This is a genomic window from Bradyrhizobium sp. 22 (assembly GCF_000482425.1).
GTDB classification, from domain to species: Bacteria; Pseudomonadota; Alphaproteobacteria; order Rhizobiales; family Xanthobacteraceae; genus Bradyrhizobium; species Bradyrhizobium japonicum_B.
In genome coordinates this window covers 1,016,362-1,071,858 of record NZ_KI519400.1, presented here as the reverse complement: position 1 = coordinate 1,071,858, position 55,497 = coordinate 1,016,362, and the positions used below count along the sequence as shown (strand labels likewise).

General features: G+C 64.8%; 53 protein-coding genes (2 of these 53 cut by a window edge). 26 read left to right on the top strand and 27 right to left on the bottom strand.

The window, feature by feature from the left end:
• Window positions 1–443: the 3' portion of a GGDEF domain-containing protein gene (locus K410_RS0130380; RefSeq protein ID WP_028138363.1), read on the top strand. The gene continues 283 nt to the left of window position 1, outside the view; 443 of the gene's 726 nt are visible here — the last part of the coding sequence; its start codon lies off the left edge, out of view; it ends in the stop codon at window positions 441–443.
• Between the two features lie 3 nt (window positions 444–446).
• Here K410_RS0130380 and K410_RS0130375 read toward each other — a convergent pair whose 3' ends face one another.
• The 3 genes from K410_RS0130375 to K410_RS0130365 all read right to left on the bottom strand — a co-directional run bounded on the left by K410_RS0130375 (window position 447) and on the right by K410_RS0130365 (window position 1,260).
• The gene (locus K410_RS0130375; RefSeq protein ID WP_028138362.1) at window positions 447–698 is read right to left on the bottom strand and encodes a hypothetical protein; all 252 of its coding nucleotides are present in this window, start codon (window positions 696–698) and stop codon (window positions 447–449) included.
• A gap of 21 nt (window positions 699–719) precedes the next feature.
• Window positions 720–938: a hypothetical protein gene (locus tag K410_RS0130370; RefSeq protein WP_026201909.1), complete on the bottom strand. Its 219-nt coding sequence runs from the start codon at window positions 936–938 to the stop codon at window positions 720–722.
• Between the two features lie 115 nt (window positions 939–1,053).
• Complete coding sequence (locus tag K410_RS0130365; RefSeq protein WP_008546179.1) at window positions 1,054–1,260, bottom strand: YdcH family protein; 207 nt, start codon at window positions 1,258–1,260, stop codon at window positions 1,054–1,056.
• Window positions 1,261–1,590: 330 nt separating this feature from the next.
• On the opposite strand from K410_RS0130365, the gene K410_RS0130360 reads away from it, so the two are divergent.
• Complete coding sequence (locus K410_RS0130360; protein WP_028138361.1) at window positions 1,591–1,770, top strand: YdcH family protein; 180 nt, start codon at window positions 1,591–1,593, stop codon at window positions 1,768–1,770.
• Between the two features lie 128 nt (window positions 1,771–1,898).
• Here the strand turns inward: K410_RS0130360 and K410_RS0130355 are convergent, their stop codons facing one another.
• The gene (locus tag K410_RS0130355) at window positions 1,899–3,002 is read right to left on the bottom strand and encodes an NAD(P)/FAD-dependent oxidoreductase (protein WP_028138360.1); all 1,104 of its coding nucleotides are present in this window, start codon (window positions 3,000–3,002) and stop codon (window positions 1,899–1,901) included.
• Between the two features lie 202 nt (window positions 3,003–3,204).
• Here K410_RS0130355 and K410_RS0130350 point away from each other — a divergent pair, with 202 nt between their 5' ends.
• From K410_RS0130350 to K410_RS0130330, 5 genes are read left to right on the top strand one after another with little or no spacing between them, the layout of a single operon-like run.
• Window positions 3,205–5,889 (top strand): sensor domain-containing protein, encoded by a 2,685-nt coding sequence (locus tag K410_RS0130350; RefSeq protein WP_028138359.1) that lies wholly within the window; start codon window positions 3,205–3,207, stop codon window positions 5,887–5,889.
• A 36-nt stretch (window positions 5,890–5,925) separates the two neighbouring features.
• Window positions 5,926–7,404 carry a glycerol-3-phosphate dehydrogenase gene (locus tag K410_RS0130345; RefSeq protein WP_028138358.1) on the top strand — a complete coding sequence of 493 codons (1,479 nt, stop codon included), beginning with the start codon at window positions 5,926–5,928 and terminating at the stop codon, window positions 7,402–7,404.
• A gap of 52 nt (window positions 7,405–7,456) precedes the next feature.
• Entirely contained in the window at window positions 7,457–8,626 is a 1,170-nt protein-coding gene (locus tag K410_RS0130340; protein WP_028138357.1) for an ABC transporter ATP-binding protein, read from the top strand.
• A complete protein-coding gene (locus K410_RS0130335; RefSeq protein WP_028138356.1) occupies window positions 8,623–9,537 on the top strand; it encodes an ABC transporter permease in 915 nt (304 codons plus the stop codon). Before K410_RS0130340 ends, K410_RS0130335 begins: the two co-directional genes overlap by 4 nt.
• A gap of 4 nt (window positions 9,538–9,541) precedes the next feature.
• Window positions 9,542–10,354 (top strand): ABC transporter permease, encoded by an 813-nt coding sequence (locus tag K410_RS0130330; protein WP_028138355.1) that lies wholly within the window; start codon window positions 9,542–9,544, stop codon window positions 10,352–10,354.
• Window positions 10,355–10,458: 104 nt separating this feature from the next.
• Here the strand turns inward: K410_RS0130330 and K410_RS0130325 are convergent, their stop codons facing one another.
• The 4 genes from K410_RS0130325 to K410_RS0130310 all read right to left on the bottom strand — a co-directional run bounded on the left by K410_RS0130325 (window position 10,459) and on the right by K410_RS0130310 (window position 15,776).
• A complete protein-coding gene (locus K410_RS0130325) occupies window positions 10,459–11,325 on the bottom strand; it encodes a carbohydrate ABC transporter permease (RefSeq protein WP_028138354.1) in 867 nt (288 codons plus the stop codon).
• Window positions 11,322–12,194, bottom strand: coding sequence for a carbohydrate ABC transporter permease (locus tag K410_RS0130320; RefSeq protein WP_028138353.1), 873 nt, complete (start codon window positions 12,192–12,194; stop codon window positions 11,322–11,324). The genes K410_RS0130325 and K410_RS0130320 overlap by 4 nt, the downstream gene beginning before the upstream one ends.
• Before the next feature lie 95 nt (window positions 12,195–12,289).
• Window positions 12,290–13,675 carry an ABC transporter substrate-binding protein gene (locus K410_RS0130315; RefSeq protein ID WP_028138352.1) on the bottom strand — a complete coding sequence of 462 codons (1,386 nt, stop codon included), beginning with the start codon at window positions 13,673–13,675 and terminating at the stop codon, window positions 12,290–12,292.
• Between the two features lie 208 nt (window positions 13,676–13,883).
• Complete coding sequence (locus K410_RS0130310) at window positions 13,884–15,776, bottom strand: AsmA family protein (protein WP_028138351.1); 1,893 nt, start codon at window positions 15,774–15,776, stop codon at window positions 13,884–13,886.
• 287 nt (window positions 15,777–16,063) lie between these two features.
• Between K410_RS0130310 and K410_RS0130305 the strand changes: the two genes are divergently transcribed.
• Both K410_RS0130305 and K410_RS0130300 read left to right on the top strand, forming a co-directional pair.
• A complete protein-coding gene (locus K410_RS0130305; protein ID WP_018317833.1) occupies window positions 16,064–16,771 on the top strand; it encodes a CoA transferase subunit A in 708 nt (235 codons plus the stop codon).
• An 18-nt stretch (window positions 16,772–16,789) separates the two neighbouring features.
• Window positions 16,790–17,440 (top strand): CoA transferase subunit B, encoded by a 651-nt coding sequence (locus K410_RS0130300; protein ID WP_028138350.1) that lies wholly within the window; start codon window positions 16,790–16,792, stop codon window positions 17,438–17,440.
• A gap of 128 nt (window positions 17,441–17,568) precedes the next feature.
• On the opposite strand, the gene K410_RS0130295 is transcribed toward K410_RS0130300, so the two are convergent.
• The 5 genes from K410_RS0130295 to K410_RS0130275 form a co-directional block, all read right to left on the bottom strand.
• Window positions 17,569–19,215 (bottom strand): ABC transporter permease, encoded by a 1,647-nt coding sequence (locus K410_RS0130295; RefSeq protein WP_028138349.1) that lies wholly within the window; start codon window positions 19,213–19,215, stop codon window positions 17,569–17,571.
• A 55-nt stretch (window positions 19,216–19,270) separates the two neighbouring features.
• Window positions 19,271–20,296, bottom strand: coding sequence for a Fe(3+) ABC transporter substrate-binding protein (locus K410_RS0130290; RefSeq protein ID WP_028138348.1), 1,026 nt, complete (start codon window positions 20,294–20,296; stop codon window positions 19,271–19,273).
• Window positions 20,297–20,470: 174 nt separating this feature from the next.
• Window positions 20,471–21,349: an SUMF1/EgtB/PvdO family nonheme iron enzyme gene (locus K410_RS0130285; RefSeq protein WP_028138347.1), complete on the bottom strand. Its 879-nt coding sequence runs from the start codon at window positions 21,347–21,349 to the stop codon at window positions 20,471–20,473.
• A gap of 54 nt (window positions 21,350–21,403) precedes the next feature.
• A complete protein-coding gene (gene nirK, locus K410_RS0130280) occupies window positions 21,404–22,501 on the bottom strand; it encodes a copper-containing nitrite reductase (protein WP_028138346.1) in 1,098 nt (365 codons plus the stop codon).
• Window positions 22,502–22,955: 454 nt separating this feature from the next.
• Window positions 22,956–23,144, bottom strand: a complete 189-nt coding sequence (locus tag K410_RS0130275; RefSeq protein WP_028138345.1) for a hypothetical protein — start codon at window positions 23,142–23,144, stop codon at window positions 22,956–22,958.
• A gap of 165 nt (window positions 23,145–23,309) precedes the next feature.
• On the opposite strand from K410_RS0130275, the gene hemN reads away from it, so the two are divergent.
• Window positions 23,310–24,662 (top strand): oxygen-independent coproporphyrinogen III oxidase, encoded by a 1,353-nt coding sequence (gene hemN / locus K410_RS0130270; RefSeq protein WP_028138344.1) that lies wholly within the window; start codon window positions 23,310–23,312, stop codon window positions 24,660–24,662.
• A gap of 213 nt (window positions 24,663–24,875) precedes the next feature.
• Entirely contained in the window at window positions 24,876–25,073 is a 198-nt protein-coding gene (locus K410_RS0130265; RefSeq protein ID WP_028138343.1) for a DUF1858 domain-containing protein, read from the top strand.
• 117 nt (window positions 25,074–25,190) lie between these two features.
• Here the strand turns inward: K410_RS0130265 and K410_RS0130260 are convergent, their stop codons facing one another.
• Window positions 25,191–25,901 carry a Crp/Fnr family transcriptional regulator gene (locus tag K410_RS0130260; protein ID WP_028138342.1) on the bottom strand — a complete coding sequence of 237 codons (711 nt, stop codon included), beginning with the start codon at window positions 25,899–25,901 and terminating at the stop codon, window positions 25,191–25,193.
• 130 nt (window positions 25,902–26,031) lie between these two features.
• Here K410_RS0130260 and K410_RS0130255 point away from each other — a divergent pair, with 130 nt between their 5' ends.
• Window positions 26,032–27,243, top strand: coding sequence for an NnrS family protein (locus K410_RS0130255; RefSeq protein ID WP_028138341.1), 1,212 nt, complete (start codon window positions 26,032–26,034; stop codon window positions 27,241–27,243).
• Between the two features lie 2 nt (window positions 27,244–27,245).
• Here the strand turns inward: K410_RS0130255 and K410_RS0130250 are convergent, their stop codons facing one another.
• Window positions 27,246–28,277: an AraC family transcriptional regulator gene (locus K410_RS0130250; RefSeq protein WP_028138340.1), complete on the bottom strand. Its 1,032-nt coding sequence runs from the start codon at window positions 28,275–28,277 to the stop codon at window positions 27,246–27,248.
• Between the two features lie 204 nt (window positions 28,278–28,481).
• On the opposite strand from K410_RS0130250, the gene K410_RS0130245 reads away from it, so the two are divergent.
• Both K410_RS0130245 and K410_RS0130240 read left to right on the top strand, forming a co-directional pair.
• Complete coding sequence (locus tag K410_RS0130245; RefSeq protein ID WP_028138339.1) at window positions 28,482–29,102, top strand: response regulator transcription factor; 621 nt, start codon at window positions 28,482–28,484, stop codon at window positions 29,100–29,102.
• A gap of 165 nt (window positions 29,103–29,267) precedes the next feature.
• Window positions 29,268–30,947, top strand: coding sequence for a mucoidy inhibitor MuiA family protein (locus tag K410_RS0130240; protein WP_028138338.1), 1,680 nt, complete (start codon window positions 29,268–29,270; stop codon window positions 30,945–30,947).
• 56 nt (window positions 30,948–31,003) lie between these two features.
• On the opposite strand, the gene K410_RS0130235 is transcribed toward K410_RS0130240, so the two are convergent.
• Genes K410_RS0130235 through K410_RS41110 form a run of 4 tightly spaced genes read right to left on the bottom strand, consistent with a single transcriptional unit; the run spans window position 31,004 to window position 34,058 of the window.
• Window positions 31,004–31,807 carry a heme ABC transporter ATP-binding protein gene (locus K410_RS0130235; RefSeq protein WP_028138337.1) on the bottom strand — a complete coding sequence of 268 codons (804 nt, stop codon included), beginning with the start codon at window positions 31,805–31,807 and terminating at the stop codon, window positions 31,004–31,006.
• Entirely contained in the window at window positions 31,804–32,895 is a 1,092-nt protein-coding gene (locus tag K410_RS0130230) for a FecCD family ABC transporter permease (protein ID WP_028138336.1), read from the bottom strand. Before K410_RS0130230 ends, K410_RS0130235 begins: the two co-directional genes overlap by 4 nt.
• A complete protein-coding gene (locus K410_RS0130225) occupies window positions 32,892–33,845 on the bottom strand; it encodes a heme/hemin ABC transporter substrate-binding protein (RefSeq protein ID WP_028138335.1) in 954 nt (317 codons plus the stop codon). Before K410_RS0130225 ends, K410_RS0130230 begins: the two co-directional genes overlap by 4 nt.
• A 6-nt stretch (window positions 33,846–33,851) precedes the next feature.
• Entirely contained in the window at window positions 33,852–34,058 is a 207-nt protein-coding gene (locus tag K410_RS41110) for a hemin uptake protein HemP (RefSeq protein ID WP_028138334.1), read from the bottom strand.
• A 271-nt stretch (window positions 34,059–34,329) separates the two neighbouring features.
• Between K410_RS41110 and K410_RS0130215 the strand changes: the two genes are divergently transcribed.
• The 6 genes from K410_RS0130215 to K410_RS0130190 all read left to right on the top strand — a co-directional run bounded on the left by K410_RS0130215 (window position 34,330) and on the right by K410_RS0130190 (window position 39,799).
• Complete coding sequence (locus tag K410_RS0130215; protein WP_028138333.1) at window positions 34,330–36,723, top strand: TonB-dependent hemoglobin/transferrin/lactoferrin family receptor; 2,394 nt, start codon at window positions 34,330–34,332, stop codon at window positions 36,721–36,723.
• A 119-nt stretch (window positions 36,724–36,842) separates the two neighbouring features.
• The gene (hmuQ, locus tag K410_RS0130210; RefSeq protein ID WP_028138332.1) at window positions 36,843–37,178 is read left to right on the top strand and encodes a heme-degrading protein HmuQ; all 336 of its coding nucleotides are present in this window, start codon (window positions 36,843–36,845) and stop codon (window positions 37,176–37,178) included.
• A gap of 24 nt (window positions 37,179–37,202) precedes the next feature.
• Window positions 37,203–37,718 (top strand): heme utilization cystosolic carrier protein HutX, encoded by a 516-nt coding sequence (gene hutX / locus K410_RS0130205; RefSeq protein WP_028138331.1) that lies wholly within the window; start codon window positions 37,203–37,205, stop codon window positions 37,716–37,718.
• A 23-nt stretch (window positions 37,719–37,741) separates the two neighbouring features.
• Window positions 37,742–38,518 carry a tonB-system energizer ExbB gene (gene exbB / locus K410_RS0130200; protein ID WP_028138330.1) on the top strand — a complete coding sequence of 259 codons (777 nt, stop codon included), beginning with the start codon at window positions 37,742–37,744 and terminating at the stop codon, window positions 38,516–38,518.
• Window positions 38,519–38,522: 4 nt separating this feature from the next.
• Window positions 38,523–38,969, top strand: a complete 447-nt coding sequence (exbD, locus tag K410_RS0130195) for a TonB system transport protein ExbD (RefSeq protein WP_028138329.1) — start codon at window positions 38,523–38,525, stop codon at window positions 38,967–38,969.
• Entirely contained in the window at window positions 38,969–39,799 is an 831-nt protein-coding gene (locus K410_RS0130190) for a TonB family protein (RefSeq protein ID WP_028138328.1), read from the top strand. Before exbD ends, K410_RS0130190 begins: the two co-directional genes overlap by 1 nt.
• A 188-nt stretch (window positions 39,800–39,987) precedes the next feature.
• Here the strand turns inward: K410_RS0130190 and K410_RS0130185 are convergent, their stop codons facing one another.
• From K410_RS0130185 to K410_RS0130165, 5 genes are all read right to left on the bottom strand, one after another.
• On the bottom strand, window positions 39,988–41,343 hold the full coding sequence (locus K410_RS0130185) for an esterase-like activity of phytase family protein (protein ID WP_028138327.1): 1,356 nt from the start codon (window positions 41,341–41,343) through the stop codon (window positions 39,988–39,990).
• Between the two features lie 129 nt (window positions 41,344–41,472).
• Window positions 41,473–42,372, bottom strand: coding sequence for a carbohydrate ABC transporter permease (locus K410_RS0130180; RefSeq protein WP_028138326.1), 900 nt, complete (start codon window positions 42,370–42,372; stop codon window positions 41,473–41,475).
• A complete protein-coding gene (locus tag K410_RS0130175; RefSeq protein WP_028138325.1) occupies window positions 42,365–43,321 on the bottom strand; it encodes a carbohydrate ABC transporter permease in 957 nt (318 codons plus the stop codon). Before K410_RS0130175 ends, K410_RS0130180 begins: the two co-directional genes overlap by 8 nt.
• Window positions 43,322–43,460: 139 nt before the next feature.
• On the bottom strand, window positions 43,461–44,801 hold the full coding sequence (locus K410_RS0130170) for an ABC transporter substrate-binding protein (RefSeq protein WP_028138324.1): 1,341 nt from the start codon (window positions 44,799–44,801) through the stop codon (window positions 43,461–43,463).
• 86 nt (window positions 44,802–44,887) lie between these two features.
• Complete coding sequence (locus K410_RS0130165) at window positions 44,888–45,931, bottom strand: C-terminal binding protein (protein WP_028138323.1); 1,044 nt, start codon at window positions 45,929–45,931, stop codon at window positions 44,888–44,890.
• A gap of 254 nt (window positions 45,932–46,185) precedes the next feature.
• Between K410_RS0130165 and K410_RS0130160 the strand changes: the two genes are divergently transcribed.
• The gene (locus K410_RS0130160) at window positions 46,186–47,871 is read left to right on the top strand and encodes a methyl-accepting chemotaxis protein (RefSeq protein ID WP_028138322.1); all 1,686 of its coding nucleotides are present in this window, start codon (window positions 46,186–46,188) and stop codon (window positions 47,869–47,871) included.
• A gap of 176 nt (window positions 47,872–48,047) precedes the next feature.
• Here K410_RS0130160 and K410_RS0130155 read toward each other — a convergent pair whose 3' ends face one another.
• Together K410_RS0130155 and K410_RS0130150 are read right to left on the bottom strand one after the other, a co-directional pair.
• Window positions 48,048–49,025, bottom strand: coding sequence for a Bug family tripartite tricarboxylate transporter substrate binding protein (locus K410_RS0130155; protein WP_028138321.1), 978 nt, complete (start codon window positions 49,023–49,025; stop codon window positions 48,048–48,050).
• 99 nt (window positions 49,026–49,124) lie between these two features.
• Window positions 49,125–50,060 carry a DMT family transporter gene (locus tag K410_RS0130150; protein ID WP_028138320.1) on the bottom strand — a complete coding sequence of 312 codons (936 nt, stop codon included), beginning with the start codon at window positions 50,058–50,060 and terminating at the stop codon, window positions 49,125–49,127.
• A 104-nt stretch (window positions 50,061–50,164) separates the two neighbouring features.
• Here K410_RS0130150 and K410_RS0130145 point away from each other — a divergent pair, with 104 nt between their 5' ends.
• Window positions 50,165–50,554, top strand: coding sequence for a DUF1330 domain-containing protein (locus tag K410_RS0130145; RefSeq protein ID WP_196236094.1), 390 nt, complete (start codon window positions 50,165–50,167; stop codon window positions 50,552–50,554).
• A gap of 208 nt (window positions 50,555–50,762) precedes the next feature.
• On the opposite strand, the gene K410_RS0130140 is transcribed toward K410_RS0130145, so the two are convergent.
• On the bottom strand, window positions 50,763–51,695 hold the full coding sequence (locus K410_RS0130140; RefSeq protein ID WP_028138318.1) for a DMT family transporter: 933 nt from the start codon (window positions 51,693–51,695) through the stop codon (window positions 50,763–50,765).
• A 333-nt stretch (window positions 51,696–52,028) separates the two neighbouring features.
• Between K410_RS0130140 and K410_RS0130135 the strand changes: the two genes are divergently transcribed.
• The 4 genes from K410_RS0130135 to K410_RS0130120 all read left to right on the top strand — a co-directional run.
• Window positions 52,029–53,297, top strand: coding sequence for an efflux RND transporter periplasmic adaptor subunit (locus K410_RS0130135; RefSeq protein WP_028138317.1), 1,269 nt, complete (start codon window positions 52,029–52,031; stop codon window positions 53,295–53,297).
• A complete protein-coding gene (locus tag K410_RS0130130; RefSeq protein WP_028138316.1) occupies window positions 53,294–54,520 on the top strand; it encodes an ABC transporter permease in 1,227 nt (408 codons plus the stop codon). The genes K410_RS0130135 and K410_RS0130130 overlap by 4 nt, the downstream gene beginning before the upstream one ends.
• A complete protein-coding gene (locus K410_RS0130125; RefSeq protein WP_028138315.1) occupies window positions 54,513–55,196 on the top strand; it encodes an ABC transporter ATP-binding protein in 684 nt (227 codons plus the stop codon). The genes K410_RS0130130 and K410_RS0130125 overlap by 8 nt, the downstream gene beginning before the upstream one ends.
• 240 nt (window positions 55,197–55,436) lie before the next feature.
• Window positions 55,437–55,497, top strand: partial view of an adenylosuccinate synthase gene (locus K410_RS0130120; protein WP_028138314.1) — the beginning only. The gene runs 1,232 nt beyond the window's last position; only the first 61 of its 1,293 coding nucleotides appear in the window; it begins with the start codon at window positions 55,437–55,439; the stop codon falls past the right edge of the window.

Below are 55,497 nucleotides of genomic sequence, written 5' to 3'. Positions count from 1 at the left end.
TTGCGCGCGCCATCGCCTACATGAAGCGCTACCGCGCCAGCGGGGCGCTGATCGTGCTCGACGTCGATCGGCTGAAACCGATCAACGATTCGTTTGGTCACGGCGCCGGCGACGAGGTGCTCAAGGCGATTGTCGCCGCGCTGACGCGGCAGATCCGTGCCTCCGACGTGGTCGGGCGGCTCGGAGGCGACGAGTTCGCGCTGCTGCTCTGGAACCTGAGCGAGACCGATGCCAAGGCGAAGGCCGCCGCCTTCGAACAGGCGATCGACGAATTGTCTTTCGTCTTTCGCGGCCAGCACGTGACAGCGGGGGCCTCCGCCGGTGTCGCGCTGCTGGGGGCGCAATCCGATGCAGGCCGTGCCCTGGAGGAGGCGGATGCCGCCATGTATGTGCGCAAGGCGCACCGGCGGCACGAGCCGCGGATCAGGCTGGTCAGCAGCTGATCCTCACAGCGTGGCGAGATCTTCCGGCACATTGCCGAATCTGCGCAGCAGCGTGGCGTCCCCGAATTCGCCGGTCATGGGATCGCCGCTGCGGCTGAACGCGACCGCACCGATATGGCCGGCGCCGCGCGACAAGGCCTCGGCGCGCCGCAACGCGGCCGTCGAACTCTGGCATTCTTCCGCTGCGCCTGCGACAGGCGAGCCGTCGGCATCGATCAAGAAGGGCATTGCAACGTAATAGGTCACGTCCGACATGGCGTTGCTCCGACGTTGAACTCAGGCGGCGCTGCTCTTGCTCCGCATCTTGCTGCGTGAGGTCTCGGGGATGCAGCCGGCGGAGATTGCCGCCTGCAATTCCTCCAGCTCGGCCTCCAGGTATTCGTTGGCCATGATCAGCGCCTTGATGGTGCTGCGCAGATTGCCGTCGCACATCGCGATGGCCTGGTCGCAGGCCTGTTCATAGTGGCTGTTGTCGAGAAGGGCTGCTGTCGACATCTGCGTGTCCTCGGGTGTTCCTTGGGGGCGTTGCTGCACCTCGAATGTTCTTATTTTGTTCTTTTCGAGTCAAGCGGATTCGATCTCAGGTGAGCTTTGTCGCGCAGCCTGTGGATCAGGCGATGATGTCGGGCGTGATCTGGTCTTCGATGAACGCGATGCGGTCGCGCAACAACAGCTTGCGCTTCTTCAGCCGCTGCAACCGCAACAGGTCGGGGGCGGGCGATTGATGCAGTGCATCGATCGCCGCATCGAGATCTCGGTGTTCCTGCTGCAACCGGGTGAGCTCGGCTTCGAGTTCACGCTCGTCTTCATTGGTCATGTCTGCGGTGGCCGAAAACCGATAGGCGTGAAACTCTGGGCTGTGGATGCCCTGTGGAAATTATCGTCCTTGCGCGGCGTGATCGCAAGCGATCTGCGCCCTCTGCTCGCCGATCTCCCGCAACATATTTCCTGCGGGGGCGTAGCGGCCGTGCAAGTGCATTGATATCACGGATTTTTCCGGCGCGGTTCCTTTACTCACGCTTCGTTACATATGAATTTTCAAAAATGAAGCTGCGACGACGGATACCCATCGACAGAACGAAGCGGTGATGTAGACTTCGTTGTCCGGATCGAATCCTGAGGTTCAACCCTACCGAGGAGGTTTCGAATGACAATTCAGGCACATCTCGTTGAATTGGAACGGAAGCACAAACTTCTCGAAAACGAATTGCACGACGCTCTCGTGCACCTTTCAACAGACGACCTGCAAATTGTTGAGTTGAAGCGCCGGAAGTTGATGGTCAAGGATCAGATCGAGCGCCTGAAGCACGGCGACACGCTCCACTAGTAACCCCCATAACAGCGTAGAGTTGATCGCACCCTTCATCATGCAGGGATGAGAGTCTTTGCCCTCGTCCCTGCTGCGGGGTAAGCATCGCGCAGGGTGCTTGCGCGATGCTTGGATTTGCCTGCGCTCTAGACCTCTGCGAGCTCGGCGACGTGATCTGCGATCGCGAGCGATGACGTCAGCCCAGGCGACTCGATCCCGAACAAATTCACAAGGCCTGCGACGCCGTGGTCGCGCGGTCCCTGCATCAGGAAGTCCTGCGTGGCCACCGCGGGCGGGACGATCTTCGGCCGGATGCCTGAATAGCTCGGCATCAGCGCGCCGTCGGGCAGCGTCGGCCAATATCTGCGGATCGCCGGATAGAAGCGCTCGGCGCGTGACGGGTCGACCTCGTAATCGATCGTCTCGATCCATTCGACGTCAGGCCCAAACCGCGCCTGGCCGGCCATGTCCAGCGTCAGGTGCACCCCCAAACCGCCGGGTTCGGGCACCGGGTAGATCAGGCGCGAGAACGGCGCCTTGGCGTTGCAGCTGAAGTAGTTTCCCTTGGCGAGATAGGCCGGCGGAATGCGGTCCAGCGGCATGCCGTCGATATTGCGCGCCACATTCGTCGCCGACAGCCCCGCGGCATTGACGAGCAGGCTGCATTGCAGCGTCATCGGCGCCTCGCCGCCGGCCTCGATCTCGATGATGCCACCAGCCGCCTTGGCGCGGATCAGCGGGGTGTGAAACGCGAAGGCGGCGCCGGCGTCCTCGGCTTCGCCTCGCAGTGACAGCATGTAGGCGTGGCTGTCGATGATGCCCGTCGACGGCGACAGCAGCGCGGCGTCACAGGCGAGCGCCGGCTCCAGCGCGCGTGCGGCCTCCCCCGAGAGCAACTGCATGTCGAGCACGCCATTGGCCTCGGCATGCGCCTTGATCGATTGCAGCTTCGCGGTCTCCTGCGGGCTGGTTGCGACGATCAGCTTGCCGCAATTCCTGTGCGGGATGCCGCGCTCGGCGCAGTAGCGGTAGAGCGCGTGCTTGCCGGCGACGCACATGCGCGCCATCCAGCTCCCGGCGCGGTAATAGATGCCGGCATGGATCACCTCACTGTTGCGCGAGGAGGTGATGGTGCCGATCGCCTCGGCCTCCTCGAGCACGATGACCTCGCGCCCGGCCTGCGCGAGCCTTCGGGCCACCGCGAGCCCGACCACGCCGGCTCCGATGACGACGCAATCGACCCTATCCATGGTTGTGCAGCATGTCCGTTGGGAGCGCCGGTCGCATCAGACCTGGAAAGAACGGCACGAGGGCGTTTTCCGTTAAGGAAGAATTTATCATGTCAGGGCAATTGCCGTATTTCACGTCACATTTTTCTGTTGTGCGTACAGGCGTTTACCCGATCCAAACCCGTGAGGCCAGACAATCCGACGTTGAAATCGCGGGTGGCTGATGGCTGAGAAGAACTGGCACGAGGGCAGCACGCTTCCGATTGCTGTGCAGGCCGTTGTGTGCCTCGCCGGCACGGTTGCGCCCGCGCGCGCCTTTGCGCTGTCGGACAATTTTGCCGCGCCGAGCTATCTCGGCCAGCTGGATCCCAACGTGGTCTGGGAAGTCCTCATCGCGGGCATCGTCGTCTGCGCGTTCCTCGCCGCGATCGCGCTGTGGATCCATTCCTCGCTGCGCCGGACCAGGCGTTTGCAGTTGCGGCGCAACGCCTTCGTCTCCTCCGCCATGAACAATCTCAATCAGGGCGTGGTGATGACGGATGCGCAGCGGCGCATCATCTTCTGCAACGACCGCTATCTCGAGATCTACGGCCTGACGCGGTCGGATGTCTGGGCCAACATGAACGGCTACGAGCTCCTTGAGCTGCGCCGCAAGCGCGGGGTGCTCGGCGTTTCCGACGACGAGTTCTACGACAAGGCGGCAAGCACCAACGGCCTGATCACCGAGCTACCGGACGGACGGGCCATCCTGGTGAAATATTTCGTGCTGCCGAACGGCGGCTCGGTGGCGACGCATCTCGACGTCAGCGAGCAGCGCAGGCTGTCGCGACAGCTCGCCTCGACCAAGCAGTTCCTCGAAACGGTGCTGGACAACGTGCCGGCCTGCGTGGCCGCCAAGAACATCGAGGACGGCCGCTACATCTTCGCCAACAGCGCCTATGAGCGGTTCTGGGGCTTCTCGCGCGACCACGTCGTCGGCAAGAATGCGCGCGAGCTGTTCGCATCCGCCTCGGCTGACAGCATCGAGGCGACCGACCGGGCGGCGCTCAATTCGCCGGACGGCCAATTCCGCAACGAATTCGAGGTCGACCGCGGCGGCGAGCGGCGCATGGTCGCCTCGGTCCGGATCGTGGTCCGCAACGAGAGCAACAAGCCCGAATTCCTGATGCTGGTGTTCGAGGACATCACAGACCGCCGCTCGCTGTCGAAGGAGCTGGAGAGCGCCAAGAAGTTCCTCGAGCTGGTGGTCGACAACATCCCGGTGGCGCTGATCGTCGAGCAGGTCAAGGACGGCCGCTATCTGCTTGCCAACCGCAGCGCGGAGACGATCCTTAACCGCCGGCGCGAGGAGGCCACGGGCCTGACCGCGGCCGATATCTTCAATCCCAAGGAAGCCAAGCTGATCATCGCGCGCGACGAGGCTGCGATCAAGAAACGCGGGATGATCACCGAGGAGCATCCGATCTCCACCAAGGATGGCCTGCGGCTGTTCCTGACGCGCCGCGCCACCGTGCTCGGCGAGGCCGGCGAGCCGCAATATCTGATCAAGACCCACGAGGACGTCACCGACCGCCGGCAGACCGAGTCGCGCATGGCGCACATGGCCTATCACGACGGCCTCACCGATCTGCCGAACCGCGCCGCTTTCCTGCAGGCTCTGACCCAGATGATCGAGGCCTGCGAAGGCACCGACGAGGAGTTCGCCGTCCTCTGCGTCGACCTCGACGGCCTCAAGGAGGTCAACGACGTCTTCGGCCACGCACTCGGCGACAAGCTCCTGATCGAGGTGGCCCAGCGGCTTCAGGATTCCGCCCGCGGCGGCGTGGTCGCGCGCCTGTCCGGCGACGAATTTGGCCTCATCATCGACGGCAAGCAGCCGGATTGCGGCCTTGCGCTGGCGCAGCACCTCGGCGAGGCGGTCGCCAAGGAATTCCAGATCGACGGCCGGGCGGTCCGCGCCGGCGCCACCACCGGCATGGCGGTCTTCCCGCGCAATGGCACCGACGGCGCCTCGCTGCTCGCCAATGCCGGTGCGGCGCTGTTCCGCGCCAAGCAGAAGTCCCGCGGCACGATCAGCCTCTACCAGCCGGAGATGGACCAGCAGATCCGAGATCGCCGCGTGCTGCACCAGGACCTGTCGATGGCGATCAAGAACGGCGAGCTCTCGCTCGCCTTCCAGCCGCAGGGGGCCACGGGCGACAGCGTCGCCGAGAGCGAGATCATCGGCTTCGAGGCGCTGGCGCGCTGGCAGCATCCGGTGCGCGGCCAGGTCTCGCCGGCCGAATTCATCCCGATCGCGGAGGAAAGCGGCCTGATCGTCGAAATGGGCGAATGGATCCTGCGCGAGACCTGCCGCGAGGCGGCGTCCTGGCCGAAACCGCTTCAGGTCGCGGTCAATCTGTCGCCGGCGCAGTTCATGCACGGCGACGTGGTCGGCCTCGTCCATTCGATCCTGCTCGAGACCGGCCTTGCGCCCGGCCGGCTCGAGCTTGAGATCACCGAGGGCGTGCTGATCGAGGATTTCGACCGGGGCCTCGCGCTGCTGCGACGCCTCAAGGCGCTCGGTGTCCGCATCTCCATGGACGATTTCGGCAGCGGATATTCCTCGCTGAGCTACCTCCAGGCGTTCCCGTTCGACAAGATCAAGATCGACCGCGCCTTCATCGTCAATCTCGGTCGCAACCCGCAATCGGCTGCGATTGTCCGTGCGGTGATCGATCTCGGCCACGGCCTCGACATGTCGATCATCGCCGAGGGCGTCGAGACGATCGAGCAGCTCGCCTTCCTCGCCAAGGAGGGCTGCGACGGCGTGCAAGGCTATCTGCTCGGCAAGCCGTTGCCGATCGGCAAATATGCCGGCCTCGTTGGCCGCGCCGAGGTCATGGAGCTTGCGCTCAAGACCGGCTAGAGATGATGGGGCGCTTCGCTCCTTCTCGACGGCCCCATGGCGGATTACGACCTTGCGATCATCGGCGGCGGTCTGAACGGTGTCAGCCTCGCGCGCGATGCGGCCGGCCGCGGTCTGCGGGTCGTCCTGTTCGAGCAGGGCGATCTCGGCGGCGCGGCGTCCTCCGCGACACCGCGGCTGATCCACGGCGATCTGTCGGTGCTGGAGCGGCGCGGGTTCTGGCGGGTGCGCCGGGCGCTGGCCGAGCGCCGGATCTGGCTCGCCATCGCGCCGCATCTGGTCCGGCCGATGCGCTTCGTGATCCCCGCGCATTCCGACGAGCGTCCGCCTGGGCTGCTGCGGGCCGGCCTGTATGTTTACGACGCCCTCACGAACCGCGGCGGCCTGCCGCCATCAGCCACCATCGACATCACGCATCATCCCGTCGGCAACGCGCTGAAGCGCCCGTTCGGCACGGCCTTCGAATATTCGGACTGCGTCGTCGACGATTGCCGCCTGGTGGTGCTGACGGCGCTGGATGCGGCCGAACGCGGCGCTGCGATCCGGACCGGCGCGCGCTGCGTGCGGGCCGATAGAACGGACATCTGGCGGCTCGCGGTGGTCGATCGCGGCCATCGCCGCACGATCACGGCCCGGGCGCTGGCCAACACCACCGGGGCGTGGGCGCCGATGGTCGCCGAGACCGTGCTGCGCCAGCCGCAACCTGCCGCAGTGCCTATGCAGATGAGCCAGATCATCGTGCTCCGGCTGTTCGATTCCGACAACGTCTACGTCTTCCAGAACAGCGACGGACGCCTGATCTTCGCCTCTCCTTTCGAGCGGGAGTTCACGCTGATCGGCACCGTCACGAACGAGTTCACCGGCGATCCCGCCATCGTCGCGATGCGAGCGGCCGATGTCAGCTATCTCTGCGAGGCGGCCAGCCGCTATTTCCGCGAGCGCGTCGCCCCGGCCGATGTGGTCCGGACGGTCTCCGGCGTCAATTTGAAGCCGGCGTCCGCACCGCGAGGTGACGGCACCACCTTGTTCCACGCGCGCCGGCGCAAGGCGCCGCTGATCACGATGTTCGGCGGCGACGTCACCACCTCGCGCCTGCGCGCCGAGCGGGCGGTGACGAAGCTGACGCCGTTCTATCCGATGTCGCCGCCCTGGACTGCCGGCGCGGCGCTGCCCGGCGGCGAGTTCGGCTGGGATCGTTTCGACAGCGAAGTCGACCTTGCACGCGAGCGCTGGCGCTTTCTCTCCGAAGCGCAGGCGCAGCGCCTGGTCGCGGCCTATGGCTCGCGCTTGGCCGCGGTGCTGGGAGAGGCCAAGACCCGCTGCGAGCTAGGGCCCACCTTCGGCCCCGAGCTGACCGGGGCCGAGGTGCGCCATCTCATGACCCGCGAATGGGCGCGCTTTCCGGATGATGTGCTGTGGCGCCGCTCCAAGCTCGGCCTGACCATGCCGGCCGCGGATCTTGAGGCGCTGGCCGCGTTTATGGCGGGTGTGAACGATCCACCTCGAGCCGGTTGAGCAAAAGCCGATCGGCCGCTAGCGTGCGGCGAAATCGGGGTTTGCAGGAAACATGACGGACGAATTGCCGAAAACGCACGCCGCGACAGGCGGGGCCGATGGAGACGGTGCTGCAGCCGGCCAGCCGCTGCTGCGCATCGAGGCCGTGGCCAAGACATTTGGGACGTTCCGCGCCGTGGACGGCGTCTCGCTCGATATCAAGGCCGGCGAGTTCTTCGCGCTGCTTGGGCCCAGCGGCTGCGGCAAGACCACGCTGCTGCGCATGCTCGCGGGCTTCGAGGCGCCGGACGAGGGCCGCATTTTGCTCGGGGGGCAGGACATCGCGCAGGCGTTGCCGCATGAGCGGCCAATCAACATGATGTTCCAGAATTACGCGCTGTTTCCGCATCTGTCGGTGCGCGACAACATCGCGTTCGGCCTGAAGCGCGCCGGCATGGCGCGTGCGGACATCGCCACCCGTGTGGCCGAGATGGTCGCACTGGTGAAGCTCGAAGGGCTGGAGAAGCGCAAGCCCGACCAGCTCTCGGGCGGCCAGCGCCAGCGCGTTGCGCTGGCGCGCGCGCTGGCACGCCGCCCGCAATTGCTGCTGCTCGACGAGCCGCTCGCGGCGCTCGACAAGAAGCTGCGGGAGAGCACGCAAGCCGAGCTGATGGAGCTGCAACGCCGGCTCGGCATGACCTTCATCATCGTCACCCACGACCAGGAGGAGGCGATGACGATGGCTGATAGAATCGGCGTGATGAACGCCGGAAACCTGGCTCAGGTCGCGAGCCCGCGCGAGCTCTACGAGGCGCCTCGCTCGCGCTGGATCGCGGAGTTCGTCGGCGACGTCAATCTGTTCGACGGCGAGTCCAAATTGCGCGACGGTCATCGTCTGGTCATCGGCACGCGCGATGCGGGAGCGCTGGTGGTGGCCGAGCCGCGCGAGCCGGTCGGCGCGGGCAAATTGGCGGTGGCGGTCCGCCCCGAGAAGGTCAAGCTGTCGCGGCATGGCCCGGTAAGCGAGGCCGGACGTGAGACGGCGATCAACCGGCTCGACGGCGTGATCGCCGACATCTGCTATCTCGGCGGCACCACCACCTACAAGGTGAAGCTCGACACCGGCGGAACGCTCCAGGCGTCCGTCGCCAACAGTGCGCGCACCGACGTCGATGCCTACAGCCTGAACCAGCATGTCGTCGCCTGGTTCACGCCCGACGATTGCGTGGTGCTGCAATCATGAGTGCCCGCCGCATCTTCGCGAGGCCGGCGCGTTTCGCCGCCATCGCTCCCTATGTCTGGATGATGCTGTTCTTCCTGGTGCCGTTCGCCTTCGTGCTGAAGATCAGCCTGTCGCAGACCGCGATCGCGCAGCCGCCCTACGAGCCGGTGTTCGACCTCACGGCCGGGTGGGATGTGCTGAGGACGGCCCTGGCCGCGCTGTCGATCGACAATTTCAGGCTGCTTGCCTCCGACGACATCTACCTGTTCGCCTATGTGCGCAGCCTCACCGTTGCGGTGACGGCGACCGCACTTTTGCTCCTGATCGGCTATCCCATCGCCTATGGCATGGCGCGGCTGCCGAGGCGCTGGCAGGCGGTGGCGATGGTGCTGGTGATCGTGCCGTTCTGGACCTCGTTCCTGATCCGGATCTATGCCTGGATCAACATCTTGCAGCACGACGGCCTGCTCAACCAGATCCTGCTGGCGCTGCATCTGGTGAGCCAGCCCGTGGTCTGGCTCTCCACCGACAGCGCGATGTATATCGGCATCGTCTATTCCTATTTGCCGTTCATGATCCTGCCGCTCTACGCCACGCTCGCCAAGATGGAGCCGGCGCTGGAGGAGGCGGCCAGCGATCTCGGTGCGCCGCCCTGGCAGGTGTTCTGGCTCGTCACCTTCCCGTTGTCGCTGCCCGGCGTCGGTGCCGGTGTGCTTTTGTGCTTCATTCCCATCGTCGGGGAGTTCGTCATCCCGGACCTTCTGGCCGGCTCCAATTCACTGATGATCGGCCAGACCCTGTGGCTCGAATTCTTCACCAACAAGGACTGGCCGGTCGCCTCTGCTGCGGCCATCGTGTTGCTGATGGTGCTGCTGGTGCCGCTGTTGCTGTATGAGCGGCTGCAGAAGCGGCAGCTGGAACAAGGGCGCTGAGACCATGCGCAAGCTCTCACGCCTCTCCCGCTTCAACATCGCCTCGCTCGCGCTGGGGCTGGCGTTCCTTTATCTGCCGATCCTCATCCTTGTCATCTATTCCTTCAACGCCTCGCGCCTGGTGACCGTCTGGGGCGGCTGGTCGCTGCGCTGGTATCACGAGTTCTTCAATGACCGCGCCATGATCGAGGCGGCCTGGATGAGCCTGCGGGTCGCGGTCTCCTCCGCCACCATCGCCACGTTGCTCGGTACGCTCGCCGCGGTCGCGCTGTCGCGCGGCGAGCGGTTTCGCGGCCGCACGCTGTTTTCCGGCATGCTCTACGCGCCGCTGGTCATGCCCGAGGTGATCACGGGATTGTCGCTGCTGCTTCTGTTCGTGGCGCTCAACGCCGAGCGCGGCTTCTGGACCGTGACCATCGCCCATACCACGCTGACGATGTGCTTCGTTGCCGTGGTGGTGCAATCCCGCCTCGGCTCGCTCGATCGTTCGTTGGAGGAGGCGGCGATGGACCTCGGCTGCGACCCGGTCCGCGCGTTCGTGGCCGTCACGCTGCCGCTGATCGCGCCCGCAATCGTCGCCGGCTGGATGCTCGCCTTCACGCTGTCGCTGGACGATCTCGTCATCGCGAGCTTCACCACCGGTCCCGGCTCGGCGACGCTGCCGATCCGGATCTATTCCGAGGTGCGGCTGGGCGTGAAGCCGGAGATCAACGCCATCTGCACGTTGGTGATCGCCCTGATCGCGGTCGTCATCGTGATCGCTTCGCTCGCCTCGAAACTGTCGAGCTCGCAGGGCGAGAGCGCAGCGCCGCTGTGAGCCCCGCCGTCATTGCGAGGAGCTCTTGCGACGAAGCAATCCAGGGTCCGTCCGCATTGGTGGTCTGGATTGCTTCGCTTCGCTCGCAATGACGAAGGGGACGGCTACGACTTCACCGCACCCGCCGTCAGCCCGCCCACCATGTAGCGGCGGAAGGCGTAGTAGACCGCGGCCGGCGGCAGCGCGTAGATGAAGCCGGTGGTCATCAGCAGCTCCCACGGCGAATCGTCGGCGGCGAGGAAGTTGCCGAGTGCGACGGGCAGGGTGATCTCGCGATCGTTGGAGAGCAGCAGGAACGCGTAGAGATATTCGTTCCAGGCCAGCAGCACTGCATAGGTGCCGATCGCGACCAGCGAGGGCATCATCAGCGGCAAATAGACCAGGCGGAAGATTTGCAGCGTCGTCGCGCCGTCCATTACCGCGGCCTCGTCCAGCTCGACCGGAAGCTTGTCGGAGGCCTGCTTCAGCACCCAGATCGCGTAGGGCGAGGCGATCGTCACCATCGCCAGGATCAGCGACCAGTGATTGTTGAGCAGGCCGTAATTGCCCATGGTGCGGTACATCGGCACGGCGAGGAACGCCGCGGGAATGAAATAGGTGAACAGCGCAAGGTTCAGCACGGTGCGTCCGCCCGGCACCTTCAATCGCGAGATCGCGAACGCTGCGGATGTCGCTATGAACAGCGTCAGCACGCCGACGGAGACGGCGATCACGGTCGAATTCCAGAACTGGATGTAGAAGTCGCGCAGGAAGTAGTGCTGCTGCTTGAACACGATCTGAAAGTTGTGCAGCGTCGGGTGATCCGGCCACAGCTTGCCCGAGAACGCGTCCTCCTTCGGGGAGATCGCGAACAGGAACATGTGATAGATCGGGATCATCGTCCACAGGAAGACGGGAATGCCGATCAGCAGCAGCCGCGCTTCGGTCGCGACGTCGCGCCAGGAAAACTCTCTTAGGCCGGGGAGCTTCATCGCGACAACCGTTTCATCATGAAATACACGAGCGGCAGGACGAACGGCATCGCGCAGACGATGGATGCCATCGCCAGCGAGAGCTGGTCGAGGCGGAGATAGCGGATGCCAAGCGTTGCCAGCACGTGCGTGAGGTCTGCCGGGCCACCGCCGGTGAGCAGATAGACGCTGTTGAAGTCGCCGAGCGTCCAGATCATCGAGAGCAGCGTGCAGGTGACGTAGAGCGTCTGCATCGACGGCCATGTGATGTAGCGGAACTTCTGCCACCAGCTCGCACCATCGACCTCGGCGGCCTCGAACAGATCGTGCGAGATCGCAAGGCGCCCGGTGATCAGGATCAGCGTCCAGAACGGCAGCGATTTCCAGATGTGCACGGCGATCGCCATGCTGAGCGCGACGGTCGGGTCGTTCAGCCAGTTCGGGCCGTCATCGCCGGTGAGGGAGAAGATGTAGTGGTTGATCATGCCCCATTCGGGATTGAGCATGAAGCGCACCGACAGGATGGTCGGGATCGACGGCACCGCCCACGGCAGGATGAAGATCACCGACAGCCATTTGATCCAGGTGCGCTGCTGCACGAAGAAGCCGGACAGGAACAGCGCGATCAGCATCTTGATGTTGATGCCGATGACCAGGAAGATCAGCGTGTTGATCGCGGCGCGCGCGAAGATCGGGTCGTTGTAGAGCGCGACGTAGTTTTCCGGCGCGCGCGCCAGCCACAGCCCGTAGCAGACGGGATAGACAACGAAAGCGAGGAAAACGAGCAGATAGGGCGCGAGCAGCACGATGCCCCAGACCTGCGCCGGGGTCAGCCGCGACGACAGGGGCGGGCCGGGCATAGCCTGATCGCCAGAGAGGGTGATCGCCATTCTTTTCGGACTCTTCAAAGAGAAGCCGGCCGCGAAACGCGGCCGGTGTTGTTCTTACACCTCTTCCCGCAAGGCGAGGAGAGGTGAGGATGACATCAACCCGCGACCTGCTTGATGCGGGCGATCATCTCGTCGACGGCCTTCTCGACCGGAACCTTCTCGCTGACGACGCGGTTCATCGCCTTGGCCCAGATGTTCTCGTTGTTGAGAATCGTGAACTTCCAGTTCTTGGTGAAGTCGAACTGAGAGGTGCCGCCCTTGAACTGCGTGTAGACGGCCTTGCGGTGCTTGTCGGCCTGCCAGAACGGGCTTTCCTGGCTTTCCTTCGTCACCGGGAACCAGCGGCCGAGCGCGCCCTCGATGTAGGGGCGGACATTCTCTTCCTGGAGCAGGAAGCTGATGAACTGCTTGGCCTCGGCCTTGTTCTTGGCCGCGGTGAACACCAGTCCGGTCTTGACGTCGGAGCGGTACTTGATGGTCGAACCATCCGGCGCCTTGGGGAAGGACGCTGTGATGATGTCCTGCTCGTAGGCCTTCTTGCCGGCGTCGCGCTGCTCCTGGGTAAGCGCCTGGTTCTGCGAGTCCTCGAACCACTTCGCCGCGATCGAGATCGTGAAGTTGTGGGTCATCACGATGGTCTTGTTATGGAAGGCGACGTTGTTGTCGGGATCCTTCCAGGTCGTGGAGGACGGCGGCGTGCAGCCCTTGATGTACGTGTCGGTGTAATCCTTCATCGCCTTGATCAGGTTCTCGCGAACCTTGGGATCGTCGACCGTGAGTTTGCCGTCGTCGTCGACCAGCTTGACATGATAGGCGTCCATGAAGGTGTAGAACGACTGGAAGGAATCGGTGGATTCCACGCCCATCGGCTGGCCGACGGCATAGAGGCGCTGACCGGTTGCCTTGCGGATCGCCGGCTGCACCTTGTCGCACCAGAACGTCCAATACCCCGTCCAGTCGTTCGGGATATCGGCCAGCTTGAAGCCGGCCTTCTCCAGCATGTCGTTCCAGATCTGGACGTGCATGCTCTGCTGCTTCAGCGGAAAGCCGTAATAGGCCTTCTTCTTGGCGACGTCGTTGTAGAGGATCGAGGCATCCAGCGTGTTCTGCACGAACCGGCCCTTGATCGGCTCCATGACGTCCGAGAGATCCTCGAGCTTGCCCTCATAGGCCCATTTGCCCTGCGCCTGGACGTCATAGGAATCGGAATAGGCGACATCGGGCACGGTGCCGGCATCGAGCGCGGCGACCGTCTTCGGAATCATGTCCTGGATCGCGTATTGCGACAGCTCGACCTTGATGCCGGTCTTGGCTTCGAACTTCTTGATCGTCTCGATCAGTGCGTCGTCTTCGGAGCGATAGAAGCCCTTGCCCCACCAGACCGTGATCGTCTTCTGCTGCGCAAATGCGGGTGCAGCGGCTGCAAACAGCCCGGCCGCAGCGACCGCCAGTGATACTGCGCCAATAACCTTGGATTTCACGTTTTTCTCCCTCAAACGGCCGGTGTTTTAACCGGTCGAAAGAAACACTAGCGCAGGATGGTAGCGCAATCAACGCAGCATGTTGTCAGACCTAGGTCGCGGGTGTCGCTCTGTGGCGATGCTTAACGCGCGCATCGATCCAATCGCCGCATCAATTCGCCCCGATCAATTCGCGAAGCTCGGGCAGCGGCAGAGGATCGTGCGATCCTCAGTTCGACTTCGCATTCTCCTTGGCGTTCTCCGCCGTCGGCGATCCGTCCTGTGCGGGGCGCTTGCCGCCCCCGGTGATGCGCTGCTTCAACAGATCGAGGAAGGGCGAGGCCGCGGGCGACTGCCGGATCAGGCTTTCAGGGTCGGGGAAGATCAGCGGATCGTCCCATGGGCCCTGCACCATGAAGGGCAATTGAAAGCCGGACGCCGTATTGAGGCTCGCCACGCCCTTCATGTCGTATTCGCGCGTCGGCACCGAGGCGGTGCCGGTCAGCGTGATCTTCGCCGCCGGCCCTTCGATGCGGATGTCCTCCGCGGTGGCGATCCCGTCGGAGAATTTCACCGCGATGGTGAGATTGTTGTACGGCGTCGAACCGTTGCGGAAATTGCCGCCGCCCGAGAGCGGCCGCCGCTCCAGGCGCTTCAGGAGCTGCTCGGCGTTGAAGCCCGAGATCGCGCCGTCATGCCCGGTGACGGTGGCACTGCCGTCGAGCGACTGCACGAGGCCGAACGGGCTCGAGCCCGAGGCGAACAGGGACACGTTGATGTTGCCGCGTCCGGACAGCTTGTTGAGGCCGAACAATTCGGTGGCGCAGGCCTGGAGATCGACGTCGGTGAACTGGAACTGCGCCTTGATGTCGGCGACGGTGTCGGATCGCGCGATGCCGAACGAGCCCTTGGCGATGCCGCCATAGACCTGGGCCTCGCCGACCGAGAGCGCCAGCGTGCCGTTGCGCAGATTGGCACCGATCGCGGTGCGGCCGAGCTTGGTGGGTCCGACCGTCAGCTTGGCCGCCGACAGGCGCATGTCGAGGTCGGTGGTCGACAATCCCTGGAGATCGAACAGCTGCCTGTTCCAGTCGCGCGCCCCGCTCGCGAGCAGGCGGAAGGTCGAGATATAGGGCGTGAAGTCGAGCGCGTCGGCGGCAAGCGTCGCCTGCAGCGTCTGCCGGCCGTTGTTGGCGTAGGTCATGACGCCCTCGGCGGCGTTGCCGTCGAGCTCGACATTGACATTGGTGAGCGCGATCGAGGGGCCGACGACGTTGGCGCGCGCCTTCAGTGCGAAACGGCCGAAGCCACCGCTGGCGGGCTGCGGCTGCCCGGTCCAGCGTAGCGCGTTGCGCAAGGAGGGGCTGTCGATCGTCAGCGTGCCCTCCATCATCGGGCTGGTGCGGTTGGCGACGCTGCCGTCGAAGGCGAGCTTGAGCGGCGCGCTGGCGATCCGCGCCTTCAACCCCGAGCGATCGCCGGAGAGGGCGGCGACGAAATCGGAAAAGCTGATCGAGCCGTCGACACGCTCGCCGCGCCAGTCGAACTGTCCCGTCGCGGCGAAGGAGCGCGAGATCGAGGGCCAGGCCAGCGACAGGTCGATGTCGCCGAGCCGCTCGGTGGCGTGGGTGGCTGCGTCCTCGTAGTCGAGCACGCCATCCTGGATCCGGATTTCGGAGAACGAGACCTGATTCTCGGCCCCGGGCTTCATGGTGCGCGCGATGGTCTGGATGAACGGCGTCCAGTTGCTCTCACCGTCCGGCTTCAGGCTGACATGGATGCGCGGCCGCAGCAGCATCAGGTCGGCGATCTCGAACCGCTGCAGCAGGAGCGGCAGCAGCCGCAGATTGGCGGTGAGCACGTCGACATGGAGCGCGGAATCGGTGGTTCCGCCGCCCTTCAGGCCGACGTCGCGGAAGGAGATGTAGCTCGCCGGCAGCAGCGAGATGTCGATGCTGCCTGCGACGCTGAGCTCGAGCCCGGTGACGTCGCGGATCTGCGCTTCGACCGCCCTGCGCAACGCGTCGCGGTTGATGAGCCAGGAGGTCGCGATCAGGGCGATCAGCGCCACGCCGAGCAGCGCCGCGATCGGCGTCCCGAGGCGCTTCATTCCTTGGGCCATGGTCAATGGCGTGTCCTGATCGGGTTGGTCGTTGGAGCCGGAAGGGCGGGTCGGAAAACCTGCGTGGCCACGCCCAAGCCCTATGATGTTAAGTCCCGCAACTTGATGGGTTTTCTTGTCGCTTTCAAGGCCGTGGACGGTTCTGCCCACGGCCTGGGCAGCTTCTATCACCCGGGCGTGGTGCGGAGAACCCCGTATCATTGACGGCTTTGGAGGATTTCGCCTAATAATCGCCGCCAATCAGGCGCGACGCCCGCAAGCCGAAGGTTCAGTCGAAGGTCATTTGCATGAACAAGGTCTATCCCGACGCCAAGTCGGCTCTGTCAGGCATTCTCAAAGACAACATGATGATCATGTCGGGCGGCTTCGGCCTCTGCGGCATTGCCGAGGAGCTGTCGGACGCGATCCGGGAGTCCGGCGTCAAGGGCCTGACGGTGGTCTCCAACAATGCCGGCGTCGACGGGATCGGCCTCAGCCGCCTGCTGGAAACCCGCCAGATCAAGAAGATGATCTCGTCCTATGTCGGCGAGAACAAGCTGTTCGCCCAGCAATTCCTCGCCGGCGAGCTGGAACTCGAATTCAACCCGCAGGGCACGCTGGCCGAGCGCATCCGCGCCGGCGGCGCCGGAATTCCGGCCTTCTACACCAAGACCGGCGTCGGCACGCTGATCGCCGAAGGCAAAGAAGTGAAGGAATTCGACGGCGAGAAGTATCTGATGGAACGCGGGCTGTTCGCCGACCTCGCCATCGTGCATGCCTGGAAGGGCGACACCGCCGGCAACCTCATCTACCGCAAGACCGCGCGCAACTTTAACCCGATGATGGCGACCGCCGCCAAGATCACGGTGGCCGAGGTCGAGCATCTGGTTCCGGCCGGTGAACTCAATCCCGACCACATCCACACGCCCGGCATCTTCGTGAAGCGCATCGTCGAGGTCGGCACGGCCAAGAAGCGCATCGAATTCCGCAACACCCGCCCGCGCACCGCCGCCTAAGCGTATCAGGAGACTCACATGGCCTGGACCCGTGAACAGATGGCCGCGCGCGCCGCGAAGGAATTGCGCGACGGTTATTACGTCAATCTCGGCATCGGCATCCCGACGCTGGTCTCGAACTACATCCCCGACGGCATGGACGTCTCCTTGCAGAGCGAGAACGGCATGCTCGGCATGGGGCCGTTCCCCTATGAGGGCGAAGAGGATCCCGATCTCATCAACGCCGGCAAGCAGACGGTGAGCGAGCTGCCCTCGACCTCCTATTTCTCGAGCGCGGATTCCTTCGGCATGATCCGCGGCGGCCACATGGACCTGTCGATCCTCGGCGCCATGCAGGTGGCCCAGAACGGCGATCTCGCCAACTGGATGATCCCCGGCAAAATGGTCAAGGGCATGGGCGGCGCGATGGATCTCGTCGCCGGCGTCAAGCGCGTCATCGTGGTGATGGAGCATTCGGCCAAGGACGGCCCGAAGCTGCTGAAGAAGTGCAATCTGCCGCTGACGGGCGAGCGCGTGGTCGACATGGTCGTCACGGATCTCGCCGTCTTCACCATCGACAAGCATGGTAATGGCGGCATGGCGCTGATCGAACTCGCCGACGGCGTCACGCTGGACGAGGTCAAGTCCAAGACCGAAGCCGAATTCCGCGTCGCGCTGAAGAACACCTGAGCGATTGCCGATCAAGTCGGTGACGGCGTGTGCTGCAGCGGCGCCCTGGTCCAATTCGTCCCTCGGCGGGCGGTAGGCCTTGCCGCTCTTGCGCGACAGCCAGCTCGCACGGCCCGACGGGCATGCCTTCAAGCGGGGCCGCTCGGCACCTCGGAGAACCGGGTCAACCAGACCACCGGGCCGATGCTGGCGGCGATGATCAGGAGGGCCGCAAGTGCGCCGTCCTCGAAATTGCCGCGGCTTGCGAACTGGTAGATCGACGTCGACAGCGTTTCGACGTTGAGGGGTCGCAAGAGCAGCGTTGCCGGCAGCTCCTTCAGGCAGTCGACGAACATGATGATGACGGCGCCAAGCATCGCGGGCCGGAGCAATGGCAGATAGATCTGCCTCAACATGACCGCCTGGCCCGCGCCGACCGTGCGCGCGCTCTCTTCATAGTCGCGCGGAATGCTGTCGAACCCGGCCTTGATCATGCCGACCGGCACAGCCAGAAAACGAATCGTGTAGGCGATGACGACGGCCGTCCCCGAGCCGACCAGGATCAGCCCGGGCAGCGAACGTCCCGTCCAGGTCGCGACCGCGCTCAGCGCGCTGTCGACCGCCAGTACGGGGGTCAGCAGGCCGAGGGCAATCACCAGACCCGGCAGCGCGTATCCGGTCTGCGCGATGCTCATCGCCAGATATCGCAGGGGATCCGGCCGAAAACGGTGGGCGATCGTCGTGGCGAGCGCAAGCATCAGCGCCATCAGCGTCGCGAGCGCTGCATAGGCAAACGAATGGAATGTGTGGCGCCACAGCAGCGGGTCGAAATTTGCAAGCAGTCCGCGACCGAGAGCCTGATGCGCCAGATAGAACAGCGGCACGACGAAGCCGATCAGCACCGGCAGCGCGCAGACCGCGAACGCGATCCACGCCCTTGCGCCCGAAAGCGGGGTTCGCTGCCTCACATGCGGGCTTTCGGCCGAGAACTCGGCGTTGGCGTTGCGACGGCCGTAGCGCTCCATCGCGATCAGGCCGGCGACGATCGCAAGCATCAGGCATGCGAGTTGCGCCGCACCGGCAAGGCTGCCGCGGTTGAGCCAGGTGGTGAAAATCGAGACCGTCAGCGTGCGGATGCCGAGATACTCGCTGGCGCCGATGTCGTTGAGCGTTTCCAGCGCGACCAGCGCCACGCCGACCGCGAGCGCCGGCCGCGCCATCGGCAGTGAAACGCGCCAGAAGACAGTCCATCGATTGGCCCCCAGCGTCGTAGCCGCCTCGGCGAATTCGGCAGACTGAACCTGAAACGTCGCGCGCGCCGACAGATAGACGTAAGGATAGAGCACGAGCCCGATCACGAAGATGGCGCCCGGCAGCGAGCGCAGGTTGGGCAGATAACCGAGGGCATCGCGCAGCGGCAGCCAGATGGCCAGGGTGCGATGCACCAAGCCGAGCGGCTCGAACAGGTCGGCATAGACGTAGGCCGCAAGATAGGTCGGGATCGCCAGCGGCAGCGGCATCAGCCACAGGAGCATGCCCCGGCCGGGAAAATCGTGGCGCGATATCACCCATGCAGTGCCGGCGCCGACCAGAAGTGTGAGCGCGCCGACCCCGACGAGCAGAAGGGCGGTGTCCAGGAGCGCGGCCGGCAGCACGTAGTTGATCAGGTCGTGCCACACATCGGTCGCGGGCTGCAAAGCCAGCGAAACGATCGAGATCACGGGCGCCGCGACCAGGATCGCGGTTGCGATCGCGATTGCGGTCGCGGCGCGCCCGGCGTGGGCGCGGCCTCTCAAGCGAGGCCGTGCGCCCGAAGGTTCTGCCAGTTCAAGTGACGAGGGCCGCCAGAGATCAGTTGTCAAAGCCGACCTTGTCCACCAGCGAGGCCGCAGCCTTGCGGTTGGCGGCGATCTTTGCGATCGGCAACGGATCTGGGGCGAGCTTGCCGTAGCCCGCGATGGTGGAGTTGATGGGGACGCCGCTCCGAACCGGATATTCGTAGTTCTGATCGGCATACATCTGCTGCGCCTGCTCGCTGACGAGCCACTCGATCAGCTTGATGCCGTTGGCCTTGTTGGGCGCGTGCTTGGCGAGCAGAACGCCGGAGAGGTTGACGTGGGTGCCGCCGCCCTCGAAGGTCGGCAGGATGACGCGGGTCGCCTCCGCCCACGGCTTCTTCTCGGGATCGTTGTTCATCATCAGCGCCCAGTAATAGGTGTTGCCGATGCCAATGTCGCACTTGCCGGCAGCCACGTCACGCGCTGCTTCGCGATCCCCGCCCGACGGCTTCTGCGCGAGATTGGCTTTCACGCCGCGCAACCATTCCTCGGCCTTGGCCTCGCCGTGCTTGGCCGTGTAGGCCGCGAACAGGGCGTTGTTGTAGATGTGCTGGCCCGAGCGAATGCAGATCTTGCCTTTCCACTTGGGATCGGCGAGCTCCTCATAGGTAATTTTGTCCTGCTTGACGCGATCCTTCGAGGCATAGATCACGCGCGCGCGCATGGAGATGCCGGCCCAGTGTCCGTCCGGATCGCGATACTGCGCCGGCACGACCTTGTCGACCACGTCCGACTTGATCGGCTGGGTGACGCCCGCCTGCACGGCCTCGTCGATGCGGCCGATGTCTACCGTCAGCAGCACGTCGGCCGGACCGTTGGCGCCTTCCGCCTTCATACGCTGCTCGAGACCTGAGCTTGCGGAGACGACGTTGACCTTGATGCCGGTGTCCTTGCTGAAGGCGTCGAACAGCGGCTGGATCAGCTTGGTCTCGCGATAGGTATAGACGTTGACCTCGCCATTGGCGGCTGCTTCCGAGGCAACGGATAGGGTCAGGCTCAACACCGCCGCCGAGGCGGCGAGGACGCGAAGATTGATCATAAGGGCTGCTCCAGGGGCGCGATTGACGCCGGATTGAGTAGCGCAGGCAATGCGGCAAAGTCAGCGACGCGATGTCGCGAGGAGCGCGACTTAGAGCGATTCCAATATTTCTTACCTTAGATCGATTCTAATCAATGGAGACGTCGGCGGAGAAACGTATGTGCGCCGCGACGATCATGATCTTGCCGCCCACACCTTGCTCCAGCGCGCCGACACGCTCGCCACCCACGACGTCTCCTCGCGCACCAGGCGGAAGCCGAGATTGGCGGGCGGCACGCCCTGGGCGCAGCCCCCGGCGCGGGCGTCGCGGATGAAATCGGTGACATAGGCGCGGTGCGCGCCCTCGGCGACGCGCACGCCGCAGTTCACGGTCGGGCGGCCGGCATTGCCTGAAGCGTCGACGCGCGAGCGTACGAAGCAGGTCGAGGTCCACTCCCAGACATTGCCGGCAAGATCTTCGATGCCGTGCTCGTTCGGTCCGAACTTGCCGAACGGATAGGCCTTGGTGTCGGAGAGGTCGCGTTCGGATTCGCGCTCATAGCGGCTGATCCAGCGCTTTGAAGGATCATTCGCATCGACCGCGAGACCGTCGTCCTTGAATCTGGAGCCGGCGGCAAAGGCCCATTCCTCATCGCTCGGCAGCCGGTAATGATGCCCGGTCTTGCGCGACAGCCAGCCTGCATAGGCCTCGGCGTCGTGCCAGCTCACCTGCACCGCAGGGCGGTCGGGGGCGATCGCCACGTCGCGATCGAGGGCGCGGCAGGCGCCGTCCTGGACGCAAAGCTGATAGTCGGACGACGAGACCTGGTTTCGCATGATGTGCAGCGGCCCGTTGACGCGCAACGTGCGCAGCGGCGCTTCCGCCTGCTGCCCGCCGCGTGTGAAATCGCCGGCCTCGCGATAGGACAGGCTGCCCGGTGCGACCCTGACGATCGCGGGCTCCGTCGCCGTGCCGCGGACCGCCATGGTCGAGACCAGCGGCGCCATCGCGATCGGACCTGCGAGCCCGGCGGCGCAGGCGAGTGCCAGTTTGAGCTTGAATGCGATCAGCATGGTCGTTCCTCGAAAGGAAGAAGGGGCCGGTGATGACCGGCCCCCTTGTCGCGTCTAGTGGGTCTTGGGCGCCGGGATTTCGGCAGGTGCCTTCACCTGGGTCATCAGATCGTCGTTCCACTTGCCTTCGACCTTGAAGTGCGCGGTCGCGCCGAGATTGGCCGCCTCGATCAGATTGTGCGTGACATAGGCGTAAATGCCGGGCTGCTGGAATTTGTACAGCGCAGCTCCCGCCGACCCGCCGCGGATGAACCAGGTCTCGAGCCCGACCTCCGGTGCATTGCCGAACTTGCCGGTCTCCCAGACATAATCGCCATGCCCGCCGATCAGATGCGGACGACTGTCGCGATTGGCCTGCGAATGCACGATCAGCACGTTCTCCCCGACCTTGGCGGTGAGCGCGTTCTTGCCGGTGAGCGCGCCGGCCTTGCCGTTGAAGACGACATGGGTGGGGATCAGCTTGTTCATCACCTCTTCGGTCTCGGTAAAGGCTTCGCCGGGCGAGTCGTAGGACTTGAAATTGCCCTTCGCGTCACGCGGCACGTACATGTCCTGCTCGCCGATATAGTAGACCTTGTCGTACTTCAGGGCGTGGCCCTTGCCATCGTTCAGTCCGTCGCGCGGCAGCACCATCACGGCGCCGTTCATGCCGGAGACGACGTGCCAGGGGATCATCGGGCCTCCCGGTGCGCAGTGATAGACGAACACGCCGGTCTTGGTCGCCTTCCAGCGCAGCACGACCTGCTCGCCGGGATTGACGAGCGTGAGCTCGCCGCCACCGAGCGCGCCGGTCGCGGAGTGAAAGTCGATGTTGTGCGGCATGGTGTTGGTGGCGGGATTGACCAGCGTCAGCTCGACATAGTCACCCTCGTGCACGACCATGAGCGGTCCCGGCATTGAGCCGTTGAACGTCATGGCCTGGAAAGTGGTGCCCTTGTCGTCGATGACGACCTTCTTCTCCTCGACGGTCAGCTTGAACTCGACGATCTTGGGAGCCTGCGTCGTGGCCTGCTCGTGCGCGTGCACGAAGGGCGGAGCGACCAGCTCCACCTTCTGACGCGGCAGCTTGAGATCGCTGGCGGCGAAAGCCGGGGCCGCCAGCATCAGGGCAGTCGCGGCGGCGCTGATCAATGCGGCTCTGCGGGTGAACATCGGAAGCATCCTTCATGTGAATAGGTCTGATAACGGATGCAGTGTGCGCCGATCGTAGCAAGCGTATTTGCGCTGCAACAAGCTTTCGCCGTGATTCACCTCCGCAATGGTACTTAGGCGTCCTCGTGGAGTAGTATCGTCGATACCGCATTGATCGATTCCGACGTCGTTATGGATGTCGAGGCTCAGCGAACAGACGCCGGACAGCGGTGTCGATATTCTGACACGCGACTGATTGCCGCCGACGCGTCAGGCATCGCAGTCATCGATGTCGTGCGGTGCGCAGAATTGCCGAGCGCGATCGCACCGCGTCTGTGCTCAGTGGCGACTCGGTCGCATCTTCAAGTGAGATAACCATTCGACCGGTGACGTGGCCGTCGCCTTTCGCAGGGGCGGCCGATACGACCCGCGACCTTCGCGAGCGCGGTCCATGGGATCGATCGTCGGATCGCAACTAGATGAGCTGCACGGCAAGCCAGATCGCCAGCGACAATACGGCGAAGACCGCGATCGCGGCGGCCAGAGCGCGCGCGGTGCCGGCCGGAGCCGGTGCGACCGGGGTCGGCCGGAAGTCGTCGAAGCGCGGGATATGGCCGCGGACGTCGAGCAGGGAAAGGATCAGTTCGAGTGCGAGAAGCCTCATGGCAAACGCTCCGGATGGCCGCGCGAATGTTCTCATCATTGCCGGGAACCGGTCGCCGGGCTTTGCGCGAGCGCAAAGTCGCCTCGACGCATCCGGGTTAATTGAAGTCATTCCGTGATTTGCCGTGATGTCTGCACACGGCCTAGATTTACGAATGGGTAAGACATGAGAGCTGATCTTGCGGCAAGCTACGGCGAAGAGCGATTGCCGCGCTACACGAGCTACCCGACCGCACCCCATTTCTCGACGGCGATCGGACCTGACACCTATGCGCGGTGGCTGGCGGAGCTGCCGGCGGGTGCCAGCGCGTCGCTCTATCTCCACGTGCCGTTCTGCCGCGAGATGTGCTGGTATTGCGGCTGCCACACCCAGATCGCCCGCCGGGACGAGCTCATCGCCGGCTATCAGCGGACCCTGCGCAACGAGATCGCGCAGATCGCCGAAACCATCGGCCGTCGCATCAAGGTGGAGCACATCCATTTCGGCGGCGGCACGCCGACGATCATGGCGCCGGAGGCTTTCGTCGAGCTGATGGCGACGATGCGCCAGAAGTTCTTCGTGCTGCCCTCGGCCGAGATCGCGGTCGAGATCGATCCCCGCACCTTGACGGCCGACATGGTCGAGGCGATGCGGCTCTCCGGCGTCAACCGCGCGAGCCTCGGCGTGCAGAGCTTCGATCCCGTGGTGCAGCGGGCGATCAACCGCGTGCAGAGCTTCGAGCAGACGGCGTCCGTGGTCGACATGCTCAGGCGCGCCGGCATCGCGGGAATCAATTTCGACCTGATCTACGGGCTGCCGCACCAGACCGTCGCATCGTGCCTGGATACGGTTCGGCGCAGCCTCACCCTCGCGCCCGACCGCCTCTCCGTGTTCGGCTACGCCCATGTGCCCCAGTTCAAGAAGCACCAGCGCATGATCAACGAAGCCGTGCTGCCTGACGGCCTCGCGCGCCACGACCAGGCTTGCGCGATCGCCAATGCGCTGAAGGAGGCCGGTTACGTGCAGATCGGGCTCGATCATTTCGCCCGGCCCGGCGACGCCATGGCGGTGGCCTTCGAGGAAGGGACGCTGCGGCGCAATTTTCAGGGCTACACCACCGACAAGGGTGAAGTGCTGCTCGGCTTCGGCGCCAGCGCGATCGGTCATTTGCCGCAGGGTTACGTCCAGAACGAGGTGCAGATCGGCGCCTACGCGCAGAGCATCGCCGCCGGCCGTCCCGCGACCGCGAAGGGCTATCGGCTCACCGAAGACGACCGGCTGCGCGCCGACATCATCGAACGCATCATGTGCGAGTTCAGTGCCGATCTCGGCGACATCTGCGCGCGCCATGGCGCCGAGGCCGCGACGATGCTGCGCTCCGCGGCGCGTCTGAGCCCGCTGATCTCCGACGGCGTCGTGAGGCTGGAGGGCAATCGCCTCGCAGTCGCAAAAGACTCGCGCTTCCTGGTCCGCAGCGTCGCCGCCGCGTTCGACGCGCATCTCAACCCGGCAAAGCAGCTGCACAGCCGCGCGGTGTAATTCGTCATTCCGGGGCGCGCGCAGCGCGAGCCCGGAATCCATTTCTGTACGTCATCCGCCGCCCGATCGATTCTCAGGTGCGCAATTGTGCATCGAAGTTCGCGCCAAGCGGCGTGCCCCGGCATGACGAGCTGAGGGAAACGGCAACTGCTTGCGCTTCCACAAAGAAACTCCACGCTCCTCCGTTATCGTCGTCTCCGAACGGAGTTGTCCATGTCCTTTGGATCCGACGATCTGGTCGATGACATCATGCGTACGGCGCCGCACACCATCCGCGTGTTTCTAGCCTTTAAACTGGCTTGTGTCGGTTGCCCGATCGCAACCTTCCACACGGTGGATGATGCCTGCCGCGAGCATGGCATCGACCGCGAAAAATTCCTTGCCGCACTGGTCGATTGCGTGCCGGCGTGAAACGGTCTGGAATTCGCGCGGGCGCGCGCGGATTCTCAGGTGAGGGGCGGCTTTCGCCGTAAGCGGAGGCGCCCTCACTCCTATCTCGCTCCTGGCCGCAGACGCCTTGGTGCGGCGTCACGCCGCTCCGCTGTCTGCGTTCCGCTCCGCCAGCACGACGATCCCGTGCGGGTCGCGCAGGATGATGCGCTGACGGCCGCTCTCGACGAGGCCCTGGCTTTCCCAGCCGCTCAGGATGCGGCTGACGGTGTGCAGCGTGGTGCCGGTCATCTGCGCGATGTCCTGACGGCTGATCGGGAAGTCGATCTCGATGCCGCGGTCGAGCTTCTTGCCGGACTGCTTGGCGAGGCGCAGCAGCGCATGCGCGACGCGCTGCTCGACCTGCTGAGTCGACATTTCCAGGATGCGGGTGTGGCTCTCCTGGAGGCGGGTGCCGACGGTCTGGAGCGTGTTGGCGGCAAGCGAGGGAAATCGCTCGACCAGCCGCGGCCAGGCCGAGGTCGGCCAGATCAGCACCACGCTATCGTCGACTGCGGTCGCGGTCGCCGGGTATCGCGAGGCGCCGATCGCCATGGCGAGCCCGAACGTTTCGCCGGGCGCGACATAGCGCACTACGATCTGCTCGCCGGTCGGCGTTGTCTTGGCCGCGCGGACGTGGCCGTGCAGCAGCAGGAAGAACGACTGTGCGTCCCCGCCCTGCTCGAAGATGGCACTGTTCTTGGGATATCGCGCCGAACGGGCCTCACGCAGGATCTCGTCCAGAGCTTCTGGCGTGACCCCGGCAAACAGCGGCAAATGCGCAACCAGCGATGTGTCGACCTTGGCCATTCTGCCTCCTTGGCGTCAAGGAGTGTGATGGCACCTGCAATCGTCCGATAGTTTGCGATAGCGCAAAACGGAACGGTCGGCTGGCAGTATTTTTCCAAACAACGGACCGAAATTCATTGGAGTTGACCCCATGGCTGGTGCCCGATCCCGCAATTATCAGGGCTGGCCGCTGTTTGCGAACAGTTTTCGGCCTTTTTTCCTGCTCGCCGCGATCCAGGCCGGATTGTCGATCCTGGCCTGGCTGCCGATGTTCTATGGCGAATTGTCGGTCAGTTCCGCATTCGCGGCGCGCGATTGGCACGTCCATGAGATGCTCTACGGCTTCCTGCCGGCGGTGATTACTGGGTTCCTGTTCACGGCCATTCCGAATTGGACCGGCCGGCTGCCGATCCAGGGCACCTCGCTCGGGGCGCTGGTGACGGTCTGGCTGGCCGGGCGGGTCGTGGTGACGCTGTCGGCCGATACCGGCTGGGCGTTCGCGTTGGCCGTCGACGCCGCCTTCCTGGCGCTGGTCGTCGCCGCCGCGGCGCGTGAAGTCATTGCAGGCGGCAACTGGCGCAACCTGCCGGTGGTGGGGCTGGTGTCCGTTCTGCTCGCCGGCAACGTCGCTTTTCATCTCGAGGCGCATTATCAGGGCGCGGCCGATGTCAGCATCCGCGTCGGCATCGGCGTGGTCATGCTGCTGATCGCGCTGATCGGTGGCCGCATCATTCCGAGCTTCACCCGCAACTGGCTGGTCAAGTTCAATCCCGGCCGGCTGCCGGTGCCGTTCGGACGTTTCGACGGCGCAGTGATCGGATGCAGCGCGCTCGCGCTCGTCTCGTGGGTCGTGGCGCCGCTGAATGCCGTCACCGGTGTGCTGATGGCGCTCGCCGGCGGGCTGCATCTGATGCGGCTTGCGCGCTGGGCCGGTGATCGCACCTTGCGCGAGCGGCTGCTCATGATCCTGCATGTCGGTTACGTGTTCGTGCCGTTCGGCTTCATCCTGCACGCCATTGCGGTGTTCGGAGCGCTGCCGCCGAGCGCTGGCATCCACGCCTGGATGACCGGTGCGGCGGGGACCATGACGCTCGCAGTGATGACCCGCGCCAGCCTCGGCCATACTGGACAGGCTTTGACCGCTTCGCCGGCGATCCAGGGCATCTATGCCGCAATCATCATCGCGGCTTTGGCCCGGATTGCTGCGGTGGTATTTCCCGCGCATGATTATGTGTTGTTGCACCTCGCTGCGTGTGGCTGGCTCGTCGCGTTCCTCGGATTTGCCGTCGCGTTCGGGCCGCTGCTCGCCGGCAGCCGGCGGCGGGCCCTCGCCATCATGGGCGTGCCGGCCCCGGCGCGCTGAACTCAGGCCGCGCTTGCCGAGGGCGCATCGGCCGCCGGTGGTCTCACGCCCTTGCGCCAGTCGGTGATGGTGCAGCCGAAGCGGCCGCGGAACCAGCGCGCCATGGCGCTCTGCGCGGAGAACCCAAGCTGCAGCGCGATGTCACCCAGCGGCCGCCCGTGGTCGTCGATCAGCTGAGTGACGAGATCGGCGCGTTGCGCATCCAGGATGGCCGAGAAGCTGGTGCCTGCTGCGGCGAGATGGCGGTGGATGGTGCGGCGGGTGCAGGCAAGATGCTCGGCGACGCGCTCGACGGTGCAGTCGCCGGTAGCGAGCAGGGTCCGCACGACTTCGTCGACCTTCCCCTCCCAACTTGCCGGCCGGGTCTCGATTGCCTCGATGCGCTTGCGCAGATACGTCGCGACCAGGGGATGCGCGCCCGGGATCCGGCGCTCCATGTCGTGCGCCGACAGCAGGATCGCATCGTCCTCGGCGTTGAAGGTCACGCGGCAACCGAAGAAGTCGCGATAGCGCTTGCGGTCCTTCGGCAGCGGATAATGCAGATGTACTTCCTGCGGCCGCCAGTCATGGCCGAACAGCGATTGGAGGATGCGGTGGACGCTGCCGAGCGCCATGTCGATCGACTGGCGCGGCGCGCTCGGCTGCCGGCCGCGCAGATGCAGCGTGACGGTCACAGTCTGCCTGCCGCGCGTCACATCCAGACGCATGCCGTCATGATGGATATGGATGAAGCGCGAGAACGCCTCGATCGCCTCGCCCACTGTCGCCTGCTCGCGCACGATCAGGCCGACGGCGCCGAAATTGGTCAGGCCGCCGCGCTCGGCGAGACGCAAGCCGAAATCTTCGGCGCCGGACGCCGCTGCCGACAATTCGAGCAGACGGCGCAGGCCGGCGACGGCGATGGGAGTGTCGGGCTTGTCGAGACAGGCCAGCGGCAGCCTGGCCTTGCGCATCATCTGTTTCGGATCGAGCCCGACCGACCGGGCGATTTCCGGATAGTAGCTCAAGCCTGCGCTGCGAACGAGGTCGGTCATGCGAACCGTTCTTGCCAGCCATTCCCGCAGATGTCCCGAAATGTAAAGTTTCTGTCCCGATCCGTCAAATCCGGGAACCGGGCGGAACATACATAGGGGAAACCGAAGCACTGGCGTGAATGCTGTGCTCATGACGGCGCGGCGCGGCGATGGGGCCTGCCTTCCGTCTCAGACCATTTGACCAAGACATTGCTGGATCGGGATATGCCGGGAAACACGCTTTCCAAGGGTGAGGTATTCGTCATCGAGACCGATGCGGCCTCCCGCGAACAACTTTCAGCCGCGCTCCAACAGAGCGCCTATGACGTGATCTGTTTCGCCGACGGTGCGTCTCTGTTGTCCCAGGCAAAGGCGCGGATGCCGGCCTGCGTGCTGATGGAGCTGCCGCCCGATCGCTCCGGCCTCGACATGCTCAGGCGGCTGCGCCAGGAAAACTGCATGGCGCCGGTGCTGGTGACCTCTGCGAACGGTAGCATCGCCCTGGCGGTCGACGCCATCAAGAGCGGCGCGGCGGACTTCATCGAAAAGCCGTTTCGCACCCATGACATCGTCGGTCGGATCGACGCCGCCATCGATGAATTCGCGCAGCCCCGCACGAGCCGCCAGGGCTGGCTGCCCGGCTGCGAGCCGCTGACAGCGCGCGAAGCCGACGTGCTCGAGCACCTTGCCGCCGGCCTGACCAACAAGGAGATCGCCCGCCGCATGCATCTGAGTGCGCGGACGGTCGAAGGTTACCGCGCCGGCATCTTGAAGAAGGCTGGGGCCAAGAACGTGACCGATCTGCTCCGCCGCATCTTCGGCCAGGGTTCGCCGACCCAGGCTTGAGACCCGCGGGATCGCCAAGCGCACCGGAGCCTTGGTGCCGCCGCAGCGATGCCCAACGGAAACCCCAATCGAACCGGTTCCTTCCCTGCCGCGTCCAACCATCTTGGCAAGGCATCTTTCGCGCGTCCGGGTGGTGACGCGTCGATATCGGCAGGGAGGAATTTCATGTGCATCACCGCAAAATGTCTGGCAACGACGAGCCTGGTCCTGGTGACCACGGCCTTCGCGGTGCCATCATGGGCCGCCGAATTGGACGCCAAGTCGGCGATCGACGCCGTGACCGTCTATCCCGATGGCGCCACCGTCACCCGCATCATAGCGCTGGACCTCGCCTCCGGCGATTCGACGCTGGTCGCCAGGGATTTTCCGCTCTCGCTCGATCCGTCCTCGCTTCGCGTCGAAGGCGAAGCGGGCGCCAAGCTCACCATCGGCACGATCGATGCCCGGCCGCCGCGGGCCTTGCCGCCCGTCAACCTCTCCGAGCTCGACAAGCGCATCGAAGCGCTGAGGGATCAGCGCGCCGACCTGCAAGGTGCGATCGATTCGGCAAACGCGAGGCGCAGCTTTGCCCAGCGCTTCGCCGAAGCCTCGCCCGCAGGCCTCGGCGACAAGGGCGAGGCCCGGCCGATCACCGAATGGCGCGCGGCCTTTGCCGCGGTCGCCGAGGAGACCGCGACCGCCGATACGACGATCCGTGACGCCACGCGAAAGCAGCGCGAGATCGACCGCCAGATCGCGCAGCTCGAGGCCGAGCGCTCGGCCAAGCCGCCGAGCAAGCTGGAGGTGCGGATCGACGTCTCCTCCGCCGCTGCGACCAAGGCGACGCTGCGGGTGACCTACGCCGTGCGCAACGCACGCTGGGTGCCGCTCTACGACGCCCGGCTCGACACCGGCGCCAAGGACCGCAAGCCGCAGCTCGAACTCGTTCGTCGCGCCGAGATCACGCAGTCGACCGGCGAAGACTGGTCGAATGTCGCGCTCGGTGTTTCCACGGTGCGCATCGGCCGTGGCGGCAGCGCGCCGGAGCTCGGCTCGCTGGTGGCGCAGTATCCGCAGCCGCCCAAGCCGCTGGCCCTCGGCACAGCCTCGGACCTGGCGCGGCCTGCACCCATGACGCGCCAGGCACATTCGCCGGCGATGGCCAAGATCGCGGAGGCGTCCGAGTCGCGCGAACGCGCCGATGAGCAGCAGGCGGTGGCCGAGATCGGCGGCTTCCAGGCCACGTTCAAGATTCCCGGTCGCGTCAGCCTTGGCGCCCAGGAGGGAGCCAAGAGCATGCGCATCGCGGCCATGACCGTCCCTGCCGACCTCGCCGTCCGCGCCGCGCCCGTGCTGGACCCGACCGCCTTCCTCGAAGCCAGCTTCAAGCAGACCGACGACACGACCCTGCTGCCTGGCAAGGTTGCGATCTATCGCGACGGCGTCTTTGTCGGTCGCGGCAAGATCTCGGCGTCGGCCAAGGATGACGTCGTTCGGCTCGGCTTCGGCGCCGACGACAAGGTCAGGATCGAGCGCGCCGTGCTCAAGCGCAACGAGGGTTCGGCAGGCCTGCTGGTCACGACGTCCAAGACGGACGAACGTGCGTTCAAGACCACGATCCGCAACGGCCACGACTTCCCGATCAAGATTGCGATCGAGGATCAGTTGCCGGTCAGCGAGAGCGAGGACATCGTCGTCGAGATGCTGCCGTCGACCACGCCGCCGACCGCGAACAACATCCGCGACAAGCGCGGCGTGCTGGAATGGTCGTTCGAGGCCAAGCCCGGCGAAGTCCGCGACATCAACTTCGCCTGGCGCATCCGCTGGCCGAAGGACAAGAGCATGGTGATCGTGCCGGCGGGGTAGCCACCACGAACGAGGTGTGCACTCCCTCTCCCGCAAGCGGGGGAGGGAGCGCACCTTCAGCGCGGAGGCGGTGCCGCCCGCATCGACTGCGGCAGCACATAGGGCACGCCATCGACGTCTCGATGGACCACCGCCTCGATCTCGAAAATGTCGCGGATGATCTCGCGCGTGACGATGTCTGCGCGTGAGCCGTCTGCGACGAGCTTGCCGCCAGCCAGCACGATCAGCCGGTCGGCGAAGCGGATGGCGAGATTGAGATCGTGCAGGATCGCGATCACCGCCGTGCCGGTGCTGGCGCGGCGGCGCGCGGCCTCGACGAGGTCGATCTGATGACGCAGATCGAGGCTCGAGGTCGGCTCGTCCAGCAGCAGAAGTCCCGGGCCATGCTCGGCCTCGCCGCAGGCAAGCTGCACCAGCACGCGGGCGAAATGGGCGCGCTGTTGCTCGCCGCCCGAGAGCGTAGGCAATTGCCGTTCCCGGAAATGCGCAAGGCCGACCTCCTCGAGGGCGGCATCGACGAGCGGGCCCGCGTCACGTCCGCTGCGCTCCCCCGCGCCCATCTGCACGATCTCCTCGACGGTGAAGGGAAAGGTGACGTTGATGTGCTGGGACAGCATGGCGCGGCGCGCGGCGAGCTCGCGCGGCGTGAAGCTGCCGATGTCGCGCTGCTTCAGGCGCACCTCGCCTGCGCTCGGCCGGAGATCGCTGGAGAGCAGCCGCAGCAACGTCGATTTGCCTGCGCCGTTCGGGCCGATTACGGCGACCATTTCGCCGGCCTTGACCGTCAGGCCGACGCCGTCGAGGAGCGTCGCGCGGCCGGCGCGCTTGCTTAGGGCGCGGGCCTCGATCACGGCGCTCATAGCGAGGCGAGCCCGCGCTGCCGCAGCAGGATGAAGAGGAAGACTGGCGCGCCGACCGCCGCGGTCAGGATGCCGATCGGCATCTCCGCCGGCGCGACGATCGTGCGCGCCAGCGTATCGGCGCCGACCATCAAGATCGCGCCGAGCAGCATCGAGGCCGGCAGCAACAGCCGATGCGCGGGCCCGATGACGAGGCGCAGCAGATGCGGAACGACGATGCCGACGAAGCCAATGACGCCGCTGATTGACACGGCGACGCCGGTCATGGCGGAGACCACTACGATCGAGATGCGCTTGAGGCGCTCGACATCGACCCCACCGTGAAAGGCGTCGGCCTCGCCGAGCACCAGGAGATCGAGTCCGCGCGCGATGAACGTGCAGGCGCCGAGCCCGACGACGAGGACCGGTGCGAGCACGGCGGCTTTGGTCCAGGTTACGCCGCTCATCGAGCCCAGCATCCAGAACGTGATGTCGCGGAGCTGGCGATCGTCGGCGACGAAGACCAGAAGCCCGATGCCGGCATTGGCGATGGCGGTGATGGCGACGCCGGCGAGCAGGAAGATCGCGATCGAGGTGCGCCCCGACCGGCTCGAGATGCCGTAGAGGATTGCGGTCGTGGCCAACGATCCCGCGAATGCCGCGAGCGGAAGCAGCTCGGTCTGGAGGAGGCGCAGTGTCTCGCCGAAGCGAGAATCGGTGAAGACAATCGCGCCTGCGGCTGCGAGCGCGCCGCCACTGGAGACGCCGACCAGGGCGGGATCGGCCAGCGGGTTACGAAACAATCCTTGCATGATCGCGCCGGCCCCGGCGAGCAGGCCGCCGATCATCGCTGCCGCCGCGATCCGGGGGACGCGGATCGACCACAGCACGAGCTGGTCGCGGGCGGTCATGGCCGTGCCTTCGCCCGACAGTCCCAGCGCGGCAGGAAGGCGGGAGAGGGGAATGCCGGCGGCGCCGAGCGTCAGCGCCACAATCGCGGTGACCGCGAGCGCCGCGATCAGGACGACGATCGCCAAAGGCGCGGACCGTCGTCCGGCGCTGGCGCGTCGTTGCGGTGTACCCGCTCCGGTCCCGGTCGCAACGCTCATTGCCGGCAGTTCGCCGCCGGCAGCGCCGACGTGAACCCGTCGCTCCGTTCGGCCAGTGCCGGATAGAGCCTTGCGGAAAGATCGCGCGCTGCCGCCGCCGTCCGGGGGCCGAAGCCGAGCAAATAGAGCCCGTCCATGGCGATGAAGCTCTTGTTGGCCGCGACCGGCGTCAGCGCAAAGCCGGGGTGGGCATAGATCGCCTCGGCCTGGACTTGGTCCTTGCCGCGTTCGATCGACAGCGCGACATCGGGCCTTGCTGCCGCGATCGCCTCGTCGCCGATGATCTTGTAGCCGTCGAAATCGTCGATGGCATTGGCGGCGCCGGCAAGCTGGATGATCTCCTCGGCCGCAGTCTTGCGGCCCGCCACCAGCGCTCTGCCGTTCTGCAGCGACATCACGAACATCACGCGCACCGGCTTGGTCACCTTGGCGCGCAGGGCGCGGAGCTGCGCAAAATCGGCGCTGACCGCCGCGCTCAGGCACGCGGCGCGCGCGTCGACGCCCATGACGTGACCGACCAGCTTGATCTTCTCGATCAGGCCGGCCTCGGTAAAGGTATCGGGCACCAGCACCAACGGCACTTTCGCTGTTTCCAGGATGTCCATGGTCTCGCGCGGACCCGAGCCCTGGATCGCCAGGATCAGGGTCGGATTGAGTCCCAGCACGCCTTCGGCGGAGATTTGGCGCATGTAGCCGACATTGGGTTTGTCCCGCAGCGCCGCCGCCGGATAGAGGCTCGTGGTGTCGACGCCGACCAGCCGGCTCTCGAGCCCGAGCGCGTAGAGGATCTCGGTGATGGCGCCGCCGATCGAGACCGTGCGCGCGAAATCGGTCACGGCGATCTCGCGATTGCGTGCGTCATGCACGGTGATGCCGGCGGCGAGCGCGGCCGGCGCGAGCGCGATTGCGCTGCAGAGCAGGAGATTGGCGAGGGTGCGACATAATGCCATTGCGGATTACTTCGTCAGGATCAGCTTGTTCTGCGCTGTCAGGCGAAGCCGATAGCTGTCTTCGCCATGCGCAATGATGATCTCGCGGGCAGCCGCGAACAACTCGCGGCTGTCGATCTGGCTTCCACGCATGGTCAGGGTTCTTGTCGTCGCAGAAGAGCCTTCTGCTGTCCCCGCGGCGTCGCCGTTGTTGCTTGCGGACGTTGCTGACATATGAAGTGTGATGCGCCTTCGAAACCTTGGAGTGCTGCCTGTTTGTACAGGCGGCACCGAGCGCATTCCAACGGCTGCGATTTACAATCGATATAAACTGTAACCTGATGTCATTGACCGTCCGGGTCTTGCCACGTAACCATTTGTGACGGGTGGGGGGAACCTGCCCGCGACTCGAGCAAGTCAGCCAGCCAGCCGTTCGCGTTGCGAACGCACGCCAGCCAGCCAGAAGATTCAAAATTTTTGAAGTGAAGTGCAGGCTGGGGCTGATATGGCTGACGGGGCTAGGTATTCGCGCGCCCTGATTTTGGGCGCGTCGGTGGTTTCAATTGCGGCAGTGATGACGGAGAGCGGTCTCGCGCAGACTGCTTCGCCGCAGGCCGAAAACGCGTCCTCCGAACGAGCGAAGCAGTCGAAGCGCAAGCCGGGGAAGCCGCAGATCGCAGAGGCAGCGCCTGACGCCCTCAATGCCCGCGCCCAGGCCGGCGGCACGGCACCCATTCAGGTGCTCGACACCATCACGGCTGCGGCGACCAAGACGGAAGAGCGAGCCGTCGACGCACTGGCGCCCGTCAGTGTCGTCACGTCCGAGCAGATCCAAACCCGCCAGGCCAGCACCGTCGGCGATCTCATCTACAACTTGCCCGGCGTCTGGGTCCAGAATCGCGGCGATGATCCGGCAACCTCGATCAACATCCGGGGCCTCCAGGATTTCGGCCGTGTTGCCGTCGTGGTCGACGGCGCGCGGCAGAACTACCAGCGCACCGGCCATTTCGCCAATGGCTCGTTCTTCCTCAATCCGGAACTGATCAGCGGCATCGACATCGTGCGCGGCCCGACCGCGAACATCTACGGCTCCGGCGCGATCGGCGGCGTGGCCTCGTTCCGCACCAAGGACATCGAGGACGTGGTCCGCGTGGGAGAACGCTGGGGCGTCGACGTGAAGACCATCCTCGGCAGCAATTACGGGCGTGCCCTCGGATCCGCCTTTGGCGGTGTTCACGTCAATCCCAATGTCGACGTCTTCGCAGGCGGCACTTATTCAACTCAGGAGAGCTACAAGGACGGTACCGGCTACGAGGTCGCAAACACCGGCAACCGTCTGAGCAGCGGCATCGCCAAGCTGACGGTTCGTCCGGCCGACGGCCACGAAGTCAAGCTCGGGGCCATCTTCCAGGAGGACATCTTCAGTGTGGGCCAGCCGCCGCGGCGCGCGGGCGATCCCAATTCCACCAATGCGAACGGTACCAACAACCTGAACGGCACGTCGGTCTACGCTTCCAACGTGAAGAACTACACGACCACGCTGGGATGGAAATACTCCCAGCCCGACGATCAGTGGTTCGACTGGGATGCGAAGATCTACTGGAATCGCACCGAGAACGATCAGATCAAGACCAGGCACACCACCACGACGCCCTCGGTTTATTGCGGCGGCGTGCCGGGCAATGCCGTCTCGGGATGCATCGGGAGCAATCGCGGATACCTGCTCGATACGATCGGTATCGATATGCACAACACGACGCGGTTCGAAACGGGAAGCTGGCGCCACGCGGTGACTTACGGCCTGGATGCGTTCCAGGACAAGGTGTCGTCTCGTGACAGGACCGGTACATCCGAGGTCACGACGCCCGGCGGTCAGCGCACCGTATCGGGCGGGTTCGTGCAATGGAAGGCGAACTACACTTCGATGCTCGAGGTGATCGGTGCGCTCCGTTACGACAATTATCAGCTTTCCTCGGCGTCCTCGTCGTCGGGCGGCGATCGCCTCTCGCCGAAGATCACCGTTGCTCTCGTTCCGACCGCGGTCGTGACCCCCTATGCCAGCTACGCGGAAGGCTATCGGGCGCCCTCGATCACGGAGACGCTGGTGAGCGGCCCACATGCCGGCGCGACCGTCAACGACTCGTTCTTCCGCTGTCCGTCGGGCACGCCGGGACCGGGGGCGGATTCGACCTTCTGCTTCGTACCGAACCCGAACCTGCGCCCCGAGATCGGCAAGAACAAGGAGATCGGCTTCAACATCAAGAAGAATGATCTGTTCACGGCGGGCGACGCGCTGCGCGGCAAGATCAACGTGTTCCGTAACGACATCACCGACTTCATCGATCAGGTCGCTTATGGAAACCCGCTCGTGGTTCCGACCGGGCCGCCGCCGGCACCGTCCATCACGGTGCTCCCGTTCCTGCAGTATCAGAACGTGGCATCCGCGCGCATTCAAGGCTTCGAGGCAGAGGCAATGTATGACGCCAACCTGTGGTTCTTCGGCGTGTCCGGGACCTATCAGAGCGGAAAGAATCTCCAGACCGGGTTCGGCCTCTACAGCATTCCGCCGCAGAAGATCACGACGACGGCCGGCGTGCGTCTGCTCGACCGCACCCTCATCCTCTCGATGATGTGGACGTCGGCACTCGCCAACTACGACATCCCCAGGACCTACACGCCGGCGACGTCGTACGATCTCGTCAATCTCTACGCGCAGTATCACCCGACGCCAGATCTCACCCTCAACTTCTCTGTCGAGAACCTCTTCAACCGCTACTACCGGCCGTACGCCATTCCGGTGGGGAGCACGGGCGACACGCAGAACGACGTGAAGTGGGCGAGCGCCGGTGCCGGGCTCGTGATCAAGGGAGGCCTCAAATACCACTTTGGCGGCACCTGAGCTCCGCCGGGATGCGCTAGCCATCTCCGGAGCCACGCTGATGCGTCAGCGTGGCTTCGGTCCGTTCTGAAATATCCGATCGGCGATTGCCGATTCAAAAGACACAGGAGAAAAGTCGAATGTTCATTGCGATGAATCGTTTTCAGGTGAAGCCCGGCTCGGAAGCCGCTTTCGAGACCGTCTGGCGCACCCGGGAGTCCTATCTCGGCAGCATGGCGGGGTTCGTCGAATTCCATCTGCTCAAGGGACCCGTCGCCCAGGACCACACGCTGTACTCCTCGCATACCGTGTGGGTCGACAAGGCTGCCTTCGAGGCCTGGACGCGCTCAGAGGAATTCCGCCGTGCTCACGCCCGCGCCGACAACAAGACAGGCGAAAGCCTCTATCTCGGCCACCCCAAGTTCGAAGGGTTCGAGGTCATCATGACCGAGCGCAAGGCGAGCACGGCGGCCTGAGGCGGCTGGTCGAGGAGGCCGGACATGCTAAGCACAGATCTTGCCGATCTCAGGGCGCATATGGCGGACAATCCCGGCGCGGTGATCGAGGATGTTGCGCGCGAGCGCAGCGTCACGCCGCGCGCGGTGATCGAGGCGCTGCCGCCGTCCATGGTGCGCATCGGGAGCGGCGAACATTTTGCCGCCGCCATGCAGGACATCGCGGAATGGGGCGAGGTCACCCTGATCGTCCACACCGATGATGCGATCTTCGAGTTCACCGGGACCGTGCCCAGGGGCGAGATTGGCCGCGGCTATTTCAACCTGATGCAGCCGAAGGGCCTACACGGCCATCTCCGCCACGAGCGCTGCGCAGGCATCGCCTTTGTCGAAAGGCCCTTCATGGGCAAGTCCTCGGCCTTCGTCGCGTTCGTCAACGCCGACGGCGGAATCATGTTCAAGGTCTTCGTCGGCCGCGACGAGACCCGGGCGTTGCGCGTGGATCAGCTGGCGCGGTTCCGGGGACTTGCTGACCGTATCGCGGCGAAGCCTTCGGCGTAATTTCCATCTGTCGGGAGATCAGGATGCAGGGCACTTCCAGGCTTCGGCACGTGATCCTCGCAATCGCGCTGACGATCGCGCCGGCACCCGCCTTCGCGATCGACCAAGCGCTGTTGCCGCGCAATCTGTCACCGTGGGGCATGTTCGTCGGCGCCGACGTCATCGTGAAGATCGTGATGATCGGGCTCGCTATCGCCTCGCTGGCGACATGGACGGTATGGCTTGCCAAGACCATCGAGCTCCGCCGCAAGAGCGCTCTTGCCCTGCGGCGGACGCGCGCGCTCGAGGGCAACATGACTCTCGCCGAGGCGTCCGCACGGGCCGGTGACGCAAGCGACGCCGTCGCCCAGCTGATCCAGTCCTGCGCCAGGGAGGCCGAGCTCTCCGGCGGCGTGCTCGACGACGGTCTTCAGGAGCGCGTCGCGCTGCGGCTCGAGCGGGTCGAGGCGGCGATGTCCAGGCAGATCGCGCGCGGCACCGGCCTGCTGGCGACCATCGGCGCCATCGCGCCGTTCGTCGGCCTGTTCGGCACCGTCTGGGGTATCATGAACTCATTCATCGGCATTTCCGAGAGCCACACCACGAGCCTTGCCGTGGTCGCGCCCGGCATCGCCGAGGCGCTGCTCGCCACCGCACTCGGTCTCGTCGCGGCGATCCCGGCGGTCGTGATCTACAACCACCTCGTGCGCGGCATCGCCAATTACCGCGCCCTGCTCGGCGACGCCTCGGCTCAGCTCATGCTGCTGGTCAGCCGCCAACGCGACCACAGAGAATTCCGATTGGCGCGGGCGGCGGAATAGAGCCATGGCTGCCAAGCTCGGTACGCACTCCGGATCGCCGCGCAGGCGCAGCGACCTTGACGATCTCGACGTCACCCATGAGATCAACGTCACGCCGTTCATCGACGTGATGCTGGTGCTTCTCATCATCTTCATGGTGGCCGCTCCGCTCGCCACCGTCGACATCGGCGTCGATCTGCCGGCCACCGCGGCCGAGCCGGCGCCACGACCGGACAAGCCGGTCTTCGTCACCGTCAAGCCGGACCTGTCCGTCGCGGTCGGAGAAGATGTCGTCGCCCGCGAGGTGCTCAGCACCTCGCTCGACGCCGCCACCAAAGGCCGCAAGGACGAGCGCATCTATCTGCGCGCCGACAAGGCCGTTTCCTACGGCGACCTGATGGAGGTCATGAACACCTTGCGCAATGCCGGCTATCTCAAGGTCGCGCTGGTCGGCCTCGATGGACGCAGCTGATGGCCGCGAACGCCTTTGCCCTGCACCAGCCGCTCGGCGAGCGTGAAACGGCGCGCTGGGGTTTCTCGGCGGCGGCGATCGTGACGTTGCATGTGGCTGCCGCGCTGCTTGCGATGACTTGGCAGAGGTCGCAACCGGAGCAGGGCGTCAGCCTGCCGGCGATCATGGTCGATATGGCGCCGCTGACCTCGGCGCCGCAGTCGATGCGGGATGACGTCGCACCGGGGCCGGTGATGCAGGAAGCCGACGCCTCGCCGCCGGAGCCAGTGCAGCAGCAGGCCGTCGAGGAGACGATCGCGCCGACACCGCCGCAGGAGAAGCCGGAGGTGATCGCGCCTTCGGAGCAGAAGCTGGAGTCGACCCCAGCAAAGCCTGAACCGGCAAAGATCGTGCCCGTCGAAAAACCAGCACTTGAAAAGCCGAAAGTGGTCCGCCGCGACGCGAAGAAGCCGTCGGAGGCAATGCCTGCACCGCGAACCAGCGCTCCGCCGCGCGCCGAGCGTGAGGCGCCGATGGCATCGGCGCAGAGCGCCGGCGCGGTGGCCTCAGCCATTGCGTCGTACAATCAGCGGGTCCGCGCCCACTTGATGCGATTCCACTCATACCCGTCCGCCGCTGGCGGCCAGCGCGGCGTGGCAAGGCTGAGCTTCACCGTCAGCCGCAGCGGACAGGTCACGTCGAGTCGCCTTGCCGGCTCGTCCGGCGTCGCTGCCTTCGACGCCCAGGCCATGTCGATGGTCCGCCAGGCCTCGCCGTTTCCGCCGATCCCCGACGAGATCAAGAACGGGTCGATGAGCTTTACGATCCCGGTTCAGTTTACGGTGAGGTAGGGAGCCGTCACCACGAGCTCAGTCGTCGTCCCGGACAAGCGCAGCGCTGATCCGGGACCCAGCCACAGGGTCAAGTTTGACGAAGACCGTTACCACCATCTCGTGCCATAACTCCTCCCGATGGTTATGGGTCCCTGCTGTCGCAGGAGCGACGGCGGAGTTCGTGGCGGCTGAGAAGGCTCGATGCGCTACTTCGCCTTCAGGAAATCCGCGACCTCAAGCAGCACGAATTCGTTGTCGTCGGCCTTGTTGGGATCGCGGCTGGACGAGAACGGCAGGTTGTTGTCGTTGCCGACGATGATGTGGTTGTCGTCGACGCGGTCGACGTTCTCGATGGTGAAGAACGGGAAGGTGTAGACGCCGTCGTTGAGCGGCTTGCGCGCCTTCCTGTCGGGATCCCTGATCTTCATCAGGTCGATATAGCCGATCTTGCGCACGGGCTTGCCGACGTTGGCGTCGGTCAGCTCGATCTTGTAGACGCGCTTGAACTTGGCGAAATCAGGAAAGCAGCTCTCGCCGCGCTGGCCTTGCGGGCAGGCCTTGTCGGCGGTGCCTTCGCCGTTGTCGCGTTCGATGACGAGGCCGGAGGCCTGATCGATCATGTTGAAGTCACCGATGGCGTTGCCGTTCTGCTCGAACACGTAGTGCCAATGGCGACCGGTGAATTTCTGGGCGGCGACGTCGAATTCGAGGATGCGGGCGGCCTCCTTGCCGTCGATCTTCTCCCAGTCCTTCTTCTCCGCATCCCACAGCGGTCCTTCGAGCAGGCCGTAGAGGAACTTGCCGTCCTTCGACGCGGCGAAGCCCTCATAGCCCTTGGAGCGGCGGAGGTTGACATTGGTGTAGGTCGCGCCCGGCGCGGCCGGCGTCCCCACCGCCCAATTGTCGGGAGAGCGCACCGGCTTGCCGTCGGCGACCGTGTCGAACACGCCGAGAATCTTGCCGGCCTTGTCGGCCTTCAGAATGTAGGGGCCGAACTCGTCGCCGATCCAGAAGGTGTCGCCGATGATCTGGAAGCCTTCGGTGTCGAAATCGGAGCCGGTGAGATAGCGCTTCTGGCTATCCTCATGCAGGATGCGGAAGGGCACCTTCTTGTCGGGATCGTGCAGGAAAATGGTCTCTAGCCGCTCGATCTTGCCGCTGGCCCAGTCCATCTTGTAGCGGTTGAGGTACAGCATCGAGTCCGGCGAGTTGGCGCGGGCGCCCATGCCGTTGTCGGTGACGACCCAGAAGCTGCCGTCGGGCATGGTCTTGATGCCGGAATGGCCCTGCAGCGGCTGGCCTTTGAACGGCAGCGACACCCCGGTCGGACGTTCATAGGACTTGCCCATGACGGTGCCGAGCGCGTCGACACGCTTGCCGGTGGTATATTTGCCGGCGGTCTTGAGATCTGCGGGTGCGTCAGCCGGGGCGTCGACGAACGATTCGGCTGGCATCACCACGTGGCCGGCCAGCTTGGCCGGGAATTCGCCTTCGCTCTGCGCCAGCGCGGAGCTTGCGGTGAGAATGATCGTTGCGACGGTGCTGAGAAAAGTCGCGCGCATGTGCGTCTCCTGTTGGCGGACGCACGCCTTATGCGGACGGCACGTTGCAGTTTTGTGAAGCCGGGCCAAACGCCGCAGCTTGCTTCGCCTCTCCCCATCAAAATGAGGAGAGGGGAGGAGAGATCGAGGCTATTCCTTCACAGCGCCGGTCAGCGACGACACGTAGTAATCCACGAACAACGAGTAGAAGATCGCAACCGGCAGCGAGCCGAGCAGCGAGCCCGCCATCAGCGCGCCCCACTGGTAGACGTCGCCGGTGACGAGCTCGGTCAGGATCGCAACCGGCACGGTCTTGTTGGCGCCGCTCTGGATGAAGGCGAGCGCATAGATGAACTCGTTCCAGGACAGCGTGAAGGAGAAGATGCCGGCCGAGATCAGCCCGGGCACCGCCAGCGGCAGCGTGATCCGGCGCAGGATCTGCAGCCGCGTCGCGCCGTCGACCAGCGCGCACTCCTCGAGCTCATAGGGGATCGACTTGAAATAGCCGATCAGGAGCCAGGTGCAGAACGGCACCAGGAAGGTCGGGTAGACCAGGATCAACGCAAGAGGACTGTCGAACAGGCCGAATTGCACCACGACGGTGGCGAGCGGAATGAACAGGATCGACGGCGGCACGAGATAGGCAAGGTAGATGCCGAGCCCGACATAGGGGCTGCCGCGGAAGCGCAGGCGCTCGATGGCATAAGCGGCGAGCGTCGATGCGACCAGGGACAGCGTGGTCGAGCCGATCGCGACCAGCATCGTCGTCTTCAACCAGTGCGGATAGGCTGTGTCGAACAAAAGATGCTTGATGTGGGCGAGCGTCGGCGAGGAGATCCAGAACGGATTGTGCGCCTTGTAGTTCATCAGCTCCGCGTTCGGCTTGAACGAGGTGATCGCCATCCAGTAGAACGGGAACAGCAGGATCAGCACGAAGCAGCCGAGCGGCAGATAGATCATCATCAGCCGCCGCAGGCCGGAATCCCAGGCCATGGTGTCGGGCGGCGCTTTGGCGTCAGCGGTGCCGTTTTGCGCGACGGTATCAGTCATTGTCCTCTCCCTGCTGCCATTTGCGGCGCGCCAGGCCGAAATAGGAAAACAGCGTCGCGAACACCAGGAACGGGATCATCGATACCGCGATCGCCGCACCTTCGCCGAGCTCGCCGCCGGCGATGCCGCGCTGGAAGGCCAGCGTCGCCAGCAGATGGGTCGAGTTGCCGGGCCCGCCGCGGGTGATGGCGTAGACCAGCTGGAAGTCGGTGAAGGTGAAGATGATGGAGAAGGTCATGACGATGGCGAGGATCGGCATCATCATCGGAAAGGTGATGTAGCGAAAGCGCTGCCAGGCGCTGGCCCCGTCGAGCATCGCGGCCTCGTAGAGCGAAGGCGAGATGGTCTGCAGCCCCGCCAGCAGCGAGATCGCGACGAAGGGGATGCCGCGCCAGATGTTGGCGGCGATCAGCGAGAAGCGCGCCGGCCAGGGCGAACCGAGGAAGTCGATATTGCTCGACCGCCAGTGCAGGACGTCGACGAGAAGGTAGGAGATGATCGAGAATTGCGGATCGTAGATCCACCAGAACGCCAGCGCCGACAGCACGGTCGGCACGATCCAGGGCAGCAGGATGATCGCGCGCAACAGGCTCTTGAACGGAAAATGGTTGTTGAGCAGCAGCGCGAGCCAGAAGCCGAGCGCGAACTTCCCGAACGTCGCGATCCCGGTATAGACCACGCTGTAGAACACGGCGTTCCACCACAGTGGATCAGTGAGCAGATACTGGAAGTTTTCGAGGCCGACATAGATGCCGCGTCGGCCGATCGTGGTGTCGGTGAAGGCGAGCCAGATGCCGAGACCGAGCGGATAGGTCAGGAACACCGTGAGCAACCCGATCGCGGGCGCGAGGCACATCACGATCAGGAACGGCTTGTAGTCGAACAGCCGCACCAGCCAGGAGGGCTGACGCTGCGCCAGGGCGGAGGAGGAAAGTGTCGTCACGGACATCGGTATCGGCGTCCTGTTCTATTCGGTCGCTACAATCGTCATTGCGAGCGACGCGAAGCAATCCAGTCTGTCTCGGAGTGATCGCCTGGATTGCTTCGTCGCAAGTGCTCCTCGCAATGACGAGGGCTCGGTCGTCGCGTTACCTCTGCCGGCGGAAGTACCGCTTGCAGCGCTGCTCGGCTTCCGCGGCCGCGGCCTCCGGGGTGGCCGCACCGGTCGCAACGGCAGAGCACATCTGAATCAGCACGTAGTCGGCACTCACCGCGCCCGTGGCCGTGGAGATCGGCCCCTTGTAGCCGTCGTAGTAGGTGCTCTTCATCGTATCCTTGAAGATCGAGACCTTCGGATCGCCCTTCCAGACAGCGGCCTCGGCATAGGCGGCCAGTGGCTGCGACCAATAACCGGAATTGGCATTGAGCCAGGGCTCGTATTGGTCTTTCTCCAGCATGAATTGCAGGAAAGCCTTCGCCGCGTTGGGGTACTGGCTGTGCTTGAACACCATCGCGTTCAGTGTCAGGCCCGCCATCGGCGAGACCTTGGCGAGGCCCTTCGGCAGCAGCTGGTGCTCGCTGTCGTCGGCGATTGCCTTGGTTGCCGGATCGTTCTTCAGCGAGAAATACAGCGAGACGCCGTTCGCGGTCAGGGAAATTTCCTGTGAGGAATAGGCGCGGTTGTTGCTGACGTCGTTCCACGACGTCGTGCCGGCGATGAAGGTCGGGTAGATTTGCTTGACCCAGTTCAGCGCGGCGATCGTCTCCTTGCTGTTGATAATGACGTTGCCCTCCTCGTCGAGCAGGGAGGCATTGTGTGACCACAGCGCCCAGTTCGCAAAGCCGTTGCCGTCGCCCTTGGCATTGCCCAGCGCGAAGCCGGCCGGCTTGCCGGCCTTGTGCAGCTTCTGGCAGAGGTCGAGGATCCCGGCATGGTCTTCCGGCACCTTGTCGAAGCCGACCGACTGCAGGATCGATTTGCGGTAGATCAGGGGCCCGGCGGTGGCCCCGAACGGAATCCCGATCCAGGCGTCGCTCTTGTTCTTCTTGCCGTAGCGCTGCGCCAGCGGCAGCCAGCCGCCATAGCGCTTGCCGAGATAGTCGGCGACGTCGGTCAGCTCGATCAGCTTGTCGATGTAGATGTGTGGCGCGTCAGAGAAGCCGATGATGATGTCGGGGCCGGCGCCGGAGTTCGAGGTGACCGCGGTCTGCTGGTTGATGTCCTCCCAGCCGACGAAGTCGACCTTGACCTCGACCCCGGTCTCCTTGGTGAACTTCGCCGCATTGGCGCGGAACACGTCCTCGTCGGCCTGGACGAAGCGCACCGGGCGCAGCATGCGCAAGGATGCACCCTTCTCGATCTCGCGCTTGGGGGCCGCAACGTCGGCAGCCTTGATATTGGATGTTTGCGCTGCAGCACCGGTAGCGGCGAAGGTTGCAGCGGATAGGCCCAGCGCCAAGGCATCACGACGGGTGATGTCGTTCCTCATCAGTACCTCCCTATATGTTTTCCCTTCCCGGCGTTGACCGCCGGTGAAGGGTCGTTTCGGTCCTTTGGCGCCTTTGCGCCGGCCGCCTAGCTGTTCGGCCCGCGATCCATGCTGACGGGTTGCCAGCGACGGAGCGTGGTGTTCTGCAGCACCGACGGATTGACGCAGCTTACCGGCCACATGCCCTGCAACACCAGTGACAATTCGTAGCCCACCCGGCGCTTGCGCGCCTCGTCAAACCGTGCCGAGGCCGAGGCGACGTGGGCGGTCAGGGTCACGTTCTCCATGCCGAGCAGGGGATTGTTGTGCGACGGCGGTTCCTTCTCCAGCACGTCGAGCGCGGCGTGCGCGATCCAGCCCTCCTGCAGCGCCTTGATCAGGCTCTCCTCGTCCACGGTGGCGCCGCGCCCGGTGTTGATGAAGATCGAGCCCTTCTTCATCTGCCGGAAGTGCTTCTCGGTCAGCATGTGATGCACTTCGGGCCTTGCCGGAGCATGCATCGAGACGAAGTCGGATTGCGAGAGCACCTCGTTCAGCGTCGCGGGGATCACGCCATGGTCGTACATCAGCGTTTCCTGGATGAAGGGATCGTAGGCCATCATGCGCAGGCCGAACGGCGCTGCGCGCTTCGCGACTGCACGCGCAACGCGCCCGAACGAGACGAAGCCGAGCGTCTGACCCATCAGGCGTGGGACCTTGAGCAGCGCCGGCCGGCCTTCGGCCCATCGGCCATCGCGCACCATGCGGTCCTGCTCGACCAGGCGGCGGAAGCCGGCGAGCAGCAGCATCATGGCGTGGTCGGCGACCTCCTCGATGAAGGTGTCGGGAATGTTGGTTACCGGGATTCCACGGGCGGTGGCGGCCTTGACGTCGACGCTGTCGACGCCGACCGAGCCGAGCGTGATGACCTTGCAAGTGTCCAGGGCGTCGATGATCGATTTGGTGATGGGAATGCCCTTGGCATAGATCGCGTCGGCATTCTTCGCGGCGGCGATGAACCCGGCCTCGTCGGCGGGCGCCTCGACGATCTCGGCATCGATCGGATCGAGCGCCTCGCGCTCGTAGGAATAATCGCTGCCCGCGACCGTGAAGCTGGCGCCCTTCGGCGTCACCACCCTGTATTTCGGCATTTTGTCGCTCCCGATTTGGTTTGTCGGTTCTTGTTGTGACCCGCCTCCGCGGCGGGCAGTTGCGTCTTTTACGCGAAATCGGAGCGTGTGCGTACAATCCCCGGTTGTTGGCAAGGAGATAAGTTGCCGGATTTCGTGGCCGCGTCCGGGCTTCTACGGAGGCACGTAAGTAACTTGCTAAGGGGTGTCCTACTAAAAGTTGATTCAAATCGAAGAGATTTGCGGTGTGTCCGCGCCATCCGAGGGGCCCTATGGTGAAGTTGAGCAATCTGAAGATCGCATCGAAGCTGGGCATCCTCGTCGCCGTCGCCATGCTCGGCCTGTGCGTCGCGGGGGCATTGGCGGGCTATTTGATGCAGCAGCAACTGCTCGAGGCCCGTTTCGAGCAGACCAAGGCCATGGTCGAAATGTCGCGCAACATGGCGCTGGGTCTGCAGAAGCAGGTCGATGCCGGGCAGCTGACCAAGGAAGCCGCCGTCGCGGAGTTCGTTCGCCGCGGCGCCTCGATGACCTATGACAAGGGCTCGGGCTACATCTTCGCCTATACGATGGAGGGCATCGCCGTGGTGACGCCCGACCCGAAGCAGTTCGGCACCAATCGCCTCGACATCGAAACCAATGGCCGCAAGCTCGCCCGCGAGCTGCGCGACGGTGTCGCCGCCAAAGGTGAGGTCACGCTGCGCTACGAATATTACAAGCCCGGCGAGAAGGTCGTGACCCGCAAGCTGTCCTACGCTGTGGCGATTCCAGGCTGGAATATGTTCGTCGGCACTGGGGTGTATCTCGACGACCTCGATGCCAAGCTGGCGCCCGTGGCCTGGCTGCTCGGCCTCTCCCTGCTCGGCATCATGGTCGTGGCTGGTGGCGTCGCCTGGCTGATCGGTCGCAGCATCAGCCGTCCGCTGAGCGTCCTCGGCGCCCGCATGAAGGACCTCGCCGACGGCAAGCTCGAAGGCGACATTCCCGGCGTCGGCCGCGGCGACGAGGTTGGCGCAATGGCCGCGACCGTCCAGATCTTCAAGACCAATGCGGAGAAGATTCGCGAGCTCGAGCAGACCGAAGCGGCTGCGCAGCAGCGCGCCGCGGCGGAACGTCGCCATGCGATGGAAGAACTGGCCGACGACTTCGAACGCAGCGTCAACGGCATCGTCCGCTCGGTCTCCACGGCCGCGGCCGGCATGCAGACGACGGCGCAGTCGATGACCGCGACCGCCAGCGACGCCTCCTCGCGTGCGGCGACGGTCGGCGCTGCCTCGCAGAAGGCCTCCGGCAATGTCGGCACGGTCGCGGCCGCCGCCGAGGAGCTGTCGAGCTCGGTTGCGGAGATCTCGCGCCAGGTGACGCGCTCGACCGAAGTTGCGAGCCGCGCCGTCAGCGACGCCGAGCGCACCAACGCCACGGTGCAGGAACTCTCCACCGGCGCCGAGAAGATCGGCGAGGTGGTCAAGCTCATTCACTCGATCGCGGCGCAGACCAACCTGCTCGCGCTCAACGCCACCATCGAGGCGGCACGCGCCGGCGAGTCCGGCCGCGGCTTTGCCGTGGTCGCCTCCGAGGTCAAGGCGCTCGCCAACCAGACCGCCAAGGCTACCGAGGAGATCTCGGCCCAGGTTGCGGCGATGCAGACCTCGACCAGCGATGCGGTGGTCGCCATCGGCGGCATCACGCAGACGATCGCGGAAATGAGCGAGATCACTGCGGGCATCTCCGCCTCGATCGAGCAGCAGGGCGAGGCCACCCGCGAGATCGCCCGCAACATCCAGTCGGTCGCGGCCGGATCGGGTGAGATCAACGCCCATATCGGCAGCGTCACCTCGGCCGCGGAAGCGACCGGCGCGGCGGCAGGCGATGTGCTCACCAACGCCCGCGAGCTGGACACCCAGTCCGGCGCGCTGCGTAGCGCGGTGGACGGCTTCCTCGCCAAGGTGCGCGCGGCGTAATCACGAGCTCTCGTGCCCCGGACGCCATAAGCGCGTTTACGCGCGTCTTCGACGCGCTATGGCAGCGCTTTTCCAGCGGTGCACTGCAGAGCCGGGGCCCATGCGAGCGGCACTCCGGGTCCCGGCTCAGCGTCGCGTCATTTCATGCCGCGCCGCGTCCGGGACACGAGACCGGCCTACTGCTTCTCGATCTTCGCGTTCGTGATCAGCTTGTCCCACAGCACGAGCTGATCCTTCACGAACGCCTCAAGCTGTTCCGGCGTGCCGGAGAAGGCGTCCATGCCGAGCGTGGCGAGCTTGGCCTTGATCTCCGGATTCTCGATGATCTTCCTGATTTCCGCGTTGAGCCGCGTCACGATCTCCTTGGGCAGGCCGGCCGGGCCGAAATAACCCTGCCAGGACGAGATGTCGAAGTCCGGCACGCCGGCCTCCTGCATCGAGGGCAGATGCGGCACCAGCGGCGAGCGATCCTTGGTGGTGACGGCGAGCGCGCGCAGCGCGTTGCCGTTGACATGCGGCAGGCCGGTCAGGATGTCGACGAACATCATCGAGACGCGCCCGCCCATGACGTCGTTGAGCGCCGGCGGCGAGCTCTTATAGGGCACGTGCAGGAGGTCGAGCCCGGCATTGTGCGCAAAGGTCGCGCCCGAGACGATCGCCGAGGACGATCCCGAGGCGTAGCTCAGCTTGCCCGGGTTGGCCTTGCCATAGGCGACGAGCTCGGCGACCGTCTTGGCCGGCACCTCCGGATTGACCACCAGCATGAAGGGCAGATCGCCGGTGCGCGCGATCGGCGTGAAGTCCTTGACGGGATCGTAGGTGAGGCTCTTGAGCAGATAGGGATTGGCCGAATGCGTGGTGTTGGTCGTCACCAGCAGCGTGTAGCCGTCGGGGGCGGCCTTCGCGACATAGGTCGCGGCGAGCATGCCGTTGGCGCCCGCCTTGTTCTCGATCACGATGCCGACGCCGAGCGCCTGCGACAGATGCTGCGAGATCAGTCGTGTCGTGGTGTCGGTGCCGCTGCCGGCCGCGAACGGCAGCACCAGCGTGATGTTGCGGCTCGGATAATTGTCGGCCTGGGCCGTGGATGCTGTGGCGAAGCACAATGCGGCCGCAGCCACGGCACGCAAGTTTCGAATCAGCCCTGAAATCATCTTGAGACGTTCCCTCTTTTTGGTTGGTGGGGAACCTAGCGTGTTCATGCAAAAATCAAAAGACGCGAATTCACTCGGTCGTTCGTCCGCCGTGCGGAATTACTTCACGGCCGACCCTTGCCGCGAGGCGATCACGACGCCGGCGAGCACCAGGGCGTAGCCGATCAAATGGAACGGCTGCAGTTTCTCGCCGAGCAGCAGGATCGCCATCGCCGAGCCGAATACCGGCACCAAATGGAAGAACGGCGCAGCCCGGTTCGGTCCGATCAGCGCCACGCCGCGGTTGAAGAACAGATAGGCCAGCGTCGAAGGAAAGATCAGGATGTAGCCCAGCGTCGCCAGCGTGATCCCGTCGAGTTGCAGGACGCGGCCGCTTGCCGCCTCCCAGATCGCCGTCGGCAGCAGCATCGTCGCCCCGCAGCAGGTGGTGAAAGACAGGAAGGACAGCTGATGGATCTTTGGCCGCCGCGGGATGAAGGCGGAGTAGATCCCGAACGCCACCAGCGAGGAGGCGAACATGATGTCGCCCCTGTTGAAGCTGATGCCGGCCAGCGCAGCGAGATCGCCGCGCAGGATGATGATCAGTACGCCAACGAGCGAGATCGCGATGCCGGCGAATTGCGCACCCGTCAGCCGCACGCCGAACAGCACCAGCGACCACAGCGCAACAAACAGCGGACCTGCCGACTGGATCAGCAGCGCGTTCAGCGCCTCCGTATATTGCATCGCCCAGTACGAGATCGCGTTGTTGTACGCGAAGCCCACCAGCGACAGGAACAGCATCAAGGGCAGGCTGCTGCGCAAGGCAGGCCAGTCCCGCTTCAGATGCGGCCAGGCGAACGGCAGCAGGATCAGGAACACGCCGAACCAGCGGATCGTGGTCACCGTCAGCGGAGGCACATGCGCGCCGACATGACGCGCGAGCACGATGTTGCCGGCCCAGAACAGCGAGCTCAGGCTGAGCAGCAGGTAAGGCTGGTTGTTGAGCCAACCGGCCGGATTGGAGGCCTTTGGCGCGGGCGAAGCGATCGTCATTGGCGTTGCATAGGAGCTTGCGCCGGATCGGCGTCGTGGCACAAGTCACGGGGTCGCAATGCTACAATGCAGGCATGATCGGGGAGGTGCCCTTGGCGGTCAACATGTTGAACATCGAAGGCCTGGAGCGGCTCGATCCGCAGGCGCCGGTGGTGATGCTGAACCTGATGCGTTTCCACGCGCGCTCGCGCGACGGCGACGGATCCGGCTGGGACGCTTATTTGCGGTATAGCGCCATCACGGTGCCGATGATCAAGGCGCGCGGCGGCACGCTGCTCTGGACGGGCGAGGCCAAGGCGGTCGCACTCGGTCCGCACGCCGGCAACGGCTGGGATTTCGTCGCACTGGTTTATTATCCGACCGTCGCGGCTTTCCTGGACATGATGACGTCGGAGGCCTACGAGCGCGAGGCCGATCCGCACCGCGTCAACGGCTGCGCCGAGCACGTCATCATCGCGACGAGCGAGGCCTACAGCAAGTTCAAGATGAAATAGCCTGCGCTCTTTCTTACCCTCCCCTGAAGGGGGAGGGTCGCTGCGCATGAAGCGAAGCGCAATGCGGAGCGGGGTGGGGTGACGGTCTCTCCACATCAAACAGTGCCCGAGTGGAGAGATCACCCGACCCCGCTCGCGCTTTGCGCGATCGACCCTCCCCCTCCAGGGGAGGGGGAAAGCGGCACCACTGCTTGAATGAAAGCGACGGCTACGTCGCCTGCTTCCGCGACGCCACGAACACGCCCGACAGCACCAGCGCAAAGCCGATGAAATGGAATGCCTGCGGGTGCTCGCCGAGGAAGGCCATCGCCATGATCGAGCCGAACACCGGCACGACGTGGAAGAACGGCGCGGCGCGGTTGGCGCCGATCAGGCGGACGCCGCGATTGAAGCAGAGATAGGCGAGCGTCGAGGGGAACACCGCGACGTAGAACAGCGTCAGCAGGTTCGGCCCGTCGAGCTTCATCACGGGCCGCGCGGACAATTCCCAGATTTCCAGCGGAACGAGGCAGGCGGCGCCGACCCCGAAGGTGAAGGCGAGGAACGATAGGCCGTGCATCGGCGGCCGCTTCAGCGTCAGCACCGAATACAGCGCGAAGATGACGAGCGCGACGATGAAGATGAGGTCGCCCTTGTTGAAATCGATGTTCGACAGCGTGGTGAAATCGCCGTGCAGCAGGATCGTGAGCACGCCGCACATCGACAGCAGCACGCCGAACGCCTGTGCCGCGGTGAGGCGGATGCCGAGGATGGCGAGGGACCACAGCGCCACGACCAGCGGCGCGGCCGACTGCAGCAGCAGCGTGTTGAGGGCCTGGGTGTGCTCCAGCGCCCAATATTGCAGGGTGTTGAAGGCGCCGATGCCGGTGATCGAGAGCGTCACCATCAGGCCGAGCTTGCCGCGGATGGCCGGCCAGTCCTGGGCCAGATGCTTCCAGGCGAACGGCAACACCAGCAGGAAGGCGAAGAACCAGCGCAGGAACGACAGCGTGACCGGCGGGATATGGCCGGCGGCGAGCCGCCCGACGATGGCGTTGCCGGCCCAGCACAAGGCGGTGATGCTGAGCAGCAGGTAAGGCTGATTGGCGATCCAGCTGTGACCGGACTGTTCCGTGCTCGTGGTCTGACCGGTGGCGGACATTGTGATGGGTTTGGCCCCCGCGTCATGCACCGGGGCCCGGCCCGGTGGCGGGCCGCTTCGTCGCCCAGCCAGTCTCAAAGACACGGAAATGCCCCGAATATCAATGGGGCTGGTGCATTACGCCCATGCACTTCATTGCGGGGAACCTGGTCCGCCGGCCCCGAGGGAGAGCCGAAACCACGCGCGCCCCTAAATTCGGCGTAACCTCTTGACCTAGAACAACCTCGACTTCCGGTGCCCCGCTAGCGTCTCGGTATCGGCCGGATTCTCATGGCCAGCAATCGAAGCGAGACGTCGGTCGCGTGGCTTTCGCGCGAGCCGCATGGCAGTGGTATGGTCGAGCAAACAATCATCCTGCGGCAGCAGAAGGGCCGGCCCTCCATAGCGGCGCTGTGGTCGGGATTTCTCGCTCACAAATGGTTCATCCTCCTCGCGATCGTTCTGCTCGGCCTTGGCGTCTGGCAGAGCGTCCGCATGCTCGTGGGGCCGGCGATCGTTGTCGATCAGGTCAGGCAGGGCCGGCTGGTTGAGACGGTGGTGGCGAGCGGCCATGTCGAAACGCCTTACCGGGTCGAGATCGGCAGCCAGATCACCGCCACTGTGCAGGAGGTGCTGGTGCGGGCAGGCGAGCGGGTCAGCAAGGGCCAGCCGTTGATCTCGCTGGAGGCACGCGAATTGAAGGCGGCCGTCGTCCAGTCGGAAGGCGCGGTGGCGCAGGCCGAGGCGCGCATCAGACAACTCGAGGAACTGACGCTGCCCTCCGCCAAGGAGGCATTGGCCCAGGCACAGGCCACGCTGCTCAATGCCCAGCAGACCTATGACCGTACCGCGCAGCTCGAACGCAACGGCTATGCGACCCGCGCCGCACTTGATGACGCCCAGAAGACGCTCGACGTTGCACGCGCCGCAATGCGCGCCGCGCAATTCCAGGTCTATACCGCGAGCCCCGGCGGCAGCGATTACGTGATGGCGCAGACGCAGGCCAATCAGGCCCGCGCCAATCTCGATACGGCCGAGTCCCGGCTCGGCTATGCAACGATTACCGCACCGCGCGACGGCGTCCTGATCACGCGCAATGTCGAGCGCGGCACGGTGGTGCAGCCCGGCAAGGCCCTGTTGGTGCTGGCGCCGGACGGGGACGTGCAGCTCGTGCTGCAGATCGATGAGCGCAATCTCGGCAAGATTGCTCTCGGGCAGAACGCGCTCGCCTCGGCCGACGCCTATCCGGACCGGAGGTTTGCCTCCACCATCAGCTATATCAATCCCGGCATCGACATTTCGCGCGCCTCGGTCGAGGTGAAGCTGACGGTCGCCGACCCTCCGGACTATTTGCGCCAGGACATGACGGTCTCGGTCGACATCGAGATTGCCGCCCGGGACGATGCGCTGATCCTGCCCTTGCGCTCGGTGCATGACGCGCTGTCCAGCAAGCCCTGGGTGCTCGGAATCAAGGACGGTCGCGCCAGTCAGCGGGCGGTCAAGCTCGGGCTGCGCGGCAACAGCCATGTCGAGATTACCGAAGGTGTCGCCGCCGGCGATGTCGTGATTCCTCAGAGCGCCGGCGTTCTGGCCGGCCAGCGTCTCCGGCCCGTTCTGCAATGAACCATTGGCTGCCGATCGAATGGACCATGGCGGTCCGGTTCCTGCGCGAGGGCCGGCTCCAGACCATCTTCATCGTTGGCGGCATATCGATCGGCGTCGGCGTCATCGTGTTCATGTCGGCGATGCTTGCCGGACTTCAGGCGAATTTCATCAAGCGTGTACTGACCTCCCAGCCCCAGATCCAGCTGCTCGCGCCCGATCAGATCGCGCGGCCTCTGCGTAACGGAGCAGGCGAGATCGAGGATGCGGTGGTGCAGCGTCCGAGCCAGCGGGTGCTCTCGATCGATCAATGGCCGAAGATCAGAGCACAGATGCAGGCGATGCCCGAGGTCGTCACGGCCGCGCCGACCATCCTCGGCTCGGTGCTTGCGGTCCGGGGCGATGCCAGCCGCTCGGTCAGCCTGTCGGGTGTCGAACCAGACTCCTATTTCAGGATCGTCAAGGTGCCGGACTACATCGTCGCCGGCGAGCCCCGACTCACCAGCGAGGACGTCATCATCGGGATCGAGCTCGCGAAGGAGCTGGGCGCCACCGTTGGCGACAAGCTCAACATCCGCGCCGCCTCCGGAGCAACCCGCGTCCTGACGATCTCCGGCCTCGTCGATCTCGGCAACAAGGGCGTCAACCAGCGGGTGTGTTACGTCGCCCTGCGCACCGCACAATCCTTGCTGGGGATGATCGGCGGTGTCACCACCATCGATCTGACGGTCAATGACATCTATGCGGCTGAGCAAATCGCTCAGCGCATCCAGGCGGCCAACGTGGTCGAGGCCGACAGCTGGATCAAGACCAATGCGCAGTTCTTCGCCGCCGTGCAGGCCCAGCAGAACTCGAACACGCTCATTCGCCTCTTCGTCGGTCTCTCCGTCGCATTCGGCATCGCGGCCGTGCTGATCGTGTCGGTGATCCAGCGCTCGAAGGATATCGGCATCCTGCGTGCGATGGGCACGACGCGCGGCCAGATCTTGCGGGTCTTCCTGGTTCAGGGCGGCCTGCTCGGCTTCGTCGGTTCGCTGCTCGGGGCGGCGATGGGCGCGTTCGCGCTGGTTTATTGGCACTCGGTCGCGCGCCAGGCCGACGGTAGCGAGCTGTTTCCCCTGGTCCTGGAGCGCAGCCTGTTCGTTTATGCGACGCTACTGGCCACCGCCACCGGTCTTCTCGCCGCGATGGCGCCGGCGGTGCGGGCCGCCAAACTCGATCCGGTGGTGGCGATCCGTGGCTGACCAGATCCTCCGTCTCGAGCGCGTGTGCAAGAGCTACAATGTCGGGCTGCCGACCGAAACCGAGGTGCTGCACGACATCGACCTCGAGCTCGATCACGGCGAGTTTCTCGCCCTCATAGGTCCGTCCGGTTCGGGCAAGAGTACGCTGCTCAACATCGTCGGGCTGCTCGACCGGCCGACCTCGGGCCGCCTGCTGATCAAGAGCCAAGACACCGCAGCTCTCGACGATGCCGAGATCACCCGCCTGCGCGGCCGGACCATCGGCTTCGTCTTTCAGTATCATCTGCTGATCTCGGCGTTCACGGCGCGGGAAAACGTCATGATGCCGATGCTGGTGGATCGCGGCTTCCCGTCTGCGGACGTCGAGGCGCGAGCCAACCAGCTGCTGGCTCAGGTCGGGCTGGAGAAATTGGCCGGCAACCTCGCCAACAACATGTCCGGCGGCCAGCAGCAGCGCGTCGCGGTGGCTCGTGCGCTCGCCATGAACCCGGATCTCGTGCTGGCCGACGAGCCGACCGGAAATCTCGACACGAGCTCGGCCGAAGCCGTGTTCAGGCTGATGCGGCAGGTCAATCGCGACAGCGGTACGAGCTTCCTTCTGGTGACCCACAATATGGACTTGGCGCGGCGCTGCGACCGGATCATCGAAGTGATCGACGGCCGCATTCGGGCCTGAGGTCCCGGCAAGGCGGATTTTTCGGGGATATCAAAGGCTTGGGTCGGGCGTTGGGCCGCGAAAAAGCCTCGTTCTTGCTTGCCTAGAGGAGCTGCTTCCTTTATCCGGTGGGCTGCCTTGCGTGCGGGCGGCTGCGGCCGCCGAGAGGGCTGGGCGCAGGCATGATCCCGGAAGAGTGGTCACCGGTTTTCCGCGAGGATCATGCCTCCTAGAGACAGATTGAACAGGGATTACCCGCGCATGGCCAATGTTGTCGTCGTCGGCGCCCAGTGGGGCGACGAAGGGAAGGGCAAGATCGTCG

What these genes read in the sequence shown, in the direction of transcription:
- K410_RS0130375 (WP_028138362.1), bottom strand. Translation starts at nt 698, where the DNA reads ATGTCGGACGTGACCTATTACGTTGCAATGCCCTTCTTGATCGATGCC.
- K410_RS0130370 (WP_026201909.1), bottom strand. Translation starts at nt 938, where the DNA reads ATGTCGACAGCAGCCCTTCTCGACAACAGCCACTATGAACAGGCCTGC.
- K410_RS0130365 (WP_008546179.1), bottom strand. Translation starts at nt 1,260, where the DNA reads ATGACCAATGAAGACGAGCGTGAACTCGAAGCCGAGCTCACCCGGTTG.
- K410_RS0130360 (WP_028138361.1), top strand. Translation starts at nt 1,591, where the DNA reads ATGACAATTCAGGCACATCTCGTTGAATTGGAACGGAAGCACAAACTT.
- K410_RS0130355 (WP_028138360.1), bottom strand. Translation starts at nt 3,002, where the DNA reads ATGGATAGGGTCGATTGCGTCGTCATCGGAGCCGGCGTGGTCGGGCTC.
- K410_RS0130350 (WP_028138359.1), top strand. Translation starts at nt 3,205, where the DNA reads ATGGCTGAGAAGAACTGGCACGAGGGCAGCACGCTTCCGATTGCTGTG.
- K410_RS0130345 (WP_028138358.1), top strand. Translation starts at nt 5,926, where the DNA reads ATGGCGGATTACGACCTTGCGATCATCGGCGGCGGTCTGAACGGTGTC.
- K410_RS0130340 (WP_028138357.1), top strand. Translation starts at nt 7,457, where the DNA reads ATGACGGACGAATTGCCGAAAACGCACGCCGCGACAGGCGGGGCCGAT.
- K410_RS0130335 (WP_028138356.1), top strand. Translation starts at nt 8,623, where the DNA reads ATGAGTGCCCGCCGCATCTTCGCGAGGCCGGCGCGTTTCGCCGCCATC.
- K410_RS0130330 (WP_028138355.1), top strand. Translation starts at nt 9,542, where the DNA reads ATGCGCAAGCTCTCACGCCTCTCCCGCTTCAACATCGCCTCGCTCGCG.
- K410_RS0130325 (WP_028138354.1), bottom strand. Translation starts at nt 11,325, where the DNA reads ATGAAGCTCCCCGGCCTAAGAGAGTTTTCCTGGCGCGACGTCGCGACC.
- K410_RS0130320 (WP_028138353.1), bottom strand. Translation starts at nt 12,194, where the DNA reads ATGGCGATCACCCTCTCTGGCGATCAGGCTATGCCCGGCCCGCCCCTG.
- K410_RS0130310 (WP_028138351.1), bottom strand. Translation starts at nt 15,776, where the DNA reads ATGGCCCAAGGAATGAAGCGCCTCGGGACGCCGATCGCGGCGCTGCTC.
- K410_RS0130305 (WP_018317833.1), top strand. Translation starts at nt 16,064, where the DNA reads ATGAACAAGGTCTATCCCGACGCCAAGTCGGCTCTGTCAGGCATTCTC.
- K410_RS0130300 (WP_028138350.1), top strand. Translation starts at nt 16,790, where the DNA reads ATGGCCTGGACCCGTGAACAGATGGCCGCGCGCGCCGCGAAGGAATTG.
- K410_RS0130290 (WP_028138348.1), bottom strand. Translation starts at nt 20,296, where the DNA reads ATGATCAATCTTCGCGTCCTCGCCGCCTCGGCGGCGGTGTTGAGCCTG.
- K410_RS0130285 (WP_028138347.1), bottom strand. Translation starts at nt 21,349, where the DNA reads ATGCTGATCGCATTCAAGCTCAAACTGGCACTCGCCTGCGCCGCCGGG.
- nirK (WP_028138346.1), bottom strand. Translation starts at nt 22,501, where the DNA reads ATGTTCACCCGCAGAGCCGCATTGATCAGCGCCGCCGCGACTGCCCTG.
- K410_RS0130275 (WP_028138345.1), bottom strand. Translation starts at nt 23,144, where the DNA reads ATGAGGCTTCTCGCACTCGAACTGATCCTTTCCCTGCTCGACGTCCGC.
- hemN (WP_028138344.1), top strand. Translation starts at nt 23,310, where the DNA reads ATGAGAGCTGATCTTGCGGCAAGCTACGGCGAAGAGCGATTGCCGCGC.
- K410_RS0130265 (WP_028138343.1), top strand. Translation starts at nt 24,876, where the DNA reads ATGTCCTTTGGATCCGACGATCTGGTCGATGACATCATGCGTACGGCG.
- K410_RS0130260 (WP_028138342.1), bottom strand. Translation starts at nt 25,901, where the DNA reads ATGGCCAAGGTCGACACATCGCTGGTTGCGCATTTGCCGCTGTTTGCC.
- K410_RS0130255 (WP_028138341.1), top strand. Translation starts at nt 26,032, where the DNA reads ATGGCTGGTGCCCGATCCCGCAATTATCAGGGCTGGCCGCTGTTTGCG.
- K410_RS0130250 (WP_028138340.1), bottom strand. Translation starts at nt 28,277, where the DNA reads ATGACCGACCTCGTTCGCAGCGCAGGCTTGAGCTACTATCCGGAAATC.
- K410_RS0130245 (WP_028138339.1), top strand. Translation starts at nt 28,482, where the DNA reads ATGCCGGGAAACACGCTTTCCAAGGGTGAGGTATTCGTCATCGAGACC.
- K410_RS0130240 (WP_028138338.1), top strand. Translation starts at nt 29,268, where the DNA reads ATGTGCATCACCGCAAAATGTCTGGCAACGACGAGCCTGGTCCTGGTG.
- K410_RS0130235 (WP_028138337.1), bottom strand. Translation starts at nt 31,807, where the DNA reads ATGAGCGCCGTGATCGAGGCCCGCGCCCTAAGCAAGCGCGCCGGCCGC.
- K410_RS0130230 (WP_028138336.1), bottom strand. Translation starts at nt 32,895, where the DNA reads ATGAGCGTTGCGACCGGGACCGGAGCGGGTACACCGCAACGACGCGCC.
- K410_RS0130225 (WP_028138335.1), bottom strand. Translation starts at nt 33,845, where the DNA reads ATGGCATTATGTCGCACCCTCGCCAATCTCCTGCTCTGCAGCGCAATC.
- K410_RS41110 (WP_028138334.1), bottom strand. Translation starts at nt 34,058, where the DNA reads ATGTCAGCAACGTCCGCAAGCAACAACGGCGACGCCGCGGGGACAGCA.
- K410_RS0130215 (WP_028138333.1), top strand. Translation starts at nt 34,330, where the DNA reads ATGGCTGACGGGGCTAGGTATTCGCGCGCCCTGATTTTGGGCGCGTCG.
- hmuQ (WP_028138332.1), top strand. Translation starts at nt 36,843, where the DNA reads ATGTTCATTGCGATGAATCGTTTTCAGGTGAAGCCCGGCTCGGAAGCC.
- hutX (WP_028138331.1), top strand. Translation starts at nt 37,203, where the DNA reads ATGCTAAGCACAGATCTTGCCGATCTCAGGGCGCATATGGCGGACAAT.
- exbB (WP_028138330.1), top strand. Translation starts at nt 37,742, where the DNA reads ATGCAGGGCACTTCCAGGCTTCGGCACGTGATCCTCGCAATCGCGCTG.
- exbD (WP_028138329.1), top strand. Translation starts at nt 38,523, where the DNA reads ATGGCTGCCAAGCTCGGTACGCACTCCGGATCGCCGCGCAGGCGCAGC.
- K410_RS0130190 (WP_028138328.1), top strand. Translation starts at nt 38,969, where the DNA reads ATGGCCGCGAACGCCTTTGCCCTGCACCAGCCGCTCGGCGAGCGTGAA.
- K410_RS0130185 (WP_028138327.1), bottom strand. Translation starts at nt 41,343, where the DNA reads ATGCGCGCGACTTTTCTCAGCACCGTCGCAACGATCATTCTCACCGCA.
- K410_RS0130180 (WP_028138326.1), bottom strand. Translation starts at nt 42,372, where the DNA reads ATGACTGATACCGTCGCGCAAAACGGCACCGCTGACGCCAAAGCGCCG.
- K410_RS0130175 (WP_028138325.1), bottom strand. Translation starts at nt 43,321, where the DNA reads ATGTCCGTGACGACACTTTCCTCCTCCGCCCTGGCGCAGCGTCAGCCC.
- K410_RS0130170 (WP_028138324.1), bottom strand. Translation starts at nt 44,801, where the DNA reads ATGAGGAACGACATCACCCGTCGTGATGCCTTGGCGCTGGGCCTATCC.
- K410_RS0130165 (WP_028138323.1), bottom strand. Translation starts at nt 45,931, where the DNA reads ATGCCGAAATACAGGGTGGTGACGCCGAAGGGCGCCAGCTTCACGGTC.
- K410_RS0130155 (WP_028138321.1), bottom strand. Translation starts at nt 49,025, where the DNA reads ATGATTTCAGGGCTGATTCGAAACTTGCGTGCCGTGGCTGCGGCCGCA.
- K410_RS0130150 (WP_028138320.1), bottom strand. Translation starts at nt 50,060, where the DNA reads ATGACGATCGCTTCGCCCGCGCCAAAGGCCTCCAATCCGGCCGGTTGG.
- K410_RS0130145 (WP_196236094.1), top strand. Translation starts at nt 50,165, where the DNA reads ATGTTGAACATCGAAGGCCTGGAGCGGCTCGATCCGCAGGCGCCGGTG.
- K410_RS0130140 (WP_028138318.1), bottom strand. Translation starts at nt 51,695, where the DNA reads ATGTCCGCCACCGGTCAGACCACGAGCACGGAACAGTCCGGTCACAGC.
- K410_RS0130135 (WP_028138317.1), top strand. Translation starts at nt 52,029, where the DNA reads ATGGTCGAGCAAACAATCATCCTGCGGCAGCAGAAGGGCCGGCCCTCC.
- K410_RS0130130 (WP_028138316.1), top strand. Translation starts at nt 53,294, where the DNA reads ATGAACCATTGGCTGCCGATCGAATGGACCATGGCGGTCCGGTTCCTG.